Origin of the sequence: Clostridium sp. ZBS2 (assembly GCF_023845855.1) — a bacterium.
Lineage (GTDB): Bacteria > Bacillota > Clostridia > Clostridiales > Clostridiaceae > Clostridium > Clostridium aquiflavi.
Window position 1 is genome coordinate 57,672 of record NZ_JAMQIF010000035.1, and the last position, 46,680, is coordinate 104,351.

General features: G+C 26.4%; 39 protein-coding genes and 1 CRISPR repeat array. Of the genes, 33 read left to right on the forward strand and 6 right to left on the reverse strand.

The genetic code is table 11. The features are described 5' to 3' along the window. Positions 1-164 precede the first annotated feature (164 nt). The 3 genes from NG918_RS15895 (at position 165) to NG918_RS15905 (ending at position 2,031) form a co-directional block, all read left to right on the forward strand. Positions 165-725, forward strand: a complete 561-nt coding sequence (locus NG918_RS15895) for a sugar O-acetyltransferase (protein ID WP_252212143.1) — start codon at positions 165-167, stop codon at positions 723-725. 20 nt (positions 726-745) lie between these two features. Continuing rightward, a complete protein-coding gene (locus tag NG918_RS15900; RefSeq protein WP_252212144.1) occupies positions 746-1,333 on the forward strand; it encodes a DUF1349 domain-containing protein in 588 nt (195 codons plus the stop codon). A 185-nt stretch (positions 1,334-1,518) separates the two neighbouring features. Further along, positions 1,519-2,031: a ferritin family protein gene (locus tag NG918_RS15905; RefSeq protein ID WP_252212145.1), complete on the forward strand. Its 513-nt coding sequence runs from the start codon at positions 1,519-1,521 to the stop codon at positions 2,029-2,031. Between the two features lie 61 nt (positions 2,032-2,092). Here NG918_RS15905 and NG918_RS15910 read toward each other — a convergent pair whose 3' ends face one another. Continuing rightward, positions 2,093-2,821, reverse strand: coding sequence for an OmpA/MotB family protein (locus NG918_RS15910; protein ID WP_252212146.1), 729 nt, complete (start codon positions 2,819-2,821; stop codon positions 2,093-2,095). A 23-nt stretch (positions 2,822-2,844) separates the two neighbouring features. After that, positions 2,845-3,624, reverse strand: coding sequence for a flagellar motor stator protein MotA (gene motA / locus NG918_RS15915; RefSeq protein WP_252212147.1), 780 nt, complete (start codon positions 3,622-3,624; stop codon positions 2,845-2,847). 765 nt (positions 3,625-4,389) lie between these two features. On the opposite strand from motA, the gene NG918_RS15920 reads away from it, so the two are divergent. The 7 genes from NG918_RS15920 to NG918_RS15950 all read left to right on the forward strand — a co-directional run bounded on the left by NG918_RS15920 (position 4,390) and on the right by NG918_RS15950 (position 9,316). Beyond that, positions 4,390-5,391: a 2-hydroxyacyl-CoA dehydratase family protein gene (locus NG918_RS15920; RefSeq protein WP_252212148.1), complete on the forward strand. Its 1,002-nt coding sequence runs from the start codon at positions 4,390-4,392 to the stop codon at positions 5,389-5,391. Next, on the forward strand, positions 5,388-6,149 hold the full coding sequence (locus tag NG918_RS15925) for an acyl-CoA dehydratase activase (RefSeq protein ID WP_252227015.1): 762 nt from the start codon (positions 5,388-5,390) through the stop codon (positions 6,147-6,149). Before NG918_RS15920 ends, NG918_RS15925 begins: the two co-directional genes overlap by 4 nt. 48 nt (positions 6,150-6,197) lie before the next feature. Continuing rightward, positions 6,198-6,629: a 6-carboxytetrahydropterin synthase QueD gene (queD, locus tag NG918_RS15930; RefSeq protein ID WP_252212150.1), complete on the forward strand. Its 432-nt coding sequence runs from the start codon at positions 6,198-6,200 to the stop codon at positions 6,627-6,629. A 1-nt stretch (position 6,630) separates the two neighbouring features. Further along, the gene (gene queE, locus NG918_RS15935; RefSeq protein ID WP_252212151.1) at positions 6,631-7,296 is read left to right on the forward strand and encodes a putative 7-carboxy-7-deazaguanine synthase QueE; all 666 of its coding nucleotides are present in this window, start codon (positions 6,631-6,633) and stop codon (positions 7,294-7,296) included. A gap of 1 nt (position 7,297) precedes the next feature. Continuing rightward, positions 7,298-7,885, forward strand: a complete 588-nt coding sequence (folE, locus tag NG918_RS15940; RefSeq protein WP_252212152.1) for a GTP cyclohydrolase I FolE — start codon at positions 7,298-7,300, stop codon at positions 7,883-7,885. Positions 7,886-8,033: 148 nt separating this feature from the next. Next, positions 8,034-8,699, forward strand: coding sequence for a 7-cyano-7-deazaguanine synthase QueC (gene queC / locus NG918_RS15945; RefSeq protein WP_252212153.1), 666 nt, complete (start codon positions 8,034-8,036; stop codon positions 8,697-8,699). A 44-nt stretch (positions 8,700-8,743) separates the two neighbouring features. Further along, on the forward strand, positions 8,744-9,316 hold the full coding sequence (locus NG918_RS15950; protein ID WP_252212154.1) for a cytochrome b5 domain-containing protein: 573 nt from the start codon (positions 8,744-8,746) through the stop codon (positions 9,314-9,316). Between the two features lie 124 nt (positions 9,317-9,440). On the opposite strand, the gene NG918_RS15955 is transcribed toward NG918_RS15950, so the two are convergent. Further along, positions 9,441-11,444: an oxidoreductase gene (locus tag NG918_RS15955; RefSeq protein ID WP_252212155.1), complete on the reverse strand. Its 2,004-nt coding sequence runs from the start codon at positions 11,442-11,444 to the stop codon at positions 9,441-9,443. Positions 11,445-11,813: 369 nt separating this feature from the next. Then, positions 11,814-12,179, reverse strand: a complete 366-nt coding sequence (locus tag NG918_RS15960; protein ID WP_252212156.1) for a hypothetical protein — start codon at positions 12,177-12,179, stop codon at positions 11,814-11,816. A gap of 224 nt (positions 12,180-12,403) precedes the next feature. On the opposite strand from NG918_RS15960, the gene NG918_RS15965 reads away from it, so the two are divergent. From NG918_RS15965 to NG918_RS16050, 18 genes are all read left to right on the forward strand, one after another. Further along, on the forward strand, positions 12,404-13,426 hold the full coding sequence (locus NG918_RS15965; RefSeq protein WP_252212157.1) for a hypothetical protein: 1,023 nt from the start codon (positions 12,404-12,406) through the stop codon (positions 13,424-13,426). Positions 13,427-14,020: 594 nt separating this feature from the next. After that, positions 14,021-15,100 (forward strand): tetratricopeptide repeat protein, encoded by a 1,080-nt coding sequence (locus tag NG918_RS15970; RefSeq protein WP_252212158.1) that lies wholly within the window; start codon positions 14,021-14,023, stop codon positions 15,098-15,100. Between the two features lie 17 nt (positions 15,101-15,117). Beyond that, entirely contained in the window at positions 15,118-15,654 is a 537-nt protein-coding gene (locus NG918_RS15975) for a metalloprotease family protein (protein ID WP_252212159.1), read from the forward strand. Positions 15,655-16,249: 595 nt separating this feature from the next. Beyond that, positions 16,250-16,570: a rhodanese-like domain-containing protein gene (locus tag NG918_RS15980; protein WP_252212160.1), complete on the forward strand. Its 321-nt coding sequence runs from the start codon at positions 16,250-16,252 to the stop codon at positions 16,568-16,570. An 83-nt stretch (positions 16,571-16,653) separates the two neighbouring features. Then, complete coding sequence (locus NG918_RS15985) at positions 16,654-18,354, forward strand: FAD-dependent oxidoreductase (RefSeq protein ID WP_252227021.1); 1,701 nt, start codon at positions 16,654-16,656, stop codon at positions 18,352-18,354. 404 nt (positions 18,355-18,758) lie between these two features. Beyond that, positions 18,759-19,442, forward strand: a complete 684-nt coding sequence (locus tag NG918_RS15990) for a Crp/Fnr family transcriptional regulator (RefSeq protein WP_252212162.1) — start codon at positions 18,759-18,761, stop codon at positions 19,440-19,442. A 303-nt stretch (positions 19,443-19,745) separates the two neighbouring features. Beyond that, entirely contained in the window at positions 19,746-20,084 is a 339-nt protein-coding gene (locus tag NG918_RS15995) for a zinc ribbon domain-containing protein YjdM (protein WP_252212163.1), read from the forward strand. A 249-nt stretch (positions 20,085-20,333) separates the two neighbouring features. Further along, positions 20,334-21,875 (forward strand): 3'-5' exonuclease, encoded by a 1,542-nt coding sequence (locus tag NG918_RS16000; RefSeq protein WP_252227023.1) that lies wholly within the window; start codon positions 20,334-20,336, stop codon positions 21,873-21,875. Positions 21,876-21,954: 79 nt separating this feature from the next. Then, positions 21,955-23,172 carry a tryptophan synthase subunit beta gene (trpB, locus tag NG918_RS16005; protein ID WP_252227025.1) on the forward strand — a complete coding sequence of 406 codons (1,218 nt, stop codon included), beginning with the start codon at positions 21,955-21,957 and terminating at the stop codon, positions 23,170-23,172. A 562-nt stretch (positions 23,173-23,734) separates the two neighbouring features. Then, positions 23,735-24,130 carry a BlaI/MecI/CopY family transcriptional regulator gene (locus NG918_RS16010; RefSeq protein ID WP_252227027.1) on the forward strand — a complete coding sequence of 132 codons (396 nt, stop codon included), beginning with the start codon at positions 23,735-23,737 and terminating at the stop codon, positions 24,128-24,130. Between the two features lie 27 nt (positions 24,131-24,157). Next, the gene (locus NG918_RS16015; RefSeq protein ID WP_252227029.1) at positions 24,158-26,374 is read left to right on the forward strand and encodes a M56 family metallopeptidase; all 2,217 of its coding nucleotides are present in this window, start codon (positions 24,158-24,160) and stop codon (positions 26,372-26,374) included. Positions 26,375-26,804: 430 nt separating this feature from the next. Next, positions 26,805-27,305 carry a hypothetical protein gene (locus NG918_RS16020; RefSeq protein ID WP_252227030.1) on the forward strand — a complete coding sequence of 167 codons (501 nt, stop codon included), beginning with the start codon at positions 26,805-26,807 and terminating at the stop codon, positions 27,303-27,305. 246 nt (positions 27,306-27,551) lie between these two features. Then, positions 27,552-28,874 carry an NCS2 family permease gene (locus tag NG918_RS16025; RefSeq protein WP_252227031.1) on the forward strand — a complete coding sequence of 441 codons (1,323 nt, stop codon included), beginning with the start codon at positions 27,552-27,554 and terminating at the stop codon, positions 28,872-28,874. Between the two features lie 258 nt (positions 28,875-29,132). After that, positions 29,133-31,196: a methyl-accepting chemotaxis protein gene (locus NG918_RS16030; protein WP_252227032.1), complete on the forward strand. Its 2,064-nt coding sequence runs from the start codon at positions 29,133-29,135 to the stop codon at positions 31,194-31,196. 452 nt (positions 31,197-31,648) lie between these two features. After that, entirely contained in the window at positions 31,649-31,876 is a 228-nt protein-coding gene (locus NG918_RS16035) for a hypothetical protein (RefSeq protein WP_252212171.1), read from the forward strand. A 348-nt stretch (positions 31,877-32,224) separates the two neighbouring features. Beyond that, entirely contained in the window at positions 32,225-35,242 is a 3,018-nt protein-coding gene (locus tag NG918_RS16040) for a hypothetical protein (RefSeq protein WP_252227034.1), read from the forward strand. After that, on the forward strand, positions 35,232-37,040 hold the full coding sequence (locus NG918_RS16045; RefSeq protein ID WP_252227036.1) for an SWIM zinc finger family protein: 1,809 nt from the start codon (positions 35,232-35,234) through the stop codon (positions 37,038-37,040). Before NG918_RS16040 ends, NG918_RS16045 begins: the two co-directional genes overlap by 11 nt. Next, complete coding sequence (locus tag NG918_RS16050; protein ID WP_252227038.1) at positions 37,037-38,515, forward strand: reverse transcriptase family protein; 1,479 nt, start codon at positions 37,037-37,039, stop codon at positions 38,513-38,515. The genes NG918_RS16045 and NG918_RS16050 overlap by 4 nt, the downstream gene beginning before the upstream one ends. Positions 38,516-38,943: 428 nt before the next feature. Here the strand turns inward: NG918_RS16050 and zupT are convergent, their stop codons facing one another. Further along, complete coding sequence (zupT, locus tag NG918_RS16055) at positions 38,944-39,747, reverse strand: zinc transporter ZupT (RefSeq protein ID WP_252212175.1); 804 nt, start codon at positions 39,745-39,747, stop codon at positions 38,944-38,946. Between the two features lie 533 nt (positions 39,748-40,280). Between zupT and NG918_RS16060 the strand changes: the two genes are divergently transcribed. Continuing rightward, the gene (locus NG918_RS16060; protein WP_252227040.1) at positions 40,281-41,063 is read left to right on the forward strand and encodes an endonuclease/exonuclease/phosphatase family protein; all 783 of its coding nucleotides are present in this window, start codon (positions 40,281-40,283) and stop codon (positions 41,061-41,063) included. Between the two features lie 52 nt (positions 41,064-41,115). Here the strand turns inward: NG918_RS16060 and NG918_RS16065 are convergent, their stop codons facing one another. Then, positions 41,116-41,988, reverse strand: coding sequence for a DMT family transporter (locus NG918_RS16065; protein ID WP_252212177.1), 873 nt, complete (start codon positions 41,986-41,988; stop codon positions 41,116-41,118). Between the two features lie 241 nt (positions 41,989-42,229). Between NG918_RS16065 and NG918_RS16070 the strand changes: the two genes are divergently transcribed. The 4 genes from NG918_RS16070 (at position 42,230) to NG918_RS16085 (ending at position 45,249) form a co-directional block, all read left to right on the forward strand. Further along, positions 42,230-42,880, forward strand: a complete 651-nt coding sequence (locus NG918_RS16070) for a hypothetical protein (RefSeq protein ID WP_252212178.1) — start codon at positions 42,230-42,232, stop codon at positions 42,878-42,880. A 317-nt stretch (positions 42,881-43,197) separates the two neighbouring features. Then, positions 43,198-43,932 (forward strand): DUF434 domain-containing protein, encoded by a 735-nt coding sequence (locus NG918_RS16075; protein ID WP_252227043.1) that lies wholly within the window; start codon positions 43,198-43,200, stop codon positions 43,930-43,932. A gap of 136 nt (positions 43,933-44,068) precedes the next feature. Continuing rightward, the gene (locus NG918_RS16080) at positions 44,069-44,431 is read left to right on the forward strand and encodes a phage holin family protein (protein ID WP_252212180.1); all 363 of its coding nucleotides are present in this window, start codon (positions 44,069-44,071) and stop codon (positions 44,429-44,431) included. Between the two features lie 179 nt (positions 44,432-44,610). Beyond that, positions 44,611-45,249: a hypothetical protein gene (locus NG918_RS16085; RefSeq protein ID WP_252212181.1), complete on the forward strand. Its 639-nt coding sequence runs from the start codon at positions 44,611-44,613 to the stop codon at positions 45,247-45,249. A 339-nt stretch (positions 45,250-45,588) separates the two neighbouring features. After that, positions 45,589-46,667: a CRISPR direct-repeat array (repeat unit 30 nt; unit sequence GATTAACATTAACATGAGATGTATTTAAAT). The last annotated feature ends 13 nt before the right edge of the window (positions 46,668-46,680 follow it).

Sequence of the window (46,680 nt, forward strand, 5' to 3'; positions counted from 1 at the left end):
TTTATCACCATTAATGTCAGTTTTGTGTTATTTATTATCAATTTATTGCAAGTATATATTACTTTTATTAAATATAATATCATTATAGAGATATTTTGCAAGAAACAAAAGCAAAATAAGTAAAGTTTATTTATAAATTAGAATATATTAAAGGAGAATTAATTATGACTGAAAAAGAAAAAATGTTAAATGGAGACTTATATTTAGCTCTTGGAGAAGATCTATTTTCTGAAAGACAACATGCTAAAGAGGTGATTTTTGAATTTAACTCATTACATCCGAGTGAAGTAGAAAAAAGAAATGAACTAATTGCAAAGCTATTTGGATATGTGGGTGAAAATTTTTATATAGAACCACCTTTTAGATGTGACTATGGATACAATATTCATTGGGGTGAAAATTCTTATGTAAATTATAATTGTACAATATTAGATTGTGCTAAAGTAACAATAGGAAAGGATGTACTTATAGGTCCTAATGTGAATATTTTTACAGCAGGACATCCATTATCACCTTCACAAAGAATTTCAGGGCTAGAGTATGCACATCCTATTGAAATAGGAGATGGAGCTTGGATTGGTGGAGGAACAACTATAAATCCAGGAGTTAAAATAGGGAGAAATGCAGTAATTGGATCAGGAAGTGTTGTTACAAAAGATATTCCAGATAATGCAGTAGCTGTAGGAAATCCTTGTAGAGTTATAAGAATTATAGATGAAGAATAATACTAAATGGAGGGAAAATAATGTTATTTAAAAATAATGAAGCGTCTTGGATTTTTGAACCCAAAACATATATTATATCAGATGAAAAGATTGTTATTAAAACTGAGCCAGGAACAGATCTTTGGCAAAGAACTTATTATGGATTTCAAAACAATAATGCACCGGCATTGTTAGTTAGCACAAATGAAAAAAAATTTTCTTTTGTAGTGAAAACTCAATTTGACAGTAATCATCGTTTTGATCAATGTGGTGTTATAATTTACCAAGATAGTGATAATTGGTTTAAAGCATCTATTGAATATCAAAATGAAGAATACCAAAGACTTGGAAGTGTAGTAACTAATTATGGTTATTCGGATTGGGCAACTACTGATATTTCTGCAAAATACAAACAAATGTATTATCGACTTAGTCGCCGTGAAAATGATTATTGTATTGAAAATTCATATGACGGAGTTAATTTTAAACAAATGAGAATTTTCCATTTATTTAAAGCAAGTGATGAAATACGTATAGGAGTATATGCTTGTAGTCCGGAAAAATCTTCATTTAATGCTGTGTTTACAGAAATACAATTTACAGAATGCAAATGGCCAGCTCATAAATAAATATTAAAGATTTTACTATAATGCTATAAAAATAAATATCCAATATTTAGATTATGCTTATTATACTATAGATATGATAATTCATTAATATTGATTTAAAACACATTCTAATATTATGACCAAGTGTAACAATAGGTATTTGCTTTAATAAAATATTAATAAGTAATTGATTAAAGGAGATATTTATGAGTTACACTACAAATAGACAACCACAAGGAATTTTAAAAAATATTGAAACTTTTTTTAGAGAAGGAATGATTGCTGAAATAGTTGCAATAAATGATTATAGTTATTTTATAAGTTTAACTGATAATAAAGAAGTAAAAGATATATTCCATCATATAATGGAGGAAGAAAAAAGGCATTATGGACTGTTTTTGCAAGCATTAAGAAGTGTAGATAAAGAGCAAGCAGCAGTAAAGGCTGAAGTAGATGAACATCTAGAAATATCATCAAAGGAAAAATATAAAGAATATAATGGTAAGGGAAGTAAAAGCAATTTACTTACTCATATAAGAGATGCTATAAAAGGTGAACTAGAAGCTATAGTATTATATGAATTTTTTATTGAAAATCTAGAAAATGAAAAGGCCATAGAACTTATAAAAGAAATAACTAAAGATGAAAAGGAACATGTGGAGGAATTAACAAAAACATTGGTTATTTTAGATAAACATAAATATAATAATATAGTATAAATATATAAAAACAAGGAAGAACTTTAAGTGTTCTTCCTTGTTTTTATATGGTTGATTTTTATTATTTCTTTTCTGCTGGGTACTTACGACCTACAAAAATTTCCACTCTTCGATTTTTAGCTTTACCTTCATCTGTAGAATTATCAAATTTAGGTTTTTGATCACCATAAGCTTGAATTGATATTTTTTCTTGTTTAATGCCTCCTGAACCAACCATAAAATTCATTACATTTATAGCACGTATTGCACTTAAATCCCAATTAGAACGGAAGTTAGTATTATTAATTGGAACATTGTCTGTATGTCCTACAATTTTAATATCATTATCTAGACCCTGAAGCATGCCAGAAATTTTTAAAAGTAATGGATGTACATTTTTTAACACATCTGCATCACCTGAATTAAAAAGTATAACATCCTGTATTGAAACTTCTAATCCACCTTCATTAAGATCAACCTTAACTTTATCAGAATATCCTTGTTGACTAATTTCTTTCTCTAACATTTGCTTTACTTCATTCATTTTTCCGTCTTCAATTGTAGAATTATTAGACTCTGATATACTAGCTTCCTCCGTAGACATAGCGGGGTTTCCGCCTTTCATTGCACTGTTAGTACCTGAAAAAATAACGCTGAATTGTTCACTAGCTTGTTGTAGCTTTTGGTTATCTACTTTACTCATAGCAAACATAACAATAAAGAGAGCTAATAAAAGTGTTAGCATATCTGCATACGGAATAAGCCATGTTTCGTCAACATGTTCTTCATGATGTTCTTTTTTCTTTTTCATCCTTATTCTCCTTTGATTTAAGTTTAATTATTCATTCTCTCAATTTCAGCTCTATCTTTTGGTGGTAACATACCAACTAGTTTTCTTTCAATACTCTTTGGATTTGCGCTTGATTGAATAGCTAAAACCCCTTCAAATATAATATACATATTACTTATTTCTTCATGAGATTTTCTTTTTAGTCTAGAGGCAAAAGGATGACAAACTACGTAACCAACGAAAATACCATAAAGCGTTGCAACGAATGCTCCCGCTATCATGTGACCCAATTTTTCAGTATCATTTAAGTTTCCAAGAGCACCAATTAAACCAACAACTGCTCCTAAAACTCCAAGTGTTGGTGCAGCACCACCTGCTGCTGTAAAAATAGCAGCACCATTACGATGTCTTTCTTCTGTGCTCTCAATCTCCATTTCCAAAGTATCTCTTATTACTTCTGAGTCTAAACCATCCACTACCATTTCTAAACCTTTTTTCATAAATTTGTTTTCCATTTTTTGTACTGTACCTTCAAGCGATAATAATCCATTTTTTCTAGTTAATTGCGATATTTCAACAAGTTGTTTTATAATTGAAACTGGATCTTCACCTTTTCTTTCTTTAAAAAGAACACCCATAATTTTAGGAATTGAAAGAAACTCTTTTTTCGGAAAAGAGTTCATTACTGCAGCAGTAGTACCAATAAGAATTATAATAGCTGCAGCAGGATTTAATAATACTGCAACATTCGCACCTTTTACAATCATCCCTACAACTACTGCAAGAAGACCTGTAATAACACCTATAATCAAAAAAATATCCATGTTTATTCCCCCCGGAATATATGTTTTAAATTATGTAAAATAAATATAGAAAAACAAATTATATGTATTTCTAAATAAGACTTATATATTATAAAAAGCAATCTATATATTGGTAATATAATACATATATGTATTAAGATTAAGAGCGGCATATGTATTAAAATTACATATAAATTAACTTATTTTTTTATTAGTTTATTACATCTTATTATAAAATTTTTATAAAGTTATAATATCACAATATTTAAAAAGCTAAAAGTATATTTTAAAAGTATTTGGACAAAATTTCACATTATTATTAAATACTATATTTTTTAATAGATATTATATAAAAAGTTTATTAGAATATATGCCAATAAAGGGAGAATGTAAAAGTGATTAAATGATGCAACAAAAAAATTTTTAGTAATAAAAAATATTGGATTATTAGAGTGTTGATATATAAGGATTAAGAAATAATATTAATCATATATTAATATTATGTTTTTTAATTAAATTTGACTTACTAAAGAGCATATAGTAAACTGTACACATATTAAATAATAAAGACAGTTCGTGTAACCATCCTGTCTATAAACAAAACTAGGGCGTAACTACCCGTATAGGTAGTTTTTTTGTTTAAGGGCGGTTTTTGCCCTTTTTTATTTGCAAAAAAATTAATTAGTAGCCTATTTTTTAGTAGAATGTTGATATATGTATAAGTAAAGTTGGACAGAATAATTATATAGTTTATGCCCTTTATCAATATGTAAGGAGGTCTTGATTATGAAAAAAATAGGGTTAACAACAACAGTTCCAGTAGAGGTTCTTATTGCAGCAGGATATACACCTGTAGATTTAAATAACATTTTTATAACCTCTACTGATTATTCAAAATACATAGATATAGCAGAAATAGATGGGTTTCCTAAAAGTTTATGCGCTTGGATAAAGGGAATTTATGGCGCATGTATAGAAAATGATATTAAAGAAATAGTTGGAGTTATGGAAGGAGACTGTTCTAATACTAAAGTTCTTATTGAGGTACTTGAATTAAAAGGAATTAAGGTTTATCCATTTTCATTTCCACATAGTCATAAAATAGAAGATATAGAAAATGAAATAAGAAAGTTTATGACTATCTTTAATGTAAGTCTTGAAGAAATTGAAATAGTTAGAAAAAGACTAAATGAAATTAGGCAATTATCAAAACAAATTGATGAATTAACATATATACATAATAAAGCTAGTGGATTTGAAAATCATTTATATCAAGTAAGTTTAAGTGATTTTAATGGAGACTTAAATGTTTTTAAAGCAGATTTAAAAAAAGTTATTGACGATATAAAGAAAAGAGAACAACTAAATAAAAAACTAAGATTAGGATATATAGGTGTTCCACCTATGACTAGTGATATATATGAATTTGTTGAAAATTTAAATGCTCATTTTGTATATAATGAAGTGCAAAGAGAATTTGCTTTTCCTAGAGTAGATAAAGCAGTAAGTATATTTGAGCAATATTATGATTACACTTATCCTTATAACACTGAATTTAGAATTATGGAATTAAAAAAGCAAATTAGAGATAGAAAATTAGATGGAATAATTCATTACACTCAAGCTTTTTGTCATAGAGCAGTTGAGGATATAGTCTTAAAAAAGCAATTAGATATTCCAATATTGAATATTGAAGGCGATAAATTAAATACATTAGATGCAAGAACAAAACTTAGATTAGAAGCTTTTCTTGATATGCTATTGGATTTAAAGGAGATTAAAGAATGAGAATATTAGGAATAGATCTTGGAAGTAGGGAAGTTAAAATTGCTTTAATGGATGACAATAAGATAATAGAAATGAAAAAGATAAGTACCATGAGCTTTTATAGAGATTATTGCAGTTTTGATGGTAGGATAATAGTAGATTTAGAAAAGCTTAATATAAGACCAATTGATAAAGCTGTTTCAACAGGCTATGGAAAAAATAATACGGATTTAAAACTTTTTACTCCTATAAATGAATTAAAAGCTCATATTTATGGAGCAATTTATCAAACTGAATTAAAAGATTTTATACTTTTAGATATAGGCGGTCAGGATGTTAAAGTGATAAAAGTAGAGAAAGGCATTATTGAAGATTTAGAACTTAATGAAAAATGTGCTGCCTCTTGTGGAAGATACTTAGAAAATATGGCTAATGTGCTTGAAATATCTATTGATGAAATGAGTAAACACTCAGAAAATCCCATTGATCTAAATTCAACTTGTGCAGTATTTTCTGAATCAGAGTTAATTGGAAAAATAGCGGAAGGTGTAAGTATAGAAAGATTATGTGCAGGAGTTAATTATTCTCTTTATAAAAGACTATGCCCTCTTTTAAGTAAATTTAAAGGAAAAAAATTAATTATAACTGGTGGTGTTGCAACCAATACTTCAATAAAAAAATATCTAAAAAATGATTATGAAGAAGTAGTAGAAGTAAAACAGCCACAATTTAATGGAGCAATTGGATGCTGCTATTATGGGAGTAAGGTGCTATGTTAAAAACATAGATTTGAAGAAATATTCAATAGGTTATTGGAGGAAATAATTATGTATATTTTAAAAGCAGAACATAGTTTTGATAGTGCCCATTTTCTTGCTAGATATAAAGGAAAATGTGGAAATATTCATGGACATAGATGGAAGGTTGAAATTGAAATACAATCAGAAACCTTAGTAAAAGGTGGGCAACTTGATGGTATGTTAATAGACTTTGGGGATTTAAAGAAAGATGTTAAAGATATGGTAGATTATTATGATCATGCATTGATTATAGAAGAAGGGACTATGAGGAAAGAAACATTAAACTGTATAAAACAAGATGGATTTAAAGTAATAGACGTTAATTTTAGGCCAACAGCTGAAAACTTTGCAGCATTTTTCTTTAAAACAATGAAAAACAAGGGATATAACGTAAAAAGAGCTACAGTTTATGAGACTCCTACCAATAGTGCTGTATATGAAGAAAGTGAGGGGTGTTAAAGTGAATTTTAAAGTAGTTGAAAAGTTTGTTAGCATTAATGGAGAAGGCCGCCTTTGTGGGCAATTAGCAGTATTTATAAGATTTGCAGGATGTAATTTAAATTGTAGCTATTGTGATACAATTTGGGCAAATGAAAAAAATGTTTCTTATAAGTTAATGTCTTCTAATGATATATATGAATATATTAAATCAACAAAAGTTAGAAACATAACTTTAACTGGAGGAGAACCTCTTCTTCAAGAAGGAATAATAGAGCTATTAGAACTATTATTAAAAGATAATGAACTTTATGTTGAAATAGAAACTAATGGAAGTGTATTGATAGATCAGTTTTTAACTATGGAAAATCCTCCAAGTTTTACTATGGATTATAAACTTCCTTCAAGTAATATGGAAGGTAAAATGGAATTAGAGAATTTTAAATATTTAACTAATAAAGATACAGTGAAATTTGTATCAGGTAGCATTGAAGATTTAAAAAAAGCGAAATACATAATAGATACTTATAACCTTGTGGATAAAACTAGTGTATATATTAGTCCTGTATTTAGGGAAATTAATATGGATGATATAGTAGAATTTATGAAAGAAAATAATATGAATAAAGTTAATTTACAAATACAACTTCATAAGGTTATATGGGAACCAAGCAAGAGGGGTGTATAATATGGAAATCGATATAAAAGCAATTGAAGAACATATAAGGGGAATTTTAATAGCTTTATGTGATAATCCTGACAGAGAAGGATTAAAGGATACTCCTAAACGTGTAGCTAAAATGTACGAAGAAATCTTTCAAGGAATGTGTTACAGTAATGATCAAATTGCAGGTATGTTTAATACTACTTTTGAAGATGATTTATTAATAAAAGAAAATAATAATGATATAGTTTTTATGAAAGACATAGAAATATTTAGTCATTGTGAACATCATTTGGCACTTATGTATAACATGAAAGTTGCAATAGCATATATACCTAATAAAAAGGTTATTGGATTAAGTAAAATAGCTAGAATAGCTGATATGGTAGGACGTAGATTGCAGCTTCAAGAAAGAATAGGAACAGATATAGCTGAAGTATTGCAAAAAGTAACTGAATCAGAAGATGTAGCAGTTATTATACAAGGAGAACATGGTTGTATGACTACTAGAGGAATACAAAAGCCAGGTGCTAGAACAATATCAACTACTCTAAGAGGAAGATTTAATACTGACCCAATTTTAAATAACAAATTAATGATGCTTTATAAATAAGGTTTTTAGCCTCATATGGATTTTTAAACCTATTCTGAGGCTTAGAAACCGTTATCCATGAGTGTGTAGCTGTTATGAAATTACAGATACTAGCTATGGGATAGACAATAAGAATATATATACATATTAAAAGGACGGTGTACTATAAATGAATAAAGAAAAAGCAATAGTAGTATTTAGTGGTGGGCAAGATAGCACAACTTGCTTATTTTGGGCAAAAAGGAGGTTTAAAGAAGTTATAGCAGTTTCTTTTGATTATAATCAAAAACATAAGTTAGAATTAGAATGTGCAAGAGATATATGTAAAAAATATGATGTAGAACACCATATTTTAGATTTAAATTTATTAAATCAACTAGCACCTAATTCACTAACTAGACAAGATATAAATGTCGATAAAGATGCACCTAAGGAAGGGGTTCCTAACTCATTTGTAGATGGCAGAAATATGTTATTTTTAACTTTTGTTGCAGTATTCGCAAAGCAAAGAGGAGTAAATACTATTATAGCAGGCGTATCTCAAAGTGATTTTAGCGGATATCCAGATTGCAGAGATGTATTTATAAAATCTTTAAATGTTACACTGAATTTAGCTATGGATTATCAGTTTGAAATCCTTACACCATTAATGTGGATTAATAAAGCAGAAACTTGGAAAATGGCTGATGATTTAGGTGTGCTTAATATCGTTAAAGAAGAAACTTTAACTTGTTACAATGGAGTAATAGGTAATGGTTGTGGAAAATGTCCAGCTTGTAAATTGAGAAAAAATGGATATTTAGAATTTAAAAAAGAATATTTAAACATTTACTAGTTTTAAACTATACTAATATAGAGAAAAATATTTGCGAGGTAGATATGTCTATATATTTTGATGTCAAAACTATTAGAGAACTTATAGGAGATAATTATAGAGAACAAAGAGAATTTACATTAGAAGAATTAGCACAATATGATGGAAGTAACGGAAAACCTGCTTATGTGGCCATAGAAGGTATAGTTTATGATTTAAGCGAAAAAGCAGTTTGGGCTAACGGAACACATTTTGGACTTACAGCAGGTAAAGATTTAACAGAACAATTCAAATCGTGTCATGGAGTACCTAAATTTTTAAGTACCCTATCTAAAGTTGGGATACTTAAAGCAAATAATAGAATGAATACTGTAACTATGAACAGAAGTGAAATGCAAAACAAATCTAACTTTACTCCTGATGATTGGGTTAAATATATTACCCCATTAGTTAATCGTGCATTGGAAGAAGCTAAGGCAGGAATTAATCCAGAACATTTATATCAGGAATTTATTTTATCAGGTGTACTTGTAGGATTAGGAAAAACTCCTCAAGAAGCTATTGAACAGGTTGAAGAATGGGAAAAGACAGGAGTATCAAAGTTATTGGCAATGAGTAAGATGAACAGATTTTATTAGAGATTAAAAAGTGACTATCTAACAANNTTGTTAGATAGTCACTTTTTTTATTTACTATGTTTTAATTGAATGTTGAACTTTGTAAAAAAATATAAGCTCTACATCATTAAAGCAATATTAAATTTTATATATTTCTACCTACCTCAAAAGCATCCCAAATGGCAGTCAGAATATTTCTAACTTCTCTTGCATCTCCTAATAGGTACACTTCTTTATCATTAAATTTTAATTCATTATATAGTGATTTTTCAGAATTATAACCAACAGATAAAATTACAGAATCAGCAGGAATTGTCACTTCTTTATCATCTTCTATTATTATAGCACCGTCATCAGCTACTTTAGATAAGATAGATTTTGTTTTAATATCAACTTTATAAAAAGCTAATAAATCTCTTAGCATTTGGCTATTTGCATGACATATTTCAGGACCAGAAGCTAATATATCATCAAGAGCTTCAACTATAGTAACCTTCTTACCCTGTTTTACAAGCCAAAGTGCTGTTTCACAACCTACTAAACCACCACCAAGAATAACAGTTGAATTTCCAGGAGTTTTATTTCCTAAAAGTACATCTTGAGCAGTATAAACTTTATTTTTATTTCCTTCTAAATTTAATATTTTAGGTGTTGAACCTGTAGCCACAATAATTACATCTGGATTTAATTTATCAGTTAAATCTTTTGTAACTGCAATATTAAAATGAATATCGATGTTATTTTCTTTTAATTCATTTTCATACCATTTTACAAGAGCTCTGTCATCTTCTTTAAAATCAGGAACTCCTCCTGGTATAATATTTCCACCTAATTTATCTGTTTTTTCATATAAAGAAACTTTATGGCCTCTGATAGCACAAACTCTTGCAACTTCGCATCCAGCAACACCACCGCCTACAACCATTACATTTTTGATTTCTTTAACTGTGTGCAATTCAAAGTCCTTTTCTCTACCTGTAGATGGATTTACAGCACAAGAAATTCCGCCACCAGTAGCTAATCTTCCCATGCATCCATCATGACAAGATAAACATGGACGAATATTTTTAATTTTTTCTTCTTTAATTTTTCTAGGAATATATGCATCTGCTAAAAGTGGTCTTCCTAAAGCAATCATATCTGTTTTGCCAGTAGCAATAGCATCACTTGCTAGATCAGGATTGTCCATTCTTCCAGCAGTAATAACAGGAACTTTAAGCACTTGTTTTAACTTTTCATTTAATGAAAGATACATTCCCTTTTTAAAATACATAGGAGGGTGATTCCAATACCATGAATCATAAGTACCAGCATCAGAATTAAATGCATCGTATCCGGCCTCTTCTAGTATTTTAGCAACTTCAAGACCTTCTTTAAGATCACGACCTTTTTCGTCAAAGTCTTCTCCAGGTAAGGCGCCATCATTTAAGCCTTTTACATAACTTTTAACACTATAACGAAGAGATACTGGGTAATCTTCTCCACAAGCATTTTTTATTGATTTAAGAATTTCTATAGGTAATCTTAATCTGTTTTGTAAGCTTCCACCATATTTATCTGTTCTTTTATTAAACAATGCAATAGTAAATTGATCAAGAAGATATCCTTCATGAACAGCATGGACTTCGATTCCATCGAATCCAGCCTCTTTTGCTATAGCAGCTGATTCACCAAATCTTTTTATATAAGTTTCAATTTCTTCTATTGTAAGTTCTCTACATTTTATATCAGGTACCCATTTATGAGGTATAGCAGATGGTGCTATTGGTTGAACGCCACCAACCATGCTAGGGATACTAACACGACCAAAACCCATAGTTAATTGTAAAAATATCTTTGAATTGTATGCATGAACTCTTTCTGTAAGTACTTTTGCTGTTTTTATAAAATTTCCAGGATTAATAGTTGGACAAGGCATAGAAGGCATAGTACATTTTTCAATTTCATTTTCAACATAAGTAATACCAGTTATTATTAAACCAGTACCACCTTTTGCTCTTTCAACATAATACTCTATTCCCTGTTCATTAAAACTACCATCTTCTGAGCATAATCCAGCAGGTCCCATAGGGGCCATTACAAATCTGTTTTTAATTTCTATATTACCAATTTTTATTGGTTCAAATAAATTTGAATATTTAGTGTCCATAAAACAACCTCCCATTTGAAAAAATTTACCAAATATATTCAGTATAGTCTAATGCAATGAAAACGTCAACATAGAATAACCAAATATTGTAATATATAGCCTTAAAGAAGAAATACATAATACCTTAATATATGTTGTAAAAGTATTCAAACCTTAATAATATAGTAAATTTTCCAACTATATTATTAAGGTTTAATTTATAGTAAAGTTTATTTTTTACTGTAATTAAATTAAATAATATATAAAAGCTGTACTAAGATTTTAGTACAGTTTTTTAGTGATGATTATGCAATCAATAATATTTTCTATGACAACTATTAATGAACTTAGTTAATAAAAGAACTATATTGTATAAATTTAATATTTTTATCACTTATTTATATTGGTATAATTTTTTATAATTTTAATGGAAAAATCTTTTTTAGAGCAATCTTCTTTATCAGCAAAAACAAAATAATAAGTAGGGGTTTTAATATCACGATATTTACACATTCCATCACAATTACCAGTGTAAATTTCTTTTACTTTAAATGCTCGTAAGATAGGTCCTTCAAAAACTAAAACTCCTACAGCTAAATTTTTATCACATAAAATATTTTTTAAGTGTACTTTAACTAATAATAATTTCCCAGTGTCCTCTAATGAGGTGTTGATTTTTTTATTTAGACAATCACAGTATTTGGGAAATACAATATGCTCTACTTCAGTTGGAATATCATAGTCATTTGTTTTCACTAGTAGTCACCTCCATATAATATTATATTTTATGTCGAAAATAATATTAATGTTACAAATTGACTTTAAGGAATGACGATAAATAGAACGTATATATTTTAAAATTAAAAAGTAACATTGTAAGTATATTAGAATAATCTAAATAATAAATAACATTTTGTCATATAAAAAATAGTATATATTAAGATGAAAAATATCTAAATTATTCAAAGGAGAAAGATATCATGAATGATAATATTAATTGTGAAAATACTATAGATGAAATTAGAAATTTAGAAATAAGTTATTGCTACAGTCCAACTTTAGTTGATAAGTATATGAATCAAGAAACAAAAAATGTAAAACAACCTACTACTTTAGTTGCTTTAGATTGTTTTACTACTTTTGATAACCCTGATACTGCTTATACAGCAGCTACAAAAAAAATAGATATTTCAGGTATATCACAAGGAACCTTTTTAAACTCTATAACTGATGGTACCCAAACAGTTACTTTTAGTTCAAATATGCAAAAACTTAATGTACCTTCAGGTTGGAATAATTGGTCTTCACCTCCATTATCTGAAGATTCCACTCCAGATGTACTATTTTCAAACTTCCAAAATTCTATGACTATAACTTTATCTGAACCATCTTGCATTTTTGGATTTGAAATGGAAGCTAATCTTTTTGGAACATTTCCTCTTACAGTTGAATTTTATTCAGGAAATGAGTTTGTAGGAAATATAGTTAGAACAGTTACTTCTCCAAATGGTGCAAGGTTATTTGCTGCAAAAACATGTTGCGATACTCCATTTGATCGTATTGAAATTATAGTACCACCGGCACTTGGATTTGGAATAGCACAAGTTAGGTACAGTACTGATTGTTCTTCTGAGTGTGATTGTTGCTGTAACGAAGCTGTTGATGCTAACTTTGTAGGTTGTGAAGAATCTAGAAATGTTCCAATAGAAATTACTAACTTAAAATGTCAAGGAAGATTATTAATAGTTGATGTAACAGTAACTGCATGTGAAAATAGAAAAGTAGCTATAGGCGTATTAGTATGTGATGAGGAGGAGGAAGATGTTTTAAGATTTAAGGTTTGTGAAGCATGTATGCCAGAATCAACAACACCTGAGATACCTTGTGTAGAGAATACATTTAGGTTCTGTTTTGGATTTGAAACTGATTTATGTGATCCACTTTCATTAAAAGTAAAAACTTTTGCTGAGTATGCTTCTTTTAATTTTGAATGTGATTGCTAAGTATCATAAATTAAGGTCTTGAAATAATATAAATATTTTAAGTTAATATAATAAAATTAACCTATAGAGTAGACAAAACGTCTATTTTATAGGTTTTTTCTATTTACAAGTAAGAAAACCGATTCTTTAATAGCTTAAAAATATTAGTGTTAATAAAGTATAATTTTTTACTTATAAATATAAGTTATATAAATGAGGATTCAATATGACTATATAAAGCTAATGCATTTTAATATAGTATGTGTTAATTATTTAGAAAAAGTTACGATAATAAATATAAGCGAAGGATAACAATAATTGATTATGATTTAAACAAATGTTGATATATACATAAATAAAGTTGGAAGCTATGAAATATGCTAAAGAATTATCAGAAGAAGATGGTGAAATTAAATTAGAAAAAGTAGATGTACCAGCAGGAAGTTTTTTTATAAAAATATGTAGTAATTATTATTAGGAATTTCAAGATGACCACGATTTCATATAAAACTACAGAATTTTATATAAATTCTTTTAATTGACATATTTTGAAAAATAATGTAGAATCTCATATGTTATGCCAAAATATGTACAATTAAAGGAGGGAAATTAAATATGACAGAATACAATGAACAAACACATTCAATTTATGAAGAGAATTATCAAAGAAGCATATGTCATAAATGCGGACAAGTTAATGCAGACACTTCACAATGTAAGAATTCAATATTATGCAATACATGTAGAGAAGAACAAATTCATTATCCAATTCCAAAGATCTTTGCAATTCTTGCTATAGGACTTATTATTCTTATAGGAATTTCATTTTTAAAATTTCCAAAAGTATTTAATAGTTATAAAATATATTCTGCGGCAGAAGATAATGCAAAAAAAGGAGAAGTAAATAGTACATTAAAAAATTTACAAAATGTATTAGAAGAATATCCTGATTCGCTAGATACCGCTGTAAAAATTATTGAAATAGCCATGGAAAATGGTAAATATAATTATGCAGGATACATAATAGATACTTATTTATCAGGAAAAGAAGCAGATAACTCAACATATACTTTAATTACTGAATACACAAAATATATTGATTCATATTATAAAACTTATGATGCATTTGGAAATATTGTAAGCAATTTAGATGAAAATGCTAGTCCAAATGAAAAAAACCAACTAATATCAAATAATTTGAAAATTTTATTAAATGATAAGAGTCAAAATAAATCATTACTATATTATTATTTAGGATCTACATCTAATGATAATAATGCAGCTAAAGAATATCTTAGTAAATCTATTCAAGAAGACAATAATATAACTGATAGTAAAATCCAATTAGCTAATATTTTACGTAGAGAAAAAGATTTTAATAGTGCAAGAGAAAAGTTTAATACTGTATTAAATAAAGAAAATGATAATGCAGGTGCATTAAGGGGATTAGCTATAGTAGAAATGCTTGAAGGGAATAAACAAGAGGGAGTAAATCTTGCTAAAAAAGCTTATGATGCAGACCCACAAGAAACTTATGTATTAGAAACTTTAATTATTGCTCTTATAACAAATGGACAAGACGATGAAGCTGAGAAATATAAAGAAGAATATACTTCAAATGGAGACGGATTTGATGATGATATAATGAATTTCTTAGATGGAAATAGTACTATTGATGATTATTATTTAGGATAAATAGGGGGATTTAGATTATGTATTTTATACCAGGTTTTTTAATATCAGCAGTAACATTTCCAGGTGTTATTGTACACGAATTAGCACATCAAATTTTTTGCCGTTTAATGAGGGTTCCTGTATATGAAGTAAAATATTTTCAATTTAAAAATCCTTGTGGTTATGTTGTACATGAACCAGCAGATAACCCATTAAAATCTTTTTTTGTTTCAATAGGACCATTTTTAATAAATACCATTTTGGGAATGTTTATTATGTTGCCTGTATCAATAGAAGTATTTGAATTTAAAAATTATAACAATTTGTTAAATTTATTTTTAGTATGGATTGGAATATCTATATTAATGCATGCATTTCCAAGTAAAGTTGATGCAGAAAATATGATTGAATCAATATTAAAGAATAAAGAAGTGTCTATAATATTTAAAATTTTAGTAACACCAGTGATTGGACTAATTTATATTGGTGCATATGGTTCAATAGTTTGGCTTGATCTAATATATGCAATAGTAATTTCTATATTATTACCCCAAATATTAGTTCTAATATTTTAATTATAAGAATACTATAAATTAAAATTATTATTAATAGCAAATAATATTAAATAAAAACTCCTTTAGATACATAAAATATCTAAGGGAGTTTTTTAATAATACAATTAAAAATAAAGAATAAATATTTAGAACTTGAACAAAATAGTAGTATAAAATTATAATAAAAATTTATTTTAGGAGCGATAAATATTATGAGTGAAAAACATGATTGTTCTTGTGCAAGCCAACAAGAAAAGGAGAAGAAAGCTAATAATTGTGGAGTTAAACATAGTAAAAAGACACATAAAAAAGATTAATAAAAATTCCTTTAGATACACAAAATATCTAAAGGAATTTTTTATTATTTAAGAAAGTACAAAGCGCTGAAGTCTTTAAATAACTTAAATTATAATTTTAGCCAAAGATTAAAAAATGTAACCTAAAAAGCATATACATGATAGATTTTTTTATTTTTACTTATTGCTAAGTGATAAAGTCACAGAAGAAAATATATCTGTTAATTATAATGAAATTAATAAATTATAGATGAGTTTGTATAAGAAATAGATATTTAAATTTTTTATAAAAGATTAATATAAAACACAGGAGGAAGAATATGTTTGGATTTTTAAAAAGAGAGAATGGAAAAGTAATTAATGTTAATGATATTGATGATTTAATAGGAAAAGTTGAACTTATTGATATTAGAGAAGATTATGAATATAAAAATGGAAGCATAAAATCTGCTAAAAATATTCCAATGGGTACCCTTTTAAATGAACCTAATAAATATTTAAATAAAGATAAAGAATATTACATAATGTGTCAATCAGGTGGAAGAAGTGCAAGAACATGTAGTAGTCTTAGAAAACAGGGATATGATGTTATTAACGTTTCTGGAGGGGTAGGATCTTATGTTGGCTCAAAAAAGAGGTAACTTAAGTTAATGTTTTAAAACAGTGTTGATATTATAGTGTAAAGTTAAAAATCAAGTTACATAATAATTAGGAGGATGATATTATGAAAAAGAAAATATTAATAGTAGGTGGAGTTGCGGGAGGAGCCTCAGCAGCTGCAAGACTTAGAAGAAATAGTAAGGAAGATGAAATAATAATGTTTGAAAAAGGACCTCATGTATCTTTTTCAAATTGTGCACTACCTTATCATTTAAGTGGAGTAATAGATTCTCCTAATAGATTAGTTTTAATGAGTCCAGAAAAATTTATATCACAATATAATATTAAAGCAAGAGTAAATAATGAAGTTATTTCAATTAATAGAAAAAATAAAACTGTAGATGTCAAAGATTTAATGAGTGGAGAAGTTTACAAAGAATCTTATGATAAACTTATTTTATCTCCAGGAGCACATCCAATAGTACCTAATATACCTGGCATTGAAAAAGTTAATGTTTTTACAATAAGAAACGTAGTTGATATAGATAAATTAAATAGATATTTAAAGGAGATAAATAGTAATGATGTAGCTGTAATTGGTGGTGGTTACATAGGGGTAGAAGCCGCTGAAAATTTAAGAAAAGCAGAATATAATGTATCACTTATAGAAGCTACTAAACAAATTCTAAAACCTTTTGATTATGATATGGTACAAATACTTCATAAGGAAATTTATGATAATGGTGTAAATTTAATTGTTGGAGATAAGGTTGAGCGTTTTGAAGAAGATATTATAGTTTTGTCATCAGGAAAAAAAGTGAATGCAAGTGCAGTTATTATGACAATAGGAGTTGTACCAGAAGTAACTTTAGCTAAGGATGCTGGAATAGAACTTGGAGAAACAGGAGCAATAAAAGTAGATAAAAACTATAAAACAAATGATGAAAATATTTATGCTGTAGGTGATGCAATTGAAGTGTATAATTCACTTACTCATTCTATGACTAAATTATCACTAGCTGGACCAGCTCAAAAGGCAGCAAGGAGTGTAGCAGATAATATAAACAATAAAAGTACAATAAATAAAGGGTATATAGGATCATCAGCTATAAAGGTATTTAACTATAATGGAGCATCAACAGGATTAAATGAATCATTAATAAAAGCACTTAATATGAACATAAATTATGATATAGTGAATATAATTCTTAATGACAAAGTTGGAATAATGCCAGATTCTTCGCCAATACATTTCAAAATGATTTATGAAGTACCAACTGGAAAAATATTAGGTTCTCAAGCTATAGGTAAAGGAGATGTTACTAAAAGAATAGATATAATCGCTACAGCAATAAAATTTGGTGGAACAGTAGAAGATTTAAAAGATTTAGAATTATGTTATGCACCACCATTTTCAACAGCAAAAGATGTTGTTAATTATGCAGGATATGTTGGATCTAATTTATTAAATAATGATTTTAAGCAAGTTAACATAGATAAGGTTAGAGAACTTGTAGAAAATAATGCTGCAATAATAGATGTTAGAGAAAGAAGAGAATATGAAAATGGCCATATAAAAAATTCAAAAAATATACCATTAAGTGAACTTAGAGAAAGAGTAAATGAAATACCAAAAGATGAGCCAGTATACCTTCATTGTAGAACAGGACAAAGAAGTTATAATGCAACTTTAGCACTTCAAAATTTAGGATATACTAATATTTATAACATAACAGGAAGCTTTTTAGGACTATCTTTTTATGAGTATTATAATGATAAGACTATGAATAGAAATAGTATTGTTACAGAATATAATTTTAAATAATAGAATAAAATCGCCTAGGCGACTTTAGAGACGGCGATTTTTTAGCAATGTACCATTTCCAAACGTAGTGCAGGAATAATGGTGTGGCATAATTAAAAATATATAGTAATAGGTAGTCTAAATTTAAATTAGACTACCTATTAAAGTTTACATCAATTTCTGCTAATAATGAAAGTTCAGGAATATAACTTTCAGAAGTTCTAAGTTTAGCTATTAAGTTATGTTCATTTCCATCAGAATGTTCAGCAATCTTAAATGCATCTTTAATTAATAAATAGTTTTATAATCTTTTTTAATTTTGTTTTAAATAGTATAATGCTAGTAAATAATTGTAATAAAGAGCATTATATTAAAAACGACTTAAATTATAAAGCTAAAATAATATATTTTTAGATGGAGGAATTATGGAAAAAAGTAATTTTGCAAGTAATGTTAGAGAAAAGAACTTAAAAGAATTTTATGAAATTTATAAAGTTTTAGAGTATATTGACAAAGAAAATAATAAAATAATAAGTAAAAAAGCAAAATTTAAAACATTAAATGCTGATGAGTATATATCATCTGGAAATTGTACCTGTGAAGGGATCATATTTGTTATAAATGGAACAATAAAAATACAGAGAATTAATGAAAATGGAGAAGAAACAAATCTTTTTAATATTAAAAAGGGAGAACTATGTCATGAGGCATTAAGCTGTCTTTTAAATTTTAAATCATTAAATATTATAGGAAAAGCACTCCAACAATCTAAAATATGTATAATTCCGTTTGAAATAGTAACAGAACATCTATTTAAAGATAGTGAGTTTTTAAAATATATGTATAAAGATATATATAGTAAATTTAATACTGTCATAGAAAAGAAAGAAGAAAAGAGACATGATTCATTAGAAACTAGAATTGCAAAGCTACTCATAAGTAAGAAAAGCAAAATTGTTTATAGCACACATAAAGAACTTGCTTTTGAAATTGATTCTACTAGAGAAGTTGTTAGTAGAAAGTTAAAGAAATTTGAACAAATGGGATATGTAAATTTAGAACGAGGAAAAATAATTATTTTGAAGGATTTAAATGAATTTATAAAGTAAGAGTATGAAAATATCATTTTTTAAAGCTATAATAGTGTTTTTAGGTAAATATAAAGAATATTGGTTGTTTAAGCATTAATTAAAATAATTTGTCAATATAATAATACTATGATATTATATAAAACTGTGAGAAATTTTTGCTATTTAGAGAGCAAGTTTACTAAAGAAATAATAACTTGAAATTTTATTAATATTTAAAATAAACAATACAAAAAAAGATGTGAATTACTATTTTTATGAGGTTAACAGCATAAGAATGGTTTTTATATATTAAATTAATAAACAATGGAGGAAATGAATTTTATGAATACTTTACCAAATTGTCCAAAGTGTAATTCAGAATATACTTATGAAGACGGAAATCTGTTTATTTGCCCAGAATGTTCTTATGAATGGACTTTAGAATCAGAAAAACAAGCTGCAGAAGAAACTTTAGTTAAAGATGCTAATGGAAATATATTAAATGATGGTGATTCTGTAACAGTAATTAAAGATCTTAAAGTAAAGGGAAGCTCATCATCTATAAAGATAGGAACAAAAGTTAAAAATATACGTTTAGTTGATGGAGATCATAATATTGATTGTAAAATTGATGGATTTGGAGCTATGCAATTAAAGTCTGAATTTGTTAAAAAGATATAATTTTATCATAAAACTAATTTAAAACATAGCCTAATAATAAAATAATCCTTGTTAAGTAGATGCAGTAAAAGTGCTGCCATAAAATCTATTTAACAGGGTTATTTTTGTGTAGAAAAATATATTTAGATATAAATAATTTTTTCTTTCAATTCACAGTGAATCAAAACTTTACATAGCGTTACATAATATAGTACAATTAGTATATGAAATTTCCAAAAAATAGAAATAATTAGATAAAGAGGGGTAGAAATGCAACTTAATATAGAACAAAAAAGAATAATTGCAAATAAACCAAATGGTCATTCATTAATAAAAGGGGTAGCAGGTTCTGGGAAAACTACTGTTGCAGTAAATAAAATTCCACTATTATTAAGACATTATTGTCCACTTAAAGATGACAAAGTACTTATGGTAACTTATAATAAATCACTAAAACAATATGTATCAAATATATATGATAAAGTCAAAGATAAGGTTAATGTTCAGGTAAATCTATTTGATGAGGACAACAGTTTGAAGTTATACATTAAAAGAATAGACGATATACTTTTTGATTATTTCAATGAATATAAAAAACAGAATAATATAAATATAGAACTTGCTTCGCGTAAAGAATGTAAATGTGAACTAATTAATGCTATAAATTTTATTGGTAATATATATAAAGATGTAAAAATCATAGATTCTAAGTATCTTCAGTTTATTAAAGAAGAGATTATGTGGATAAAAGCATGTAATTATATAGATCTTGAGGAATATCAGTTGGTTGATAGAATAGGAAGAATAAGTAATATAAATAATGATGGTCCTCAAAAACTCAGAAAAAATTCAGAAAAGAGAAGAGCAATATTTGAGGTCTTGTTAAAATATAATAGTAATTTACAGAATATAAATAAAGTTGATTTTCAAGATATGGCACTATTAGCATTAAATCAAGCAAAACAATATCCTATTGAAAAGTATACTCATATTTTAATAGATGAAAGTCAAGATTTAACTAGAGTTGAATTGGAATTTTTAAAGACTTTGTATGATAAAAAACCATATTCCAGTATAACATTTATTTCAGATGCAGCTCAAAGCATATACCATCAAGCTTGGTTAATAAAAAATCGTTCATTTGCTAGCTTAGGATATGATATGACTGGTAAATCTAATTTATTAAGTAAAAATTATAGAACAACGGCTCAAATAGCTGAGGCAGCATTCAGTTTAATTGATATTCATAAAGATTTACTACAAAATGACAACTTAGTTAAACCTAATTTGATAGACAAGCAAGGTGATTATCCAACCTATGAAAATTTTGAAAGTAAATTTGAAGAATGTATATATATAGTAAATTTAATAAATGAAACTCTCAAAGAAGGATATAAATTAAAAGATATAGTAATAATTGCTAGATTAAAAAAACAGTTAAAAGAATTTAGGAAATGCTTACAAGCTTATGATATACCATGTTCAATTTTTAATGATAATGATGAAATAAACTTTTCAGAAGATGAGGTAAAACTTGTAACTATGCACTCTGTAAAAGGACTTGAATTTAAAGTTGTTATAATTGCAGGTCTAAATGCTAAAGTAATGCCACTATGTCCAGTTAAAAATGAAGAAGAGGATATGGACATGCTAGAATTTAGAGAAAGAAAGTTACTTTATGTTGGAATGACAAGAGCTACTGAAAAATTATTTTTAACATCACATGGTATGCCTTCTAAATTTATTAGAGATATAGATGATAAATACTTAAGAATGAATATAGATAGTAATATGAGAGAAAATTGTAAATAAAAAGTATATATAGTATAATTTTATATGTAAATGTTTAAATAGGTAAATTTAAACTTAAAGCATATAAGGGGGATTGTAAATGGATTTTCGAACATATTTAAAGAAGTATCCAGATAAAAATGGTCGTTTTGGTCAATACGGTGGGGCATACTTAACAGCTGAACTAATTCCAGCTTTTGAGGAGATTGCTGATGCATATCAAACGATTTGTCATTCTTCACAGTTTATTAATGAACTTAGAAGAATCCGTAAAGAATTTCAAGGTAGACCTACACCAGTTTATCATTGCGAAAGACTATCTAGAGCAATAGGGAATTGTCAAATTTATTTAAAAAGAGAAGATTTAAATCATACAGGGGCACACAAATTAAATCATTGTATGGGTGAAGGATTACTTGCTAAATTTATGGGGAAAAAGCGTTTGATTGCAGAAACAGGAGCAGGACAACATGGTGTGGCGCTTGCAACAGCTGCTGCATTTTTTGGATTGGAATGTGAAATTCACATGGGAGAAGTTGATATTGCAAAGCAAGCGCCAAATGTAACTAGGATGAAAATATTAGGAGCTAAAGTTGTTCCGGTAACACATGGTTTAAAAACTTTAAAAGAAGCTGTGGATTCTGCTTTTGATTCATATGCTAAAAATTATAAGGATTCAATTTACTGTATAGGATCAGCATTAGGTCCACATCCATTTCCACTTATGGTAAGAGATTTTCAAGCTGTTGTTGGTTATGAAGCTAAAGATCAATTTAAGGAAATGACAGGTTTTTTACCAGATGTAGTTACAGCTTGTGTAGGTGGGGGAAGTAATGCTGCTGGAATGTTTATACCTTTTTTAGAGGAACCAGTTGAAATAATTGGAATAGAGCCATTAGGTAGAGGTGAAAAATTAGGAGACCATGCTGCCTCTATGAAGTATGGAGAAAAAGGCGTTATGCATGGATTTGAAAGCATAATGCTAAAAGATAAAAATGGTGAACCGGCACCAGTATATTCTATAGCTAGTGGTCTTGATTATCCATCAGTTGGTCCTGAACATGCATTTTTAAGAGAATTAGGACGAGTAGATTATAAAGTTATAAATGATGAAGAGGCTATGGAAGCGTTCTTTAAATTATCAAGATATGAAGGAATTATACCAGCAATTGAAAGTTCACATGCTGTTGCATATGCAATGAAAAAAGCTAAAGAAATGAAACAAGGGTCTATTTTAGTTTGCTTAAGTGGACGTGGTGATAAAGATATTGATTATGTTGTTGAACATTATGGATATGGAGAACAATATTTAAAATAAGATTTAATTAAAAACCACTTAAATANNTATTTAAGTGGTTTTTAATTTATATACTAAATTTTTATTACATATAATCTCATCAGAAAGATGGATAAAATGTAGATTAGAGTTGTAGATTTAAATAAGCTTAATATATTTAAGTATAAATATATAGCAAACAATATATTATACTTAAGATAGAGAGATAGATTAAACTTTTGTAAGAAATCTGAGAGGATGAAAAAGTAATGAAAAAATTCAATCTGGAGAATTTTATATTATCAATATTAAGGTTAATAGGAAGCATAGTTATTATATATGTGCTTATTCATATATTTTATAAACATAAATAATAAGTTTTATTTAAGGTAAGATTTAGGTAGAGGATAAAGATTTAATATCTAAATAAAAAAAATGAGGATAGTACATTTTTAATAATATTTTTAAAAATTATAAGTGATAAAATGAAAAAACAATTGAAATTGGAATAAATGTAAAAATATTCTTGACATTATAAATCTACAAGTGTAGACTTAAATTAATAATTTACATTTGTAGATTTAAAAGAAAGGAGATGTACTTTTTGAGTGAAATTCCTAAAATATCAGAAGCTGAATGGGAAGTAATGAAAACTTTATGGAAAACAAATCCTTTAACATCTGAAGAAATAATAGAAGCATTGAGTTTAAAAATGAGTTGGTCAAAACAAACTATAAAAACTTTTATAACAAGACTTATAAAAAAAGGGGTTATAGGTTTTAAAAAAGATGGTAGAGTATATAATTACTATCCTTTAATTTCTGAGGGAGATTGTATGAAGTTTGAAAATAAATCTTTTATTAAAAAAGTATATGATGGAGCTTTAAATATTCTTTTTAGTAGCTTCTTAGAAGAGGAGAATCTATCTATTGATGAAATTGAAGAATTAGAGAAAATTCTTAAAGAAAAAAAAGAAAAAATCAATATAAAAGATTTTTAACTAGATAACGAGAAGGGGTATATTTTTATGGGGAGTTTAGAAAAGGTTTTTTTATGGTTTTTTCAAACATCTTTAACAGCAGCTATCATTATTTTAATAATAATTCTGATTTTAAAAATGTTTAATAATCATATTAGTGTGCGGATTAAACATGGATTGTGGATTTTAGTAATGTTAAGACTTCTTGTGCCTGTAATTCCAGAGGTAAATATAAATTTATTTGATATTTTTAGTGATAAATATACAAATAGTTTACAGGAAATGATATTAGATACCTCAGGTAAAAATAGAGAAATTTCCATAGGATATAATAATTACAATAATGATACAAAGAAGATAGAAAAAATTAATGATTATGAAAAAAATAAAGAAGAATCTATAAATAAACAAATATGGATTTCTAATTTTATAAAGATAGCTTCTTTAATTTGGATTATAGGGATAATTGTTTTAAGCTTAACATTCATATTATCTTTAATGAGATTTAAAAGAAAAATTATACCTTTAGAAATATATAAAGATTTTAAAATTAAATCTATAATCAACAATTTAAAAGATAAGTTAAATATAAATTCAAAAATTCAAATTTTTATATATGATGGAATAAAAAGTCCTGGAATATTTGGAATTTTAAAGCCTAAAATTTATATACCACAATATGTTTTGAAAATGGAAGATTACAATAAACTATCCTATAGTCTATTACATGAGCTTATGCACTATAAAAGAAAAGACTTATATTATAACTTTCTTAGTATAGTAGTTCTTTGTATACATTGGTTTAATCCTTTAGTATGGATTGCTATAAATAAAATGAAGTTGTATAGAGAATATGCTTGTGATGCATGTGTTTTAGAGTGCCTTGAAGAAAAAGAAAGAATAGATTATGGTATGACGCTTATAGATTTTTCAAGAATGTTTTTTAATAAAAAAGAGCAATCTAGATTGCTAATTTGTTTTGAAAATAATAACCAAATAAAAAGGAGAATTAAAATGATAAAAGACTTTAAAAAAGGTTCATATAAAGTATCAACAGTTGCTATATTAAGTTGTTTAGTAGCTACAATAGCAATATTTACAAACAGTATTCAAGTAAAAGGATTTGATAATGATAATGTTTCAAAAATAATATCTAATAAAGAAGAAAATTCTAAATTTTTAATTGATGCACCTTTAAAATCTTATGATGATATTAAAAAAGCACAAGAAATAGCAGGATTTAAATTCAAAGTACCAGATTATATTTTAGATGGAAATGAAGTTGGAGCTGGATTTCAAGTCATAAAAGTGTCTGATAAAGAAAATGCAGTACAAATGTTTTTTGATAATAACAATGAAAGAAACAATGAATTTTCATTAATCACAGGAGTATCAGATCCAATAGAGATAATAAAAAAATCAGAAAGCTTACGTGCACTACAAGAAGAGTTTAAAGTAGAAAGTGAAAGAAATTTAGTAGACTTTAATGGAATTCATGGAGAAGAGGTTACTGTTACAATTACTTCTCCAGAAAGAAAAATAGAAGATATTGATATTGTGATCAAAGAAATGAAGGAAATAAATAGATATTTTGTGTGGAAAGATTCTGGTATATGTTATATCTTAAATTATAATAAGCAATGTAAAAATGAAGATGAAATTAATCAATGGACAAGTATTGATAAAGATAATATATTTAAAATAGCAAAATCTTTGAAGTATTCAGAAGATATAAAAAACGTAAATTACTATCCAACAAGAGAAGTTTCAACAGAAATAGGAGTAATGAGTATATATGATAAAGGAGATTTAGAGAAAGCTGAAAAAATTCTTGGATTTAATCCTAAATTTCCATTAAAAGTAGATAAAGATATAAAAATAACTGGGTCAGGAGTTGGGATAACAGGAGATTCTGATATAGAAAACAATATTATAAATTACGAAATGAATAATTTTTATGTTAGTAAAAATTTGAGAATTACTTTTACAGCTAAAAAAGATTTAAAGTTTTATGATGATATAAAGAAAAATGAATATTTTATTAATGAAAATACAGAAGATAATATACCTAAAAAGATTAATGTAAAAAAATTAAACATTAATAATAATGAGGTATTTAAATACGAAGAAAGCAATGAGTATAATTATTGTTTAGTATATATTTGGAAAGAAAATGATGTTTGTTATTCAATTGCTTTATTTAATGAAGTTGATAATCCAGATAAAATAGCTGAAGAATTTGTTAATTCTAAATCAATAGATTAGTTAGTATATTAATAAAAAATTAGATAAAATTAAGTTTTTATAAACATATAAGATTATAATAAGTATAATATTCTCATATTAAATTATTTTGCTAGCAATAATTTAAGAGAGTATTATACTTATTTTAGCACTCTTTAATTATCAAAAATTGTATTATAAATATAAGTTGCAGTTTTAAAGTTATGGGTTAATTAAAGAAAATTATATATGAGGAGATAGAATCTTATAATATTATAAGATTTATCATTAAATTATTTTGAGATTCATATAATTACTATAGCAATCATATCTAAATATATCACAATGTAGAACTATTAATATATGAGCATATATTAATATAATTCAAATCTTAACAGTTTAAGAAATTTTCACTGAAAATCAAGTTTTGTATTATAAATTAAAGCCAATAAAGTAAAGGAGTTGAAAGGAGTTGAAACAAAATTCAAATTATAAACATAATAACTCTCATAATAGTAGAAAATATAATGAATATACAAAAACTAATAGCACAAAAAATTTCACTGAAGATGATATAGAATTATTAAGATTATTAGATACACAAAAATGTGCTCAAACAATATCTATATATGCAAACATACTTTCTTATATATCAACACTAGAAGGTATTGAGTTAATTTATAGTAAATATAATAAGGGAGTAAATTCAAATGAGTTACCTAATCCTGATATTCCAGCATTACAATCAGTTTATCTTGGTTTAATTTCAAGATCAATGACTACAGAAATAGGATTTATTAAATACAATAAATTATATAAAAAATATATTAATGGAGAAATTACTTATTCACTTAGACCTAATATAGATATTAATTTAGGAAATATTTTTGGCTTGATATCTTCATATTATACATTAAATGGTACAAAAGGTATTTATAAGAGAAATATTGATCAACCTATATTTGGAATTTAAGATTATCTATCTATAATATAGATTAATTATTAAAAACTTAACTATAAAAAATAGAAAATTATAATGATTTCAAAAATAAAAAACGAATAATGAGAAAGATAGATATATATTAATATTCGTATAAACATCATAAAAAGCGAAAATAAGTACTAAAATATCGTAAAATATTCACAAAAGTGTTGCAATATATCGAAAAATAACTTATTATAGTTCAGGTGGAAAAAAGATTTACGAAAGAGTGGTTTTATGAAGAAATTATTTGAAAAGAATGGAATGTTAGATAACTATTTCGGACTTACTGAAAAAAATACAAATGTTAAGACAGAAATTATAGCAGGTATTACTACCTTTATGACTATGGCGTACATATTAATAGTAAATCCAACTATATTATCAGCAGCTGGAATGGATAGTGGAGCAGTGTTTACTGCTACAGCACTATCAGCAGTAGTTGCAACTTTGATAATGGGTTTATATGCCAAATTACCATTTGCTCAAGCGCCAGGTATGGGTTTAAATGCATTTTTTGCATTTACAATAGTTCTTGGTATGGGATATTCATATCAATTTGCATTAACAGCAGTACTTTTAGAAGGTATTATATTTATTTTATTAACCTTATTCAATGTGCGTGAAGCTATTGTTGATTCAATACCAGAAAACATTAAAAAAGCAATTTCAGTTGGTATTGGTTTATTTATTGCACTAATAGGTTTTGAAGGGGCAGGAATTATAGTTCACCCTGAAGATAATTCAACAATTCTTGCACTTGGGAATATAACAAGTGGAACAGCACTACTTGCAATAATAGGTATCGTAATTACAGGTATTCTTTTAGCAAGGAATATTAAAGGTGCATTATTTATTGGAATGATTGCTACAGCTGTAATAGGAATTCCTTTTGGAATTACTCCAACACCTAATAGTATAATGAGTGTACCACCATCAATTAGTTCAGTTTTCTTTAAATTTGAGTGGAATAATATATTTTCTTTAGATATGGTAGTTGCTTTATTTACATTATTATTTATGGATATGTTTGATACAATAGGAACTTTAGTTGGAGTAACAACAAAAGCAAAAATGTTGGATGAAAATGGAAAAGTTCCAAATATAAAGAAAGCTCTTTTTGCAGATGCAATAGGAACTACGTTTGGAGCATGTGTTGGTACAAGTACAGTAAGTACATTTGTAGAAAGTGCCTCAGGAGTTGCGGAAGGTGGAAGAACAGGATTAACAGCAGTATCTACTGCTATAATGTTTGGATTATCATTATTCTTTGCACCTATATTTGCTTCAATTACTCCAGCAGTCACTTGTTCAGCATTAGTATTAGTTGGATTATTTATGATTGAGCCAATAAAAGAAATAAATATTTCGGATTTTACAGAAGCTATACCAGCATTTTTAACTATAATTATGATGCCGTTATCTTATAGTATATCAGATGGTATCGTATTTGGAGTTGTTTCATACATACTATTAAAATTATTTACAGGAAAAATAAAGGATATAACTTTAGCTACAGTGGTAATAGGAATAATATTTGTATTAAAATTCTTAATCTAAAAATATTTAAATAACAAAAAACTTCCTTTTAATAAATTAATATTGAAGGGGAGTTTTTTTATAATAATAACATAATATGTCAAATATTGTTGAATTTTAATGTTTGATAATATATACTTAAAGTAATATTATTTAATACGGTTTCAATTACAGCTTATATCAAAATATTAAAAATGAATAATTTGATTATATATAATATTAACGAAAGCTGGGATATTAAAAATTAATTTTACAGATATGGAAGGAGAGTATATAATTATGAAAAAATATAGAAGTATACAAACTAGATTTTTACAACTATCAGTAGGAATGATTTGTTTGTTTTTGGTAATAATGATGACTTTTATTTCTTATAGAATAAGTGTACAAGCTAAAAGTGAATACATTAATAACTCCAATGAACAAATGAACATTGTATCAAGTGCAATTAATAATTTCTACAATCAAGTTGATGCTAATATTAATATGATGGCCACAAATCCTACTGTAATGAAAGGTGATGCAACTATTACTAAATATAAAGACAATAGTACTAAAGTTGACATGACACCTTCCATAAATGGAGGAATTGAACAGGAAATATATGAAGTTTTCGATCAATACGCTGCAAGTCATCCAGAAACTAAATATATTTATTTAGCTACAAAAGATGGTGGATATATTAATTGGCCAGAAACATATATACCGGAAAAATATGATCCTACAATAAGACAGTGGTATAAACTTGCTATTGATGGTAACGGAGAAATTAAAAGGACAGAACCGTACATAGATACTACTAATACAATGATTACAAGCAATGCCAGAATTGTTAAAGATACTGATGGAAACGTTATTGGTGCTGTGGGGATTGATGTTGAACAGTCTTCTATAAGTAACATATTAAATAATATGAAGACTGGAAAAACTGGATTTTTTATGATTGTTCATAAAAATGGAACAATCATGGCAGATGGAAACAATGAAGAAAATAATTTTAAAAACATAAAAGATGTCAATATAGAGAATTTAGATAATTTATTAAAAGGAGATTCTAAGCAATTTAATGTTAATATTGGTGGAGAAAAATATTTTGTAAATTCTAAGGGAGTTGAAGGTACAGAATGGAATCTGGCAGCTCTTATTTCAGAAAAAGAATTAAAACAAAATATGATACAAACTAACATTGTATTTTTATGTATAGCTGTAATTATGGTACTAGCTATAAGTGTGATAATTATTAAAAATGTAAAGAAAATTACTAATCCTATCAAAGAAGCTGCAAATTATTTAGCCGAAATTGGTAAAGGTAATTTTATGATAGAAGTAAATTCTAAGTATCTTAAAAGAGAAGATGAAATTGGAGTTATAATAAATGGCATTCAAGATATGAGAACTGCATTAGTAAACTTAATTTGTAAAATCAAAAGCGAATCAAACTCTATAGAAAATGAAGTTAATAATGTTATAGAAGATGTAAATGTATTAAATTCTAATTTAGAAGATATATCTGCAGCAACTGAAGAGTTAACAGCTAGTGTTGAAGAAACAGCAGCTACTACAGATGAGATGACTACAACTTCAAAAGAAATAGAAAAAGCAATTATATCTATTGCAGATAAGTCAAAAGAAGGTGCAAATAATGCAAAAGAAATTAGTAATAGAGCTAATATAACAAAAGAAAATGTTATAGCATCTCAAAAGAAGGCAAATGATATTTTTATTAATACTAAAGAAAAACTTGAAGAAGCTATTGAATCTTCAGGGGTAGTTAATCAAATTAATATTTTATCTGACGCTATTATGAAAATTACAGAACAAACTAATTTGCTTGCATTAAATGCAGCAATAGAGGCTGCAAGAGCTGGAGATGCAGGAAAAGGATTTTCAGTAGTAGCTGAAGAAATTAGAAAGCTTGCTGAACAATCAAAACATACTGTTTTAGAAATACAAGAAGTAACTAGTAAAGTTACTGGTAGCGTAAATAATCTTTCAAGTAGTGCTAATGAAGTTTTAAAATTTGTATCTATAGATATAGATAAAGATTATAAAACTATGTTAAATGTGGCTAATGTATACAATGAAGATGCTAAAACAATAGGTGATATAATTACTAAATTTAGTATTATTGCTGAAAAACTGATGTGTTCTATGGGAAATATTATGCAGTCAATTGAAGAAGTATCACAAGCATCGTCACAAGGTGCAACTGGAACTGCTGGAATAGCAAATAGAACTTGTGATGTTAATAATAAATCAGTAGAAGTTGTTGAAGAAGTTTCAAAAACAAAACAACATATTGATAAATTAAGAGAAGAAATTTCTAAGTTTAAGATTCAATAATTTAATTAATAGTCGCAATTTGATGAAAAAATTAAATAATAAAGAATAATAGGAGTTTTCTTGATGAATTTAATCAAGAAAATTTCTATTTATTTTCTAAAAAAGCATATTTTTTCAAAAAATATGTTGAAATATCATGAAGTATATAGTAAAATAAAAGAGAATTAAGTAATACATAATGCTAATGAGATTTTAGCATATCGAATTATATGACTAATGTTGTATAATAGTGACATATTAGTAAAAATTATATAGTAAGATTTTTACCTGTTGAGACATAATAGAGAAAACACAGGAAAATATTTAAAGTTTTTATATATTTTCTAGTTGTGTTTTTGTTTATTATGTTTTTTTTATATTATTTATTATACCTATAATATCATAATATTGATTTACAAAAAAAGGATAATAAGAATTTTTGTAGAATTATATTTTTAGGAGGGTGAGGTATTATGAATGAAGTAGATGTAGTTGATTTAAATAACAAACAATATAGGAAATTAATTAAAGTGCAAAGAGATGCATATAAAAAAATATTGAGTTTTTGCATAAATAATATAAAAGATATAGAAAAAGCAAAAAAAATAGAAAGGTATATAGAATCAATGGATAAAGCTATAACCAATGAATTGGAGAATATTAGAATAGATAATGAAAAATATATGGATATTAAAATGTAGTTATTTTGTAAACGATTAAAAATATTTTAAAATAAGGCTAACAAATAACTTAAAATATATTCACAATTAAAATAACTTAATGCATTTGTAAAAAAATAAATGTGTTAGGTTATTTTTTTATTTGTCTATGTTTTAGCAGCGTACTGATATATGCATAAGAAAAGTGGACTGAATAATTGGATATATCAACACATATTTAAAACATAGTCTTTTATTTTAAATTATTAATATTTAATATTAAACATAACTGTGATAAAATAGTTTGAAAAGAATTATGTGGAATTAATATTTTGTATTAAATTTAAAACATAGTCTAAAAATATTAAAAGATTAAGGTGGTTTACTGTTATGTCAAAGTTTAAAGAAAACAACTTTTTAAATACAGTTTTTTCTTTCTTAAAATCAAAAGAAGATAAAGTTGATCAAATCGAATTAAATGATAGTGTTGATAGCATAAATTGTCCTATAAAAAACACTAAAACATTAAACCGAGTATGGAAAAAGGATTATAATCCTTTAAGAAGCATAGTTTTATGGGGATGGGATAATAACAATAATCCAAGTTTTCTTATACTTTATGGAAAACATGAGTTTAAAAATACTCAAAGTGATGGAGAATCTGTAACTAGTATTCTTGAAGACGAAGTTAAATATTCTAGTTATGCTATATTTAATGGATGTGAAGGACATTTACCATCTTTTGAATCAGTAAAAATTATACAAGAAGATGGATATTATAATAGGAATAAAGATGAAGAATTTCCTAGAATGTATTATAAAAATGGAGTTGATTATAGTTGGTATTGGAAAAGAGATGAAAATTATTTAGTTAATGAATTCAAAAACTTAGAAGAGGAAAATAAAATAGTATTACCTTACTTTAAAGAAATATCATATGAAGACTGCGTGAAAAATGTACAAGCTAAAAATATAAGTTTTCCTAATTTTAGATTAGCTAATCATCCTAATGAAGTTTTAAATTTGGATGAAGAATATCATAAATACTATTTAGTTATTTATGATATGTTTAGCAATAAAAATATTTATATGAGAAAAAAAAGATTATCTCAATTAATTGAAAGCAATCCACCAAAGGAAATTTACAACTTACTTTTAAAACTTGGAAGTACTGAAATGATATCAGGTTTATTCTTAGAGTTTGCAAGATATAATAATTCATTATTAATAGAAGAAGCAAAAAATATTTTAAAATCAAATATAAATTGGGGCGGCGAAAATTATACAAAGGGTGTAAAACGATGTGTAACAATATATGTAAATACAATAACAGAAGAATTAAGACAAAAAAGAGAAAGCTTTATACGTACACATTTATCAGAAATGGATTTACATCTTATTAATATTAATGGTAAAGATATTCCTTCTAATAAAGTACTTGAAGGAGCACATTATAGAAAGTATGCAGCTCAAGAGCTCTTAAAAGAATACTATGGAAGATATGATTATGAAAAGGGTGAGTGGGTAGAGTCTAGATCTCCTCAGCGTTATAAAGAAGGGATTTACACTGATGGAGTAATGTTAAATACAATTGAATTTAAAAATACAATTCAAGAAGCAGAAGCATATGGATTAGCAGATGTTATTGGTAAAATAGCTTATTATTTAGATGCACCAAGATTAACATATTATTTTAAAGGTACTGGTAAAGGAAAAGAACTAAAATACTTTAAGCGATATGTAAGAAAAATTATGGATTCTTATGCAAAAAATGATGAAGAGAAATTTATAATAGCTATGAAATCTCTTCTAACAAGTTATACAAAGCATGATTATGTATGTAAATTTAAAGGGAATTTTCAATTCAATGATTTTATAAAATATTATTTATATAATGATTTTAAAGAAAAACCTCCAATAGGCTGGGATAATTGGCAAGCTAGAAGTGAGTGGATGCAAAATGATCAATTAATGAAACTTCAAGGGCGATATGAATTTGTTAAGGAAATATGGGACAATCACTTAGATGATGTATTATACATAGCTATAAATTCAAATATTAATCCAATATTTAAGGCATGTTATTATATTTTAAAAGACTCAGAAAGAACCAATGAACTTATAAATAATATGTCATATAAAGAGTTAAGTGATTTAACATTAGTTTCTTATGAACCACTTGCCAACATGTTTATGAACATTCTTACAGAAAAGTTAAATAAACTAGATGAATTTGATTCAAAATTAATGATAGATTTAATCAATAGTAAAAATGAAAATGTTCATGAGCTTGCTATTAGTTTTTTTGAAAGGACTAATGGAAAATTTAAATCTAGTGATATAGTGAATTTCATGTTTTTAAATGATCTTGATAATTGGATAAACTTATTTAAGGAAAGCATTTTATCGTTAAATGAAAAAGAGTATTTAAACTTTGTGAAAGAAATTATAGATAATTCTGATAGATTTAGAAAGACCAATGTTACTTTATCTAAAGAAATTAGAGACTTGCTTTCACTTTCAGTTAATAAACTTAAAGGCATATCTAATAATGAAAAGATGAATTTAATATCATATGTTATTTCATCAATTTTTGAAAAATCTAGTATGCCAGAGTGGGCTGAGATATTTGTAGAGGAAGCAATTTTTTCACTTTCATATGAGGAATTAGAGAACCTACTTAATGGAGTTAATATAAAAGATACACAAAAAGCAATTTCAGAAAGAAATAGACAAGTTGTTTCTCTATTAGAATCAATAAAAAATAATGAGATACCTAAGGATTCTCAATTAGTAAGTATATTAGAATCTGCTACAGCGCAAATGATTAAGATATTGTTTGGCATTATTGAAAGAAATAGTGAAACATTAAGTAAAAGATTTTCTACCCTATTAATTATGTTTGAATCTGATATAACTATACTTAATAAAAAAGCAGAAGAAATTTTTGAGAATATGATTAATGAGGAACAAAGGAAATTACATGGAATAATAATCGATTCTCCAGTAAACAAAGTTTATCTATTTGGAATTAAAAAATTAAAAGAGATATATGGCGACTTAATTCCTAAAGAATTTATAATTCAAATGTTAGAGCATACTTCAAGTGAAGTAAAAGAATATATTTCTAATAAAACAACTGAGATACTTGCAAACTTAGGTGATGGAGATGAGGAACTTTTTATGTATTATGTAAAAACATTGATATTTCTTCCTAATAGAATTTCTAAGAGCAAAGACAGTATATATGAGGTTATACCTAAATTTGCAACTAAATATAAAAATAAATTAAATGAAATCGAAGATATGTTACTAGATATCGGAGGTTCAAATATTATAGTAGATTCAGAACGTGCACTTATGGCATTAGCTAAAATAAGAAAGGGGGCGATGTCTCTTGAAGGTTAAGTATGAATATGCAAGTCCATCTATGTGTCTAAATAAAGGAAATGAAACAGTTTTGGGACTTAGTCCAGATCTTTCAAGAAATGAGAAAGTATCTTTTTTAGGTAAGTTAAAGCATCCACTTATTTTTAGAGATGCAATGCTTATGCTTCGTGAAATTGTTATTTCTGATATGAGTCAAAAAAAGAAAGAAAGAGTTGAATTCTTTGAGTGGCTTGACAAAGAAATTGAAAGAAGAATATTAAAACATGATGAGTATTTGCCAGAAATAAGAAATAGTCTTAATAATGATATGAATACATTATTAAATTCTATTGAGGATAAAAATAAAGAAATATTTAATTTAATTGATATTAAAAACAATCTAAAAAAAGAAATTGATAAACATGATATATGGAAAGATTATTATAAGATTGAAAAAGACTTTTGGAAATTTATAAAGGATAGAGATATGGACCTGTGGTTTGTTTTAGATCCTGTAATAACAGTTCATCCTGATCAAGTATCTTTTGAAGCATTTTCTGTAGATGAGTCTACATATGGATGTTTATCAATTGATATGGAAGAATTTGAATTACTACAAAAACCATCTTTAGGAACAACTAATATAGATTTTTCAGCTAAATTAGCTAAAGAAATTGAGAGATTTAGAACCTATAGTGATGTAAATCTATCTGTTAATCCAGAGGGTTTTGGAGTAGATAGTGGAGTAATGCCTGAACATATGGAAAAGAAAATAGAGCTTCCTGAGACATGGATAAAGGGGTTTAATCAAGTTTCTTCAGCTGCCAGTTTAGGTGGAGTGGATGTTGAGTTATCACCAATAGATATGTATGATATATGTTCATTTTTAAGAAGACATAAAGCAAAAGAAAGTCCAAGATATATGAAGTGGATATTAGAACCTGATAAGCCAATTAAAATTATTTTTGAACCTTTTGGAAAGACTCTTACTCTTAATTCAATTTATAATGGAGAAAAGAAAAGAGAAGAAAAAATATGGGGAAGAAGACGTTGGCTTGTTTTAGAAAAGATAATTCCTTTAGTTAAGTCTTTTAAAGTAAGACTTCTTGGATTTGGAATGCCACAATTTATTATAGGAGATATGGGAGCGATGAAGATGACTATAGGTTTCTCATCATGGTCTTCTAACGATTGGGTAAAAGGGACAGCATTTAACATATTAGGTGGATTTATTGGAGAAGGAAATTACGATAAAGTTTATGAATTATTAAAAGAAAAACGTTTTGCTTCAATAGATAAAATTTATGAAGATTTAACTGAAAGTTCAAAGAGTGAAAACAAAGCAGGAATAGGTATGCTTTTAAGACGTGGAGAAGGTTATTATGATGCAATAAATGACTCTGTAAGATTTAGACGATTATGCAATGAAGAAATTCCAAAAGAATTATATGAAACAACACCTATGGAATTAAAGGTCCAAGAACATATAGATGAAGGCATGGATAACTTTAGGGTGACAATGACAGAAGATAATGAGTTTATTTTTACACATTCGCTAAAGACGCCAAATCCTAAATATAAAAAGTGGAAATATTACAGGACAGATGATTTTAATAGAGAATTTGATTTTACAGAAACTTTAATAAAAATAGATCAAGAAGGGCAACTTTCAAAAGTTAAATGTGACTGTAGAGATTTTAATAAAGGACCTAGAAATATTTCAGCTCCTTGTTCACATATTTTAGCTTTATATTTAATTTCTACAAAATTTTTAAAGCTAAAATTAGAACCAAATAAAGAATATAAAATTAATGATATTATGGAGACGGTACTATGATGGAGAACCAAGAAAATAATAGAAAAGATTATAGAGAAGCTGTAAATGCAATGGGTAAAAAGGAATTTACCCTTATAAAGATGCAGGAATATGGGTTTTGGCCACAGAATCTACCTACCCCTTATGAAAGACAAGAAAATGAAACAAGTGAACAGTATGAAAATAGAAAAAATCTATTAGAAAAATATGAAAAAGTAATTGATGAAATTGCTAATTTATATGAAGAAAAAGACAAGATAAATTCAAAATTAATAGAACTTCAAAAAAAGTACGATGAAACATGGGATTATGAGAAAATAAGATTGGATGTATCTAAGACTATTATGGAGGAATCTATTGCAAGGCGTGCTGAAAGAAAAAAACAAAGAGAACTTGAAAAAAGACAGCGCTCAGAGGAATGGAAAAAAGAAAAAGAAGATAAAATTGTATTTATAGGAAAAGGATATTCTAGTTTACTTAAAGATAAAGAAACTCATAAGGAAAAGTTATTAGCACAAGATTTACCTATTATAAATGATGACAAAGAACTAGCTGGTTTTCTAGGAATAGAATATAAGAAGTTGAGATTTTTAGTTTATCATAGAGATGTAGTATCTGTTGATCATTATTATAGATACACTATTCCTAAAAAAAGAGGAGGAGTTCGTAATATTGCAGCTCCGAAATCAGTATTAAAGAATTCACAAAGAAAAATTTTAGATGACATTCTATTAAAAATTCCTACTAGTGATGAAGCTCATGGATTTTTAAAGGGAAAATCTGTAGTTTCAGCGGCAGAAAGTCATTTTAAACAACCTGAATTGCTTATTAATATAGATCTTGAAGATTTCTTTCCAACAATTACATTTGAAAGAGTAAGAGGAATGTTTAAATCCTTTGGATATTCTGGATATATTGCATCTATGTTAGCAATGATTTGTACATATTGCGAACGTATGAAAATAGAGGTTAGAGGAGAAGAAAAATATATAAAGACATCAAATAGAATTCTTCCACAAGGTTCACCAGCAAGTCCAATGATTACAAATATAATTTGTATAAAATTAGACAAAAGATTAAAAGGACTTTCCTCTAAATATAATTTTACTTATACAAGGTATGCCGATGATATGAGTTTTAGCTTTAATGGGGATGATGATGAATTAAATATTGGCAGATTTATAGGATTAGTTTCAAAGATTGTTAAAGAAGAGGGTTTTAATATAAACAAGGATAAAACAAAATTCTTAAGAAAAAATAATTGTCAATGTATAACAGGTATTGTAATAAACAACGAAGAAATTGGAGTACCTAAAAAATGGATTAAAAAATTAAGGGCTGCTATTTACAATGCTAATAAAGATAAAAATAATGGTGAAGTATTATCTAGTAAAGTTATAAATGAAATATCAGGAATGACATCATGGATAAAAAGTGTTAATGAAAAAAGATACAAAGCTATTATTGATTCTGCAATGGAGTTGATTAATAGTTAGTTATAAAGTTGTTTTAAAAATTATAATATATTAGGTTAATCACATTAGGGGTGATTTTGCTTTTATTAAAGGCTATGTTTTAAAACAGTGTTGATATTGTAGTATAAAGCTCATGGACAGAGGAAGTTACTTTAAGAACTCTAAAATAAAGCTTAGTCCAATTAATGCATGTTCCCAATCAAAGATTGTTGACAAGCAATTAATTGTACAAATCTTCATTAAGAGTTCTAAAAAGCAAATTCCAATGCCAGTTCGCCCTTATACTAAAATATCAACATTCACTTAAAACATAGCCTTATTAAAAGTTCAAAATTTGCTCAATGAATAAAATTTAATTTATATTTTAAATAACCGTATAATACATATACACGCTTAAGAAAATTAATAAACTGTGTAATTTTAAATTTAAATATGAACTAGACTAAATTTTATAGAAATAATAATAAGCTAACAGCCATTAGTATCATACCGCCTACTAGTCCATATATTGAAAGATGATGTTCCCCATATTCTCTTGCAGAGGGAAGAAGTTCATCAAGTGATATAAAAACCATTATACCAGCTACTGCTCCAAAAATAATACCTAATACCGCATTACTAATAAAAGGCATTAAGATTAAATATCCGATAATAGCTCCTAAAGGTTCAGATAATCCAGAAAGAAAAGAATATACAAAAGCTTTTTTCTTATTACCAGTAGCATAATAAACAGGAACTGATACTGCGATACCTTCTGGTATATTATGAATTGCAATAGCTACGGCTATTGGAACTGCTATAGATGGAGATTGAAGGCCAGAAATAAATGTTGCAAGCCCTTCAGGAAAATTATGAATTGCAATAGCTATTGCAGTAAATAATCCTGTTCTTAAAAGTTTGTTATTTGAATTAACTTTATTTGCATTTAAGTCTTCAACTTTATATATATCATGTGGATTTTCTCCAACTGGAATAACTTTATCAATAAGTGCTATAGTAAGCATTCCTCCAAAAAATGATACTACAGTAAGCCAAGAACCAGTCTTTATTCCAAATTGTTCTGTAAGAGCATCTTTAGCTTTAAAAAATATTTCAATCATTGATACATAAATCATAACACCTGCTGAAAAACCAAGACTTATAGAAAGAAATTTAGTATTAGTTTTTTTAGCGAAAAAAGCAAAAGCACTTCCTATGCCTGTACATAATCCTGAAAAAAGAGTTAATGAGAAAGCAAATAAAATATTATTCAATATAATCCCTCCTTTGTAAAAACAATATGTATAATTCAATTGATATTCAATATCAATTGAATTATATTTTATATTATAACTAATTAAAGAATTTTAATCAATAAGATTATTTTATTAAAAAAGTTAAAAAATGTTGAAATTTGGTTTTGTATATGGTATAATTTGATAAATAAGAAAATTAAAAAACATAGATTTTTTGGCCTTTATACTGTGGTGTTGCGCCATGGTGGAGATTTGTCAGACACACATCATTAGGTTGCGCGCAATTCGCTACGCTACCAATACTGTGCACATTAAAAATCGATCCTTCGGTTATGTGACAGTATTGGTGCTACGCTGAAGTGTCACAACCGAATATAAGAATTGTTAGCAAGAAATCTATGTGGTTGTAAAGAGACTATCTTTTATTTTTATAATAAAGATGGTCTTTTTTTTTATAAAGTACAGATACTATATATTAAAGAATGATAAAACAGAGTTGATAATAATTTAATAAATGAATTTTTAAAACAAGCTGAAAAGAGGATATTGCTATGAAGGTAATGACTTTTAATTTGAGATGTGATTTTATTTTAGATTTTAATAATAGATGGGGTGAGAGAAAAAACTTAGTGTTTGATATAGTAAATAAATATGATTGTGATATTATAGGTACTCAAGAAGTAACTGAGAAAATGTTTAAAGATATATATAATAATATCAATACATATACTATTGTAGGCAATCCAAGAAGTAAAAAGTTGTTTTCAGAGAGAAATGATATTTTGATTTCCAAAAAACATAAGATAGATAATTATAAAACATTTTGGCTATGTGATAATCCAGAAAAGATAGGAAGATCAAGATGGTATTCAATGTTTCCAAGAATCTGCACAACAGCCATAATTGAATTAGAAAATGGGAAAAGAATACGAGTTTGTAATTCGCATTTAGATTGTCTTTTGCCACAAGCAAGAGCACATGAACTTAAAAAGATTGCAGAGTTTATAAAGAAAGAACAAGAAAAAGAAAAAGAAGAACTTCCATTAATAATTATGGGAGATTTTAACGCTAGTCCTAATAGTAAATTAATTAAGAATTTTATAAATGGAGATATTTTCAATAAAAGACTTGTAGCTGTACAAGATATGAATAAGTCATTATATAATAAAGCTACTATGGGTCATTTTAAAAATAAAGAAAAGGGATCACATATAGATTATATATTTGTATCAGAAGAGTTTGAAATAATTGATGTAGAAATAGTAAAATATAATATTAATGGTAAATATCCATCAGATCATTATCCTTTGATGGCTGAGATAAATATTAAATAAAAAATAACAGTAGGTAAATTTATAATAAGTACAAATTTACCTACTGCTATCTTTATTCGCCTTTTGTATCTTTAGCTAGTACAATAGTTGCAGTTAATATTAATGCAGCTCCAATTACTAATTCAAAAGATAAATTTTCATCAAGAAGTAATACACCAAAAATTATGCTGACTATTGGTTCAAAAGTTCCTAAAATAGATGTTGATGAAGTTCCAATTAATTCAATAGCTTTAAGTAATAAAATTATAGATACTATAGTGGAGATTAATGATATTCCTATGTATGATCCTACTATTTTAGTATTAAAACTCAATACTATTGATTTTGTAAATAGACCATATGTAACCATACCTAGAGTAGCCCCTACACACATATATAAAGTTGAAATTTTATTATCTACTGATTTTATACAGTCAAGTCCTAATACAATTAAATTAATTGCATAAGCTACTCCGGAAAATAATGCTAAAAATATTCCTAATGTACTTAATGATTTACTTTCAAAAGCAACAAGAGAATAAACGCCTATGCCTGAAAGAAATAATGATATTATTTTTCTTTTACTAATCTTCTCTTTAAGAAAGACAAAACCAATAATACATACAATTGCTGGATATATAAAATGAAGAGTAGTAGCTAGTCCAGCACCTAAATAATTATAAGACATAAATAAAGTTTGTGTTGTAATAGTGTATGCAATAATCCCAATTGCTAATAAGATTAACATGGGTTTTCTTTCAATTTTAATTTTAACTTTTTTATATAAAAGATATATAAATATACTTATTGATGATAATAAAAATCTAAATATTATGACCGTTGTCGGATTAGATCCGTTTTTGTAAGCTATTGATGCAAATATAGGCATGAGCCCAAATGCTACAGATGATAAAATAGCATATAATAGTCCTCTATATGTATTCAAAAAAAGTCCCCCTCTTGATTTTGATAAAACTAATTAAAGATTATGTTTTTAAAGTAAATGTTAACATCATACTTTATAGATTATAATTAATTTTATTTTTATAATCAACAAAAATCGTAATACTATTAAAGTTAATATTAAGATTATTGTATAAATATTAATTTATAGCTTAGAATTATGTAGTACTAAAAGAAATTTTCTTTTCATATTATATAATATAAGATTTGAGGAGGAAAATTTTATGAATGATGCTTATGTCTTTAAAGAGGAAAATAGATATGAGAAGTATTGTGAGACAGTAAATATAGGAGACATAAATGCTAACTTTAAACCAAAAGAGTTTATAGAAAAATTTATAAAAAGCAATTACAACATTAAGAAGATAAATCTGAATTACACAGTATTTCTTGGAACAAATACCTTGGAAAATGGGAAGAAAATAGACTATTATTACAAACCATATATAATTTTAGAAAAAGATTTAGAAGAAAATTATGAAAATTCAGTTCAAAAAATATCCATGGCTGATATGAAGATAGCATCTGAAGAAGCACAAATAAGAAAAAATGACTTTATAGCTGATTATACTTATACTAGAGCAAAAAGTGATATAAGGCGTAGTGTTGTTGAATATGAAGAAAATCCATTGTTAGTTAAAATTATAGATAATGTTATTTATAATTATGAAAGAAAATTTATGAGAGAGCTAAAAATAATATCTATTGAATCATTTTTTAATAAAATAGTTCAAGAAGGTGAAATAGAAGTTAAGAATATATATAACACGTATGTAAAAATACACAATACATCGTATTATAAAGAGAAGTTTAGAAAAATACCTTCATTTAAAATAAGTAGAATAGGAATGGAGTATTTTTATAGTAAATATTAGCTTTTAAAAGACTATTAGATTAAATCTAGTAGTCTTTTAAAAGCTATTACACTTATTTTGAAAAATAAATGTAAAGAGATGTATAATATTTACGATAGATACATTATAAGTAGATTTAGCTATTAAGAATAATAATTTTAAAGAATTTATGGAATGTTTTTTGGGAGTTACTCATAATTGTGGAATATAAAAATAAGTAAATAAATTTAGATAGTTATATTTAAAAGTATAATTATATAGATTAAAAACTCATAATATATTTAATCAAGAAATAGACTATTTAATTCAAAGATACAATAATAAGGGGATATTAACATATGAGTAAAGTTGTTAAAAGAGGATATGTAGCTACTGATGAAAAAGAGTTTAATGAAAAATCACTTTTAAAATTATATAAGGCTGGACAGGATTTATATTATCTTTTAAATCAAAGATATAACATAAAAAGTGCCTCGGTGTTTATAGGAAATCATTATCTATTATCTGAACGTCAAAGATTAGCTTTAGTAAGAGCTGTTTCTGCAAAAAATAGAATTTTAATCAGAAAAGCTAAAGAAATTAAAGGCAATTTAGATGGATGTGTTGTAAATATAGATGGATTTAACACCATAATAACATTGGAAGTTGCATTATCTAATTCATCTTTATTAAAATGTATGGATGAAACAATTAGAGATTTGGCAGGATTGAGAGGCACATATCGTATAATAGATAAAACTGAAACAGCAATTACACTAATTGGAAAAATGTTAGAAGAAAATAAAGTGAGAAAAGCTATTTTTTATTTGGATGCGCCAGTATCTAATTCAGGAAAGTTAAAAGAAAAAATATTAGAATTATTAAGTGAGTTTAATTTTGATTTGCAAGTTGAAAATATCAACAATGTTGATTCAATATTAGAAACTTTAGATAATGTTATAACAAGTGATGCAATTATTCTTGATAAATGCAAAAGTTGGCTTAATTTAAATAAAAAAATTATAGATAATAACATTAATGACTATACATGTATTGACTTTTCTTTATTAAATGATTGTAATAAAGAGATGTAAAATTATAAGTGTTACTCTATAGATATTAAAACATATCTATAGAGTGTTTTTTTTATAATATTTTTTCCTTAATATTATTTTTATTACATGGGCATAATATATGTGAAGCAAATTATCATTATAAGGAGGAATATTTATGGAACATAAAAGAAAAACTTCAGATAGTAATAGTGCTTTGAATTGGTTAACAAGATTAGCACTAGTTGTAATCATTTTAGGAATAACATCATTTTTAACACCAGGATTTAGTATTAATGGATTATGGTCATTTTTATTGGCAGCGGTTGTAATAACGGTATCAGATTATGTAGTAGAAATGTTTATGGGAATTGATGCATCACCTATTGGAAAAGGTGTAAAGGGATTTATAATTGCTGCTTTAATAATATATTTAGCACAATTTGTAGTTCCTAATATGAGAGTATCTATGATTGGAGCATTATTAGCATCTGTAGTTATTGGGATTTTAGATGCAGTATTGCCTGGAAGGGTAATGTAAAAATAAATATTAATTTACAAAATTAATTAGGACTCTAAAAATAGAGTCCTTTTTATTGTTTAATTAAAATAAATTCATTAATAGTAACATTTGTTACATAATTAATTGAGTAAAAAATGTATACTTAAATTACAGCAAAACATTAATATAATAAATTATTCAATATTGGAGGAAAAGATATGAGTTTATTTTTAGGAAAAATTCATTTTTGGTTATTTAATAAGATTTTATGGTTTGAAGGATTAGAAAATGAAATAATTGATGTTGCAAAAAGCCAAGGATTAGATATTTCAAAATTACAAAGAGAAATTGAAGGTAAGTATGGAGATAAGCTACCGAATAAACCTCTTGATGAAATTATAGATACAAGTAATATTCATGGATGGTTACAAGAAAAGATACATTCATCAGAAGGAAGAGTAGCGGCTTGGACGACTATCATAATAGATAATAATATAGAAGCTAAAACAAAACTAGAACAAGTGTATATTAATCAAGGGATCATGGCAGCAAAAGAAGTTAAAGAAGAGGGATTTATCTTAGATAGTGCAGAAGATATATTTAACAAAGTAAATGATTATATATTAGATGGAATGCCATGTGACAGAGTAAATGAAATTATAAATAGTAATGAAAATTTTGTGGAATGGACTAGAAGGAATTGCGTACATAAAGAAATTTGGGATAAAGAAAATGGTGATGTAGACTACTTTTACTTTTTAAGAAGTTTATGGATTAAAGCTTTTGTAAATGAAATAAATCCTGAATTTGAGTATATAGAAGAGATCACTGGTATAAAATCTATAAAAAGAAAATAAGAATTTTTGTAAAAAGGTAGATGACTTATGTAAAAGTTATCTACCTTTTTGAAGCATGTTATATTTAAATGTCAATTTTACTTATTTGTTTATATTATTAACCAATTTATTTTTAATCTAAATCCAACATCTTTAATATGCAAAGTACAATAATAGCATATATTTTTACCAGGTGATTATTATATTAAAATTGCTGCAGAGCTAGGTAAATACAAGAGTTATATAGGTTGAGGAATGAGAATAATAATATTTAAAAATCACTTGGTAAAATTTTTATAATGTGTTACTATTACTGTATTAGAGGAATTTTAACATTTTAAGAATGGCTTATTTTCAATGGATTAACATTAACATGAGATGTATTTAAATACTCTAAACTATTTACTTGAAAACAATATAGCAAAAGATTAACATTAACATGAGATGTATTTAAATTCTACAGGAGCTTCATTGGAATGGATTAATAAGAGGATTAACATTAACATGAGATGTATTTAAATAATGAAAACAAGATTAGATCCTATGAAGCTTCTAAAAGATTAACATTAACATGAGATGTATTTAAATAAATATTGCTAGAGCATGGTTTACTAATCCAAGAAAGATTAACATTAACATGAGATGTATTTAAATATTTTAACCACCGTTTTATTTGATACTATTAATATGATTAACATTAACATGAGATGTATTTAAATGCAGTTCCAACATCGAAAAAACTTTTTAATGCATTGATTAACATTAACATGAGATGTATTTAAATTGTAATTCTTATGGTTAATAGTACTTATTTTAAAAAGATTAACATTAACATGAGATGTATTTAAATACTTTCAAACATATAGTCAAATAAAATTGGAGGTTGATTAACATTAACATGAGATGTATTTAAATGATACATTTACTTCTCCAGGATATATAGATTTAAGATTAACATTAACATGAGATGTATTTAAATCGTATATTTTGTTCAATGTATTTGTAATAGTCTTGTGATTAACATTAACATGAGATGTATTTAAATTCAAAATAAATATCATGGCATTGTAACCATAAACCAGATTAACATTAACATGAGATGTATTTAAATTATTTTCTCATATAATCACTTCCTTAATATAATTATGATTAACATTAACATGAGATGTATTTAAATTTGTCCAATTAACTAAATTACAATAGAATAATATAGATTAACATTAACATGAGATGTATTTAAATTTGGTACGGTGTAAATCAAGTTACTTCAAAGAAATTTGATTAACATTAACATGAGATGTATTTAAATAGAAGGTTTAGATTTTAGTTGTTCTACTATCCAAGGATTAACATTAACATGAGATGTATTTAAATTCCACTGCAGCTGGAATGTTCAGTTTTTCAGTATGGTTTAACCTTAACATGAGATGTATTTAAATGTAATATAATAAT

What these genes read in the sequence shown, in the direction of transcription:
- NG918_RS16060 (WP_252227040.1), top strand. Translation starts at nt 40,281, where the DNA reads ATGAAGGTAATGACTTTTAATTTGAGATGTGATTTTATTTTAGATTTT.
- NG918_RS15985 (WP_252227021.1), top strand. Translation starts at nt 16,654, where the DNA reads ATGAAAAAGAAAATATTAATAGTAGGTGGAGTTGCGGGAGGAGCCTCA.
- NG918_RS16035 (WP_252212171.1), top strand. Translation starts at nt 31,649, where the DNA reads ATGAATGAAGTAGATGTAGTTGATTTAAATAACAAACAATATAGGAAA.
- NG918_RS15970 (WP_252212158.1), top strand. Translation starts at nt 14,021, where the DNA reads ATGACAGAATACAATGAACAAACACATTCAATTTATGAAGAGAATTAT.
- NG918_RS16085 (WP_252212181.1), top strand. Translation starts at nt 44,611, where the DNA reads ATGAGTTTATTTTTAGGAAAAATTCATTTTTGGTTATTTAATAAGATT.
- NG918_RS15950 (WP_252212154.1), top strand. Translation starts at nt 8,744, where the DNA reads ATGTCTATATATTTTGATGTCAAAACTATTAGAGAACTTATAGGAGAT.
- NG918_RS15965 (WP_252212157.1), top strand. Translation starts at nt 12,404, where the DNA reads ATGAATGATAATATTAATTGTGAAAATACTATAGATGAAATTAGAAAT.
- NG918_RS15955 (WP_252212155.1), bottom strand. Translation starts at nt 11,444, where the DNA reads ATGGACACTAAATATTCAAATTTATTTGAACCAATAAAAATTGGTAAT.
- NG918_RS16075 (WP_252227043.1), top strand. Translation starts at nt 43,198, where the DNA reads ATGAGTAAAGTTGTTAAAAGAGGATATGTAGCTACTGATGAAAAAGAG.
- NG918_RS16015 (WP_252227029.1), top strand. Translation starts at nt 24,158, where the DNA reads ATGGGGAGTTTAGAAAAGGTTTTTTTATGGTTTTTTCAAACATCTTTA.
- NG918_RS16080 (WP_252212180.1), top strand. Translation starts at nt 44,069, where the DNA reads ATGGAACATAAAAGAAAAACTTCAGATAGTAATAGTGCTTTGAATTGG.
- NG918_RS15905 (WP_252212145.1), top strand. Translation starts at nt 1,519, where the DNA reads ATGAGTTACACTACAAATAGACAACCACAAGGAATTTTAAAAAATATT.
- motA (WP_252212147.1), bottom strand. Translation starts at nt 3,624, where the DNA reads ATGGATATTTTTTTGATTATAGGTGTTATTACAGGTCTTCTTGCAGTA.
- NG918_RS16030 (WP_252227032.1), top strand. Translation starts at nt 29,133, where the DNA reads ATGAAAAAATATAGAAGTATACAAACTAGATTTTTACAACTATCAGTA.
- NG918_RS15995 (WP_252212163.1), top strand. Translation starts at nt 19,746, where the DNA reads ATGAATACTTTACCAAATTGTCCAAAGTGTAATTCAGAATATACTTAT.
- folE (WP_252212152.1), top strand. Translation starts at nt 7,298, where the DNA reads ATGGAAATCGATATAAAAGCAATTGAAGAACATATAAGGGGAATTTTA.
- NG918_RS16050 (WP_252227038.1), top strand. Translation starts at nt 37,037, where the DNA reads ATGATGGAGAACCAAGAAAATAATAGAAAAGATTATAGAGAAGCTGTA.
- NG918_RS15990 (WP_252212162.1), top strand. Translation starts at nt 18,759, where the DNA reads ATGGAAAAAAGTAATTTTGCAAGTAATGTTAGAGAAAAGAACTTAAAA.
- NG918_RS15910 (WP_252212146.1), bottom strand. Translation starts at nt 2,821, where the DNA reads ATGAAAAAGAAAAAAGAACATCATGAAGAACATGTTGACGAAACATGG.
- queC (WP_252212153.1), top strand. Translation starts at nt 8,034, where the DNA reads ATGAATAAAGAAAAAGCAATAGTAGTATTTAGTGGTGGGCAAGATAGC.
- NG918_RS15920 (WP_252212148.1), top strand. Translation starts at nt 4,390, where the DNA reads ATGAAAAAAATAGGGTTAACAACAACAGTTCCAGTAGAGGTTCTTATT.
- queD (WP_252212150.1), top strand. Translation starts at nt 6,198, where the DNA reads ATGTATATTTTAAAAGCAGAACATAGTTTTGATAGTGCCCATTTTCTT.
- NG918_RS16070 (WP_252212178.1), top strand. Translation starts at nt 42,230, where the DNA reads ATGAATGATGCTTATGTCTTTAAAGAGGAAAATAGATATGAGAAGTAT.
- NG918_RS15925 (WP_252227015.1), top strand. Translation starts at nt 5,388, where the DNA reads ATGAGAATATTAGGAATAGATCTTGGAAGTAGGGAAGTTAAAATTGCT.
- NG918_RS15975 (WP_252212159.1), top strand. Translation starts at nt 15,118, where the DNA reads ATGTATTTTATACCAGGTTTTTTAATATCAGCAGTAACATTTCCAGGT.
- NG918_RS16025 (WP_252227031.1), top strand. Translation starts at nt 27,552, where the DNA reads ATGAAGAAATTATTTGAAAAGAATGGAATGTTAGATAACTATTTCGGA.
- NG918_RS16040 (WP_252227034.1), top strand. Translation starts at nt 32,225, where the DNA reads ATGTCAAAGTTTAAAGAAAACAACTTTTTAAATACAGTTTTTTCTTTC.
- NG918_RS15895 (WP_252212143.1), top strand. Translation starts at nt 165, where the DNA reads ATGACTGAAAAAGAAAAAATGTTAAATGGAGACTTATATTTAGCTCTT.
- NG918_RS15900 (WP_252212144.1), top strand. Translation starts at nt 746, where the DNA reads ATGTTATTTAAAAATAATGAAGCGTCTTGGATTTTTGAACCCAAAACA.
- trpB (WP_252227025.1), top strand. Translation starts at nt 21,955, where the DNA reads ATGGATTTTCGAACATATTTAAAGAAGTATCCAGATAAAAATGGTCGT.
- NG918_RS15980 (WP_252212160.1), top strand. Translation starts at nt 16,250, where the DNA reads ATGTTTGGATTTTTAAAAAGAGAGAATGGAAAAGTAATTAATGTTAAT.
- NG918_RS16000 (WP_252227023.1), top strand. Translation starts at nt 20,334, where the DNA reads ATGCAACTTAATATAGAACAAAAAAGAATAATTGCAAATAAACCAAAT.